This window comes from Stenotrophomonas riyadhensis, from assembly GCF_040256885.1.
Lineage (GTDB): Bacteria > Pseudomonadota > Gammaproteobacteria > Xanthomonadales > Xanthomonadaceae > Stenotrophomonas > Stenotrophomonas riyadhensis.
Map to the genome: position 1 here is coordinate 2,176,902 of NZ_CP155568.1, position 55,403 is coordinate 2,232,304.

54 protein-coding genes (2 of these 54 cut by a window edge) are annotated in these 55,403 nt (G+C 66.5%); 14 read left to right on the forward strand and 40 right to left on the reverse strand.

Annotated features, from left to right (window positions below; genetic code table 11):
• The 22 genes from SriyCCGPB3_RS10250 to SriyCCGPB3_RS10355 all read right to left on the reverse strand — a co-directional run.
• Window positions 1-1,435 carry the 5' portion of a sigma-54 dependent transcriptional regulator gene (locus tag SriyCCGPB3_RS10250; protein WP_350260260.1) on the reverse strand. 71 nt of this gene lie to the left of the window's left edge, so the window shows 1,435 of its 1,506 coding nt (coding positions 1-1,435); the start codon lies at window positions 1,433-1,435; the stop codon falls past the left edge of the window.
• Window positions 1,432-1,809, reverse strand: coding sequence for a response regulator (locus tag SriyCCGPB3_RS10255; RefSeq protein WP_010485922.1), 378 nt, complete (start codon window positions 1,807-1,809; stop codon window positions 1,432-1,434). Before SriyCCGPB3_RS10255 ends, SriyCCGPB3_RS10250 begins: the two co-directional genes overlap by 4 nt.
• 14 nt (window positions 1,810-1,823) lie before the next feature.
• The gene (rpoN, locus tag SriyCCGPB3_RS10260; protein ID WP_350260261.1) at window positions 1,824-3,233 is read right to left on the reverse strand and encodes an RNA polymerase factor sigma-54; all 1,410 of its coding nucleotides are present in this window, start codon (window positions 3,231-3,233) and stop codon (window positions 1,824-1,826) included.
• A gap of 322 nt (window positions 3,234-3,555) precedes the next feature.
• Window positions 3,556-4,188: a response regulator gene (locus SriyCCGPB3_RS10265; protein ID WP_005413261.1), complete on the reverse strand. Its 633-nt coding sequence runs from the start codon at window positions 4,186-4,188 to the stop codon at window positions 3,556-3,558.
• A 92-nt stretch (window positions 4,189-4,280) separates the two neighbouring features.
• Window positions 4,281-4,859 (reverse strand): PilZ domain-containing protein, encoded by a 579-nt coding sequence (locus tag SriyCCGPB3_RS10270; protein WP_180859210.1) that lies wholly within the window; start codon window positions 4,857-4,859, stop codon window positions 4,281-4,283.
• Entirely contained in the window at window positions 4,856-5,149 is a 294-nt protein-coding gene (locus SriyCCGPB3_RS10275) for a hypothetical protein (RefSeq protein ID WP_010485909.1), read from the reverse strand. The genes SriyCCGPB3_RS10270 and SriyCCGPB3_RS10275 overlap by 4 nt, the downstream gene beginning before the upstream one ends.
• Window positions 5,146-5,562, reverse strand: a complete 417-nt coding sequence (gene fliS / locus SriyCCGPB3_RS10280) for a flagellar export chaperone FliS (protein ID WP_248860484.1) — start codon at window positions 5,560-5,562, stop codon at window positions 5,146-5,148. Before fliS ends, SriyCCGPB3_RS10275 begins: the two co-directional genes overlap by 4 nt.
• Window positions 5,563-5,690: 128 nt before the next feature.
• On the reverse strand, window positions 5,691-7,106 hold the full coding sequence (gene fliD / locus SriyCCGPB3_RS10285; RefSeq protein ID WP_350260370.1) for a flagellar filament capping protein FliD: 1,416 nt from the start codon (window positions 7,104-7,106) through the stop codon (window positions 5,691-5,693).
• 472 nt (window positions 7,107-7,578) lie between these two features.
• Window positions 7,579-8,823 (reverse strand): flagellin, encoded by a 1,245-nt coding sequence (locus tag SriyCCGPB3_RS10290; RefSeq protein ID WP_350260262.1) that lies wholly within the window; start codon window positions 8,821-8,823, stop codon window positions 7,579-7,581.
• Window positions 8,824-8,894: 71 nt separating this feature from the next.
• A complete protein-coding gene (locus SriyCCGPB3_RS10295; RefSeq protein WP_094001365.1) occupies window positions 8,895-10,133 on the reverse strand; it encodes a flagellin in 1,239 nt (412 codons plus the stop codon).
• Between the two features lie 396 nt (window positions 10,134-10,529).
• Window positions 10,530-11,732, reverse strand: a complete 1,203-nt coding sequence (gene flgL / locus SriyCCGPB3_RS10300) for a flagellar hook-associated protein FlgL (RefSeq protein WP_180854440.1) — start codon at window positions 11,730-11,732, stop codon at window positions 10,530-10,532.
• On the reverse strand, window positions 11,729-13,609 hold the full coding sequence (gene flgK, locus SriyCCGPB3_RS10305; RefSeq protein ID WP_153855277.1) for a flagellar hook-associated protein FlgK: 1,881 nt from the start codon (window positions 13,607-13,609) through the stop codon (window positions 11,729-11,731). Before flgK ends, flgL begins: the two co-directional genes overlap by 4 nt.
• Window positions 13,610-13,617: 8 nt before the next feature.
• Window positions 13,618-14,817, reverse strand: a complete 1,200-nt coding sequence (gene flgJ / locus SriyCCGPB3_RS10310; protein ID WP_153855278.1) for a flagellar assembly peptidoglycan hydrolase FlgJ — start codon at window positions 14,815-14,817, stop codon at window positions 13,618-13,620.
• Window position 14,818: 1 nt separating this feature from the next.
• On the reverse strand, window positions 14,819-15,949 hold the full coding sequence (locus SriyCCGPB3_RS10315) for a flagellar basal body P-ring protein FlgI (RefSeq protein ID WP_429000823.1): 1,131 nt from the start codon (window positions 15,947-15,949) through the stop codon (window positions 14,819-14,821).
• 8 nt (window positions 15,950-15,957) lie between these two features.
• Window positions 15,958-16,650, reverse strand: a complete 693-nt coding sequence (gene flgH, locus SriyCCGPB3_RS10320; RefSeq protein WP_088025898.1) for a flagellar basal body L-ring protein FlgH — start codon at window positions 16,648-16,650, stop codon at window positions 15,958-15,960.
• Window positions 16,651-16,672: 22 nt separating this feature from the next.
• Window positions 16,673-17,458, reverse strand: coding sequence for a flagellar basal-body rod protein FlgG (flgG, locus tag SriyCCGPB3_RS10325; protein WP_005409571.1), 786 nt, complete (start codon window positions 17,456-17,458; stop codon window positions 16,673-16,675).
• A 102-nt stretch (window positions 17,459-17,560) separates the two neighbouring features.
• Window positions 17,561-18,310 carry a flagellar basal body rod protein FlgF gene (locus tag SriyCCGPB3_RS10330; protein WP_153855280.1) on the reverse strand — a complete coding sequence of 250 codons (750 nt, stop codon included), beginning with the start codon at window positions 18,308-18,310 and terminating at the stop codon, window positions 17,561-17,563.
• Window positions 18,311-18,342: 32 nt separating this feature from the next.
• Window positions 18,343-19,566 carry a flagellar hook protein FlgE gene (flgE, locus tag SriyCCGPB3_RS10335; RefSeq protein ID WP_187757192.1) on the reverse strand — a complete coding sequence of 408 codons (1,224 nt, stop codon included), beginning with the start codon at window positions 19,564-19,566 and terminating at the stop codon, window positions 18,343-18,345.
• Between the two features lie 32 nt (window positions 19,567-19,598).
• Window positions 19,599-20,282 (reverse strand): flagellar hook capping FlgD N-terminal domain-containing protein, encoded by a 684-nt coding sequence (locus SriyCCGPB3_RS10340; RefSeq protein ID WP_164161868.1) that lies wholly within the window; start codon window positions 20,280-20,282, stop codon window positions 19,599-19,601.
• Window positions 20,283-20,305: 23 nt separating this feature from the next.
• On the reverse strand, window positions 20,306-20,713 hold the full coding sequence (gene flgC, locus SriyCCGPB3_RS10345) for a flagellar basal body rod protein FlgC (RefSeq protein ID WP_005416461.1): 408 nt from the start codon (window positions 20,711-20,713) through the stop codon (window positions 20,306-20,308).
• 3 nt (window positions 20,714-20,716) lie between these two features.
• A complete protein-coding gene (gene flgB / locus SriyCCGPB3_RS10350) occupies window positions 20,717-21,112 on the reverse strand; it encodes a flagellar basal body rod protein FlgB (RefSeq protein ID WP_005409576.1) in 396 nt (131 codons plus the stop codon).
• A gap of 149 nt (window positions 21,113-21,261) precedes the next feature.
• Window positions 21,262-22,206 carry a chemotaxis protein gene (locus SriyCCGPB3_RS10355; protein ID WP_180846579.1) on the reverse strand — a complete coding sequence of 315 codons (945 nt, stop codon included), beginning with the start codon at window positions 22,204-22,206 and terminating at the stop codon, window positions 21,262-21,264.
• 171 nt (window positions 22,207-22,377) lie between these two features.
• Here SriyCCGPB3_RS10355 and flgA point away from each other — a divergent pair, with 171 nt between their 5' ends.
• The 4 genes from flgA (at window position 22,378) to SriyCCGPB3_RS10375 (ending at window position 25,062) form a co-directional block, all read left to right on the forward strand.
• Complete coding sequence (gene flgA, locus SriyCCGPB3_RS10360; protein WP_350260263.1) at window positions 22,378-23,034, forward strand: flagellar basal body P-ring formation chaperone FlgA; 657 nt, start codon at window positions 22,378-22,380, stop codon at window positions 23,032-23,034.
• 75 nt (window positions 23,035-23,109) lie between these two features.
• Entirely contained in the window at window positions 23,110-23,415 is a 306-nt protein-coding gene (flgM, locus tag SriyCCGPB3_RS10365) for a flagellar biosynthesis anti-sigma factor FlgM (RefSeq protein WP_019337421.1), read from the forward strand.
• Entirely contained in the window at window positions 23,412-23,750 is a 339-nt protein-coding gene (locus SriyCCGPB3_RS10370; RefSeq protein ID WP_006366325.1) for a flagellar protein FlgN, read from the forward strand. The genes flgM and SriyCCGPB3_RS10370 overlap by 4 nt, the downstream gene beginning before the upstream one ends.
• A gap of 91 nt (window positions 23,751-23,841) precedes the next feature.
• Entirely contained in the window at window positions 23,842-25,062 is a 1,221-nt protein-coding gene (locus SriyCCGPB3_RS10375) for an ATP-binding protein (RefSeq protein WP_110712241.1), read from the forward strand.
• A 93-nt stretch (window positions 25,063-25,155) separates the two neighbouring features.
• Here SriyCCGPB3_RS10375 and SriyCCGPB3_RS10380 read toward each other — a convergent pair whose 3' ends face one another.
• The gene (locus tag SriyCCGPB3_RS10380; protein ID WP_110712242.1) at window positions 25,156-26,928 is read right to left on the reverse strand and encodes an EAL domain-containing protein; all 1,773 of its coding nucleotides are present in this window, start codon (window positions 26,926-26,928) and stop codon (window positions 25,156-25,158) included.
• 4 nt (window positions 26,929-26,932) lie between these two features.
• Window positions 26,933-29,035 (reverse strand): PAS domain-containing sensor histidine kinase, encoded by a 2,103-nt coding sequence (locus tag SriyCCGPB3_RS10385; RefSeq protein WP_164161863.1) that lies wholly within the window; start codon window positions 29,033-29,035, stop codon window positions 26,933-26,935.
• 131 nt (window positions 29,036-29,166) lie between these two features.
• Between SriyCCGPB3_RS10385 and SriyCCGPB3_RS10390 the strand changes: the two genes are divergently transcribed.
• Window positions 29,167-31,926, forward strand: coding sequence for a bifunctional diguanylate cyclase/phosphodiesterase (locus tag SriyCCGPB3_RS10390; RefSeq protein WP_110712244.1), 2,760 nt, complete (start codon window positions 29,167-29,169; stop codon window positions 31,924-31,926).
• Between the two features lie 96 nt (window positions 31,927-32,022).
• Here the strand turns inward: SriyCCGPB3_RS10390 and SriyCCGPB3_RS10395 are convergent, their stop codons facing one another.
• The 8 genes from SriyCCGPB3_RS10395 to SriyCCGPB3_RS10430 form a co-directional block, all read right to left on the reverse strand.
• Entirely contained in the window at window positions 32,023-32,550 is a 528-nt protein-coding gene (locus SriyCCGPB3_RS10395; RefSeq protein WP_110712245.1) for a hypothetical protein, read from the reverse strand.
• A 99-nt stretch (window positions 32,551-32,649) separates the two neighbouring features.
• Window positions 32,650-32,955: a hypothetical protein gene (locus SriyCCGPB3_RS10400; protein ID WP_110712246.1), complete on the reverse strand. Its 306-nt coding sequence runs from the start codon at window positions 32,953-32,955 to the stop codon at window positions 32,650-32,652.
• Window positions 32,956-32,988: 33 nt separating this feature from the next.
• Window positions 32,989-33,207, reverse strand: coding sequence for a hypothetical protein (locus tag SriyCCGPB3_RS10405; protein ID WP_110712247.1), 219 nt, complete (start codon window positions 33,205-33,207; stop codon window positions 32,989-32,991).
• 98 nt (window positions 33,208-33,305) lie between these two features.
• Window positions 33,306-34,496, reverse strand: a complete 1,191-nt coding sequence (locus SriyCCGPB3_RS10410) for a methyl-accepting chemotaxis protein (RefSeq protein WP_010485867.1) — start codon at window positions 34,494-34,496, stop codon at window positions 33,306-33,308.
• 220 nt (window positions 34,497-34,716) lie between these two features.
• Complete coding sequence (gene hflD, locus SriyCCGPB3_RS10415; RefSeq protein WP_350260264.1) at window positions 34,717-35,331, reverse strand: high frequency lysogenization protein HflD; 615 nt, start codon at window positions 35,329-35,331, stop codon at window positions 34,717-34,719.
• A complete protein-coding gene (gene mnmA / locus SriyCCGPB3_RS10420; protein WP_010485863.1) occupies window positions 35,328-36,470 on the reverse strand; it encodes a tRNA 2-thiouridine(34) synthase MnmA in 1,143 nt (380 codons plus the stop codon). The genes hflD and mnmA overlap by 4 nt, the downstream gene beginning before the upstream one ends.
• A complete protein-coding gene (locus tag SriyCCGPB3_RS10425; protein WP_110712249.1) occupies window positions 36,467-36,928 on the reverse strand; it encodes an NUDIX hydrolase in 462 nt (153 codons plus the stop codon). Before SriyCCGPB3_RS10425 ends, mnmA begins: the two co-directional genes overlap by 4 nt.
• 1 nt (window position 36,929) lies before the next feature.
• On the reverse strand, window positions 36,930-37,400 hold the full coding sequence (locus tag SriyCCGPB3_RS10430; RefSeq protein ID WP_110712250.1) for a hypothetical protein: 471 nt from the start codon (window positions 37,398-37,400) through the stop codon (window positions 36,930-36,932).
• Between the two features lie 112 nt (window positions 37,401-37,512).
• On the opposite strand from SriyCCGPB3_RS10430, the gene clpS reads away from it, so the two are divergent.
• On the forward strand, window positions 37,513-37,839 hold the full coding sequence (gene clpS / locus SriyCCGPB3_RS10435) for an ATP-dependent Clp protease adapter ClpS (protein ID WP_006444529.1): 327 nt from the start codon (window positions 37,513-37,515) through the stop codon (window positions 37,837-37,839).
• Window positions 37,840-37,970: 131 nt separating this feature from the next.
• On the opposite strand, the gene SriyCCGPB3_RS10440 is transcribed toward clpS, so the two are convergent.
• Window positions 37,971-38,783 carry an APH(6) family putative aminoglycoside O-phosphotransferase gene (locus SriyCCGPB3_RS10440; protein ID WP_350260265.1) on the reverse strand — a complete coding sequence of 271 codons (813 nt, stop codon included), beginning with the start codon at window positions 38,781-38,783 and terminating at the stop codon, window positions 37,971-37,973.
• Between the two features lie 138 nt (window positions 38,784-38,921).
• On the opposite strand from SriyCCGPB3_RS10440, the gene clpA reads away from it, so the two are divergent.
• Window positions 38,922-41,207 (forward strand): ATP-dependent Clp protease ATP-binding subunit ClpA, encoded by a 2,286-nt coding sequence (clpA, locus tag SriyCCGPB3_RS10445; protein WP_110712252.1) that lies wholly within the window; start codon window positions 38,922-38,924, stop codon window positions 41,205-41,207.
• 75 nt (window positions 41,208-41,282) lie between these two features.
• Here clpA and SriyCCGPB3_RS10450 read toward each other — a convergent pair whose 3' ends face one another.
• The 4 genes from SriyCCGPB3_RS10450 to aat form a co-directional block, all read right to left on the reverse strand.
• Window positions 41,283-41,666: a hypothetical protein gene (locus tag SriyCCGPB3_RS10450; protein WP_110712253.1), complete on the reverse strand. Its 384-nt coding sequence runs from the start codon at window positions 41,664-41,666 to the stop codon at window positions 41,283-41,285.
• 128 nt (window positions 41,667-41,794) lie between these two features.
• Complete coding sequence (locus SriyCCGPB3_RS10455; protein ID WP_180846586.1) at window positions 41,795-41,944, reverse strand: hypothetical protein; 150 nt, start codon at window positions 41,942-41,944, stop codon at window positions 41,795-41,797.
• 171 nt (window positions 41,945-42,115) lie between these two features.
• Window positions 42,116-42,334 carry a translation initiation factor IF-1 gene (gene infA / locus SriyCCGPB3_RS10460; RefSeq protein WP_005409596.1) on the reverse strand — a complete coding sequence of 73 codons (219 nt, stop codon included), beginning with the start codon at window positions 42,332-42,334 and terminating at the stop codon, window positions 42,116-42,118.
• Window positions 42,335-42,420: 86 nt separating this feature from the next.
• On the reverse strand, window positions 42,421-43,161 hold the full coding sequence (gene aat / locus SriyCCGPB3_RS10465; protein ID WP_350260266.1) for a leucyl/phenylalanyl-tRNA--protein transferase: 741 nt from the start codon (window positions 43,159-43,161) through the stop codon (window positions 42,421-42,423).
• A 72-nt stretch (window positions 43,162-43,233) separates the two neighbouring features.
• Here aat and SriyCCGPB3_RS10470 point away from each other — a divergent pair, with 72 nt between their 5' ends.
• Window positions 43,234-44,502, forward strand: a complete 1,269-nt coding sequence (locus tag SriyCCGPB3_RS10470; protein ID WP_350260267.1) for a hypothetical protein — start codon at window positions 43,234-43,236, stop codon at window positions 44,500-44,502.
• Window positions 44,503-44,625: 123 nt separating this feature from the next.
• Here the strand turns inward: SriyCCGPB3_RS10470 and SriyCCGPB3_RS10475 are convergent, their stop codons facing one another.
• Together SriyCCGPB3_RS10475 and trxB are read right to left on the reverse strand one after the other, a co-directional pair.
• A complete protein-coding gene (locus SriyCCGPB3_RS10475) occupies window positions 44,626-45,750 on the reverse strand; it encodes a GNAT family N-acetyltransferase (RefSeq protein ID WP_350260268.1) in 1,125 nt (374 codons plus the stop codon).
• A 101-nt stretch (window positions 45,751-45,851) separates the two neighbouring features.
• On the reverse strand, window positions 45,852-46,823 hold the full coding sequence (gene trxB / locus SriyCCGPB3_RS10480; RefSeq protein WP_014037154.1) for a thioredoxin-disulfide reductase: 972 nt from the start codon (window positions 46,821-46,823) through the stop codon (window positions 45,852-45,854).
• A gap of 233 nt (window positions 46,824-47,056) precedes the next feature.
• Between trxB and SriyCCGPB3_RS10485 the strand changes: the two genes are divergently transcribed.
• The 5 genes from SriyCCGPB3_RS10485 to SriyCCGPB3_RS10505 all read left to right on the forward strand — a co-directional run bounded on the left by SriyCCGPB3_RS10485 (window position 47,057) and on the right by SriyCCGPB3_RS10505 (window position 54,232).
• Window positions 47,057-49,417: a DNA translocase FtsK gene (locus SriyCCGPB3_RS10485; protein ID WP_032127351.1), complete on the forward strand. Its 2,361-nt coding sequence runs from the start codon at window positions 47,057-47,059 to the stop codon at window positions 49,415-49,417.
• 39 nt (window positions 49,418-49,456) lie between these two features.
• Entirely contained in the window at window positions 49,457-51,400 is a 1,944-nt protein-coding gene (locus tag SriyCCGPB3_RS10490) for a DUF3857 domain-containing protein (RefSeq protein ID WP_110712256.1), read from the forward strand.
• 111 nt (window positions 51,401-51,511) lie between these two features.
• Window positions 51,512-52,150 carry an outer membrane lipoprotein chaperone LolA gene (gene lolA, locus SriyCCGPB3_RS10495; RefSeq protein ID WP_049432212.1) on the forward strand — a complete coding sequence of 213 codons (639 nt, stop codon included), beginning with the start codon at window positions 51,512-51,514 and terminating at the stop codon, window positions 52,148-52,150.
• A 225-nt stretch (window positions 52,151-52,375) separates the two neighbouring features.
• Entirely contained in the window at window positions 52,376-53,653 is a 1,278-nt protein-coding gene (locus tag SriyCCGPB3_RS10500; RefSeq protein WP_014037159.1) for a replication-associated recombination protein A, read from the forward strand.
• A gap of 189 nt (window positions 53,654-53,842) precedes the next feature.
• Entirely contained in the window at window positions 53,843-54,232 is a 390-nt protein-coding gene (locus SriyCCGPB3_RS10505) for a DUF805 domain-containing protein (protein WP_110712259.1), read from the forward strand.
• Between the two features lie 73 nt (window positions 54,233-54,305).
• Here the strand turns inward: SriyCCGPB3_RS10505 and SriyCCGPB3_RS10510 are convergent, their stop codons facing one another.
• On the reverse strand, window positions 54,306-54,680 hold the full coding sequence (locus tag SriyCCGPB3_RS10510; RefSeq protein ID WP_153855606.1) for a hypothetical protein: 375 nt from the start codon (window positions 54,678-54,680) through the stop codon (window positions 54,306-54,308).
• Window positions 54,681-54,961: 281 nt separating this feature from the next.
• Here SriyCCGPB3_RS10510 and SriyCCGPB3_RS10515 point away from each other — a divergent pair, with 281 nt between their 5' ends.
• Window positions 54,962-55,403, forward strand: partial view of an alpha/beta hydrolase gene (locus tag SriyCCGPB3_RS10515; RefSeq protein WP_164161855.1) — the start only. Its footprint extends 587 nt past the window's final position; the window shows 442 of its 1,029 coding nt (coding positions 1-442); its start codon is at window positions 54,962-54,964; its stop codon lies beyond the right edge, outside the window.

Consider the following 55,403-nt stretch of genomic DNA (forward strand, 5'->3'; position numbering starts at 1 on the left):
GCAGGCCGAGCAGTTGGGCGGCGTGGGCGACGACGCCCTGGGTGCGTTCCAGTGCTTCGTTGATCAGGCCCAGTTCGATGTTGGCCATGTGGTTGCGCAGGTCCATGCCTTCATCGGGTAGCGCCGCCGGTGCTGCGGCGCGATTGACGGCAATGCCGTGCTCCAGTGCCGGTTGGCTGCCGCCGCCCGGGGTGTGGAACGAGAAGCTGCGCAGGTCCAGGCGTTCTTCGCTCGCCGTCGGCTGTACCGGTGCCGATGCGGCCACCGCTGCCAGTGCAGCGTCGCCACGGTAGCGGGCCGGCAGGTCCTGCACGCGCACCGAACCGCCCGGATGCAGCACCGCCAGGCGCTCGACCAGGTTGGTCAGCTCACGCACGTTGCCCGGCCACTCGTAGCCGGCCAGTGCCTGCAGGGCTTCCGGAGTGAAGCGCACTTCGCCACGGCCGGTACGGGCCAGCTGCGCGGCAATGGTTTCGACCAGTGCCGGCAGGTCTTCGCGACGCTCGCGCAGGGCGGGCACGTCGATCGGGAACACATTGAGGCGGTAGAACAGGTCCTCGCGGAACTTGCCTTCGGCAATACGGGTTTCCAGGTCGCGGTGGGTCGCTGCAACGACGCGCACGTTGCAGCGGATGGTCTGGTTGCCACCGACGCGCTCGAAGCTGCGCTCCTGCAGCACACGCAGCAGCTTCACCTGCATCGGCAGGCTCATGTCGCCGATTTCGTCCAGCAGCAGGGTACCGCCTTCGGCCATTTCGAAACGACCCTTGCGCGCGGTCAGTGCGCCAGTGAAGGCACCCTTTTCGTGGCCGAACAGTTCGCTTTCCAGCAGGTCGGCCGGAATGGCGCCGCAGTTGATCGCCACGAACGGGCCATCACGGCGCGGCGAGCGCTGGTGGATCGCGCGCGACACCACTTCCTTGCCGGTACCGGATTCGCCCAGCACCAGCACGGTGGTGTCGAATGCGGCCACCTGTTCGATCATGGTGCGTAGTTCGGTCACCGCCGGGCCGTTGCCGGTCGGGCCCTGGTCCTGCGCGGCGCCGGCCTGGTGCTCGGCATCCAGGCGCTTGAGGCTGGCGCGGCGCAGCAGGGCTTCCATCTGCGCATGGCGCAGCGGGGTTTCCAACGGCCAGATGTTGGCTTCGTGCAGGCCGTGCTGGTGGGCAAAGGCTGCGGCATCACCGTCGGCCAGCAGTACCGGCGGCGGCAGGCTGCTGCCGCCCAGCCAGTTGTACAGTGCGGTGCTGGCAGCGTTGTCGTCCAGAGTGCCGACGATCACCGCCATCCAGTCGTTCTGGCGCTGGCGGCCCAGGTCGAAGTCGGCCGCGTCGGAAACCCAACGCGGGTTGAAGTCCATGAATTCCAGCAGGGCAACGGTGCGCTCGGCACGCACGGCGTCGTTGTCCAGCACCAGGATGCGCGATTCGCTCACGATCGATCCTCCCTGAGGCCTTCCAGGATCGGCATGACTTCCTGGATGTAGGACAGCTTGCTGACAAAATTGTCGGCGCCGGCACGCAGCGCGTGTTCGCGGTGTTCGGCGTCGTCGAAGTGGCTGGCGATCACGATGTACGGTGCATCGTCCTGCGACTTGATCAGGCGGGTGGCCTGCAGGCCGCCCATTTCCGGCATTGCCAGGTCCATCAGCACCACCTGCGGGCGCAGCGTTTCCGAGCGTTCGATCGCTTCCAGGCCGTTGCCGGCGCTGCCGACGATCTGCAGCCAGTCGATCTTGCGGAAATGGCGCATCGCCGCGTTGATGAAGCCCTCGTGGTCATCGACCAGCAGGACCGTGAGCTTGTTCATGTCCAACATCCTTTTCAGCCCACCCGGGCCAGCTGCGGTTGCCTGGCGCCAAGCCGGCGCCGTTCACGGGCCGGGGCGATGTCCAGTTGTTCTCGGTATTTTGCGACGGTTCGGCGGGCAATGTTCACCCCCTGGCGCGACAGCAGGCCGGCGATGGCCTCGTCGGCCAGCGGCCGGCCGGCGGGTTCGGCGTCGATCAGGCGGCGGACCATGGCCTTCACGGCCTGGCCGGAGACGCTGGCACCTTCCAGGCGCACGGCGAAGAAGTGCTTCAGTTCGAAGGTGCCGCGCGGGGTCTGTAGGAACTTGCCGGTGGTGATGCGCGAGACGGTGGACTCGTGCATGCCGATTTCCTCGGCCACTTCCTTCAGGGTCAGCGGCGCCATGGCCTCCTCGCCACGCACCAGGAACGCGGCCTGGCGCTCGACGATCACCCGCGCGGTGCGCAGCAGGGTGTCATAGCGCATCGACAGGCCGCGGCTGAACCAGCGTGCTTCCTGCAGCATTTCGCGCAGTGCCGGTGCGGCCTCGCTGGTCTCGGCCAGCGCCTGTTCGTACTGGCTGTTGATCGAGACGCGGCGGCTGGTGGCCGGGTTCAGTGCCACCTTCCACTGGTCGTCGGCGTGCCAGGCGATCACGTCAGGTACCACCACGGCATTGCGTTCGGGCAGCAGGCTGTCGCCCGGCCGCGGCTGAAGCGACAGGATCAGGCGCACGGCTTCGCGCACGTCGTCGATTTCGGCATCGTGCTGGCGGGCGAGAGCGGGGTAGTCGTGCGCGGCCAGCGCGTCGAGCGCGCCATCGAGGATGCGGGCGGCCAGGTGGCGGGCGGGGACTACGCCGTGCAGGCTGCGCAACTGGGCCTGCAGGCCTTCGCGCAGGTCCTGCGCGGCCATTCCAGCAGGTTCCCCGTGCAGCAGCTGCTGGCGGATGGCTTCGACGCCGTCGGCGGCGATGTCGAACTGGGCGCTGGCCAGCAGCTGCAGCTGGTCCAGCGGTGCCTGCAGGTAGCCTGCCTCATCGCAATGGTCCAGCCAGAAGGCGGCCACGGCCAGCTCGCGGTCGTCCATGTCCAGCGCCAGGCGCTGCAGTACGCGCAGCTGAGGGTCGGTCGATTCGCCGGCGGCGATGCGCGCCATGCGGTCGTCGTCGCCGTCCTGCCAGCTGGCGCCGGCCACATCCCACATGGAAGACTCCGGCAGTTCGTCGAACGCAGCGGTTTCCAGCGTGGTGGCGACGGCCTCGGTGGCTTCGGCGGCGGGGGCTTCAGCCTCTTCGATTTCCAGCAGGGGATTGGAGTCCAGCAGGCGCTGGATTTCCTGTTCCAGGTGCAGGCCATCGAGCTGCAGCAGCCGGATCGACTGCAGCAGCTGCGGGGTGAGGTGAAGTTGTTGGCCCAGCTGGGTCGAGAGTGCAGCCTTCATCGTGGTTCCCCGGCACCGCTCCCCGGCGCCTTGTGGAACGCATCTTGCTTTTGATCCGGCGGGGGCGGAATCGGGGGGTTCCTGAGGCCTCTCGTGGATATCCCGACAGGGTGTAGGGGTATTCCCTACATCGACGCGGAATGTTGACGATGGATGTCGCCAAGTTGTTGATTTGTGGTGGGTGGCGACCCGTGCCTGCGTCGCGCCGTGTACGGATTCCTGTCAGGGCCTGTCAGGGTGACGGGAATTCGTCGCCGATGAGGGGCGCTGCGGGGTCAGATCCCTTTCCATGGGAAAGGAATCTGACCCCATTCGCAGGCAATCATTCCAGCTCGTGCTGGTGGCGAGCGGCCAGCAGCAGCAGATCGTTGGCGCGGCGGCAGCCCAGCGACTCCATCATGCGTGCGCGGTGGGTCTCCACCGTCTTGACGCTGATGCCGAGGTCGGCGGCGATTTCCTTGTTGCTTTCGCCCTTGCCGATGCGGCGCAGGATCTCGCGCTGGCGCGGTGACAGCGCGGCGATGCCGGTGGGTTTCTCGCGGCCCAGCATCGGCGCCAGCATCTTGGCCGAGATCTGCGGGCTCAGGAACACCTGGCCGGCATGCGCGGCACGCAGCGCCAGTTCCAGCTCCTGCGGCGCCGCATCCTTGACCACGAACCCGACTGCACCGCGGTCCAGCGCATCGCGCACGTGCGCGGCATCGTCGTGCATGGTCATCATCACCACCCGGGTGCCGGGGGCGCGCAGGCGGATGTCACTGAGGGCTTCCAGACCTGTGCGCCCGGGCAGAGACAGGTCCATCAGGACCACGTCCGGGGCGTGCTGAAGGGCCAACTGGAGTGCCTGCTCGGCATTGCTGGCCTCGGCGACGAGCTGCACGTCGGCAAACCCCTGCAGAAGCCGCGCCAGGCCGGCGCGGACAAGGGTGTGATCGTCGACGATGAGAACTCGCACAGGCACGCAGCAGGTCCGTAATGGGGAGTCCACCTTAACTTAGCTGAACGGGCGCGCCAAGGGTCGTCCGTCCTGTGCAAGCGTGGCAGGTTTCAGCGTGCCCGGCGCGCCTCGGCTACCTGACGACGGTGCAGGCGGAACAAGTGACGCTCCATCGCCATTTCCAGGCCATCACCGAGGCGCTGGAAGCGCAGCCAGAGATAGTGACCACCGCCGCCATCGGCCGCTTCTGCGATCACTTCCACCGGCAGATCGATATGGTCGGGCAGCCAGTCACTGGGCTGCAGGCGGACCAGGCCGGCCTGGCCGGGGCTGGCGCCGCTGCGTGGGCCCAGCTGCAGGCGGATGCCGCGACGCGACCAGCGCACCGGGCGCAGGGTCAGTTCCTGGCCCTGCTGGCGCACCAGCCGGCCGAGCAGCACCATCGCCAGATCCAGCTTGGCTTCCAGCCGCTGCAGCTGCAGGCTGGCTTCGTTGCGGTCGTCGTGCTCGTCAACGCGGCTGTCTTCAACCAGCGCCAGGCTGCGCAGCAGGCCCTCGGCACTGCTGGTGCGACCAGCGGCGCTGCCTGCCTGGAACTCGGCCGGCAGGGCCAGCTCGCAGCTGAGCGTTTCGTCGAACAGCTCGCTTTCGGCGGGGTGGTGCAGCGACGTGGTCGGCAATTGGGTCATGCGAGTGATTCTGCCTGCAGATAGGCATGCGCCGCGCGAAGGGAGCGCTGGCCATCGTTCATCAGTGCGGCCACTGCATCACGACGCTGGCGCAGCAGGCCGAGCAGGTTCTGCTGGCGTTCGAACAGCGCGGTCAGCGGTGCGTGATCGGCTGCGGTCAGCGGCTGGCTGAGCAGGGCATGCAGGGTGCTGTCGTGGCCATCAAGCAGGCTGTCGGCCTGGTCGAGGGACTCTTCGCCCAGGGCCTTCTCGAAGGCATCCAATTGCGCGTGCAGTTCGTGCAGGCTCATGGCGCCACCGCAGCGGGGCGACGCTGCTCCATCGGAATGGCGTTCCAGGCGCTGTCGATCTCGCCCAGCAGCTGCAGGGCTTCGTCGAGGGCGGCACGGTCATTGTGCAGGTTGGCCTCGGTCAGGCGCTGCAGCACGTAGTCGTAGAGTGACGACAGATTTCCGGCGATCTCGCCGCCGGCCTCATGGTCCAACGAGCCGTTGAGGTGGCCGACGATCGCGCAGACTTCGCCGATCGCCTTGCCCTTGCCGGCCTGGTCGCCACGCTCGAGGCTGGCCTGGGCGCGCCGCACGCGCTCCAGCGCGCCGGCCAGCAGCATCGCCACCAGCTTGTGCGGATCGGCGTCGGCAACCGCACTGGTCACTCCCACCTGGCGGTACTGCTCGGCATATTGACGGCTGGAACCGTACATTCGTGATTCTCCTTGCGCTGGGTGCCGCCGGGCGGTCGTGGGGACCGCTGCCGGCGGTGCGGCGTTGATTGCTGTTGCGTCCGTTATCGGTGCGTTGCACGCCAAACTTGAGCGTTGCGCGCAGTCCTTTAGCGGTTCAGCTGTGCCAGCTGCTGCTGCAACGAGGTGTTGCTCTGCTGCAGTTTGCCCATCAGGCTGTCCAGTGCCAGGAACTGCTTCTTGTAGCGTTCCTCGACGCCCTTCATGCGGACGTCCAGGTCCTTGCGACGCTTGTCGATGTTGTCCAACGTGGTGTTCAGGCCCTTGGTTCGGGCGACGAAGGCGCCTTCCTTGCCAACGGTGGTGCTGACGTAGCCATCAACCAGTGAGTACAACTGGCCGGCTCCCCCCTTGTCCCCAGTGATTGCCTGGCGCATCTTCTCGGGCTGGCTGGCAAGAGCGGCAGCGAACTTGGTGGCATCCAGTACGAGGGAGCCGTCGGCATTCGGATAGCCGCGTGTCTGAAGCCCGATCGCCTTCGAATCCAACTGGTCGCCAGCCAGCTCCTTGAGTACACCGGACATCACCGACCGGAGCTGGCTGGTGGCGCCGCGCATCTGCGCATCGCCGGTCAATGTCGAGGCTTCCTTGGTCTTCAGGTCGTATTTAGTCTCAGTATTGATCGCTGCGAGCGCGTCGTTGTAGGCCTTGACGAAGTCCTGCATGACCTTGGTTGCGGCCGTGGTGTCAGTACTAATCGTGACCGTACTCTTGCCTTCCATCTTCAGGTTCAGGGTCAGGCCCGGAACGGCATCGGTCACGGTATTGCTGGCGCTGACGACCTTGACGCCGTCGATGGTCAACTCGGCATCGGCGGCCGGCGTGTTCTGTTTCAGGCTGTTGACCAGGCCGCCAAGTTTGGTGTCGCTTCCGCCATATTCCAGTTTGATTGCGTTTGCGGCACCGGTCTTTTCCTGCCCAATCGACAGATACTGGTTGTCGCCGGAGCTGATCAACGTGGCTTGTACGCCTTCCTTGCGGCCGGCTGCGTCGATCTTGTTGCGGATCGTGGTCAACGTATCGCCATCCTCGACCTCGATCTTCATGGCCTTGGCCTTGTCGCCGACGCCAACAGTCAGCGTCAAGGATCCGGCGGAAAACGTGTCGGTCTTGGCGATGGATGTGTCTGCGATCAGCTTGTGCGCAGTCGCCAGCGATTTGACTTCGACCACATGGGTGCCGTTGGCAGCGGCTGCCTTGCTGGTGCCTACATCGTACAGTGCCACCGAGGCCGTCAGGATCTCGTCGGTGCCCTTGTCGCCACCTTTGCTGGCATTGACGATACGAGTATCGAAAGCCGTGGTGGCCTTCAATGCGGTCAGCGAGGTCTTCAACTTGTCGAACGCAGCGGTGATCGTACCGATCGAAGACAACTGCAGTTTGGCCTTGGACTGCTGCAGGTTGAGTGCGTTGTCGGCGGGCTTGCGGTCGGCCGCCACCAGCTGGTTGACGATGTCTGAAATGTTCAGGCCCGAGCCGATGCCACCGTATCCAAAGCTTGCCATGTCTTTCTCCTGGTATCCGGGCCTGGCTGCCGTGCAGTGGCCCGTCGTCAACGAAAATAGCGGCCTGCGCCGCTGGGTCTTGAGGACTTCGTTGATGCATGCGGCGTGCCAGTTGTCTGGCAAGGGTTCTGGCACGCGGTTTGCAGGAGCGTTGGGGCAGGGTGCGGGTGGATTCACCGCAGGCTGCCTGGAGTCTGCAAAAGACCCTCCCCCAATGCAGGGGAGGGATCAGGCTACTGACAATCGGGGGGAGACGAAGCCGCCCGGTACGTACAGTCAAAGGTGCAGCGCTGAAAGAGAGGTCCGCAGGGGCGGGCGATGCCGCGCCGGTTCGGGAATGTTCCCGGGCCGGGCATGGCCCGCACCTTCGTGCCGCACGGTAGTTCCGGTTGGATGCTGCCACCGGCCGGGGCCGGTGGCAGCATCCGCTTCTACGTCTACGTCGATGCGTAGTGGACCGGGCTGCCTGGTATCAGCGCAGCAGGCTCAGCACGCCCTGCGGCACCTGGTTGGCCTGGGCCAGCATGGCCGTGCCGGCCTGCTGCAGGATCTGGGTGCGGGTCAGCTCAGCGGTTTCCTTGGCGAAGTCGGTATCCTTGATGCGGCTACGCGACGCCGACAGGTTTTCCGTCGAGGTCTGCAGGTTGGCGACGACCGAGGTGAAGCGGTTCTGGATCGCGCCGAGGTCTGCACGGGTGCTGTTGATAGAGCCCAGCGCCTTGTCAACCACGTCCAGTGCTTGCTGAGCACCCTTGACCGTAGAAATATCCAAGTCAGCAGCGAACTTCGGCTTCAGCAGCGCTGCTGCCGCGTCGTCGGTCTTGGTGAACGCGCCCAGCGGGTTACCGGCGCCTGCAGTGCCGGTGTCGGCGGTAATCGCGTTGAACTTGCCACTTTCGTCGACGCTGTTCTTGACCGAAGTCAGGGTGATACCGGCCGCCACTGCCGGAACGGGGGGGGTCGCCGTAGCGTCGCCCGGATCCGCTGCACGGATTTCAGCGAAAACGCCAGTTTCGCCGATCTTGGCGTTGATGGCGGACACCAGTGCAGAGCGCGCAGCTGCGCCAGTAGCGGCCGAATCGGCGCCCTTCTTGACTTCCACGTCGCCGATGGTGACGTTGTTGATCTTCAGGCCCTTGATCGAGACATCGGCATTGGTTCCCGGGTCCGCGAGCGCGAAGCCGTTGGTGTCGAAGGTTGCGCCTCCCAGCGACCCAGCCTTGGCATCGACGATCTTGTCGATGGCAATTGCCTGGCCGGCGTTGGCGCCGACCTGGAACAACTGACTGGAGAACGAGCCGTCCAGCAGCTTGGTGCCGTTGAAATCCGACTGCTTGGCGACGCGGTCGATTTCGCTGACCAGCTGGGTCACTTCGGCCTGCAGGGCCTTGCGGTCGCTGGTCGAATTGGTGGCGTTGGCCGACTGTACCGACAGTTCACGGATGCGCTGCAGGTTGTTGCCGATTTCCGACAGCGAACCTTCGGCGGTCTGTGCCAGCGAGATGCCGTCGTTGGCGTTGCGGATGGCGACGTCGATGCCGCGGATCTGGGTGCCGAAGCGCTCGGAGATCGCCAGGCCTGCAGCGTCGTCCTTTGCACTGTTGATACGGGAACCCGACGACAGACGCTGGATGGTGGTGGCCAGCGAGGAGCCGCTCGTGCTCAGGTTACGCTGAGCGTTGAGCGACATGGTGTTGGTGTTGATGACTTGTGCCATGAGGAAAGTTCCTTGAGCAGTGCACGTACGAGGGGATCAACGCTCCTGACGTGCTTCAGGAGCGCCGTATGTCAGCGCTGCAACAGGCTGAGCACGTTCTGGGGGACCTGGTTGGCCTGGGCCAGCATTGCCGTGCCGGCCTGCTGCAGGATCTGGGTCCGGGTGAGTTCCGCCGTTTCCTTGGCGAAGTCGGTATCGCGGATGCGGCTGCGGGATGCCGACAGGTTTTCCGAGGAGGTCTGCAGGTTGGCGACCACCGAGGTGAAGCGGTTCTGGATCGCGCCGAGGTCGGCGCGGACGCTGTTGACTGATTCCAGCGACTTGTCGACGATCGACAGGGCCTGCTGGGCGCCTTCAGCGGTAGTGATGTTGATGTCCTTGACGAAGCTGGGCTTGGAGCCGGTGCCGATGGTGCCACCGGTGCCACCAGTGGCTTGATCCAGTCCGATTTCCTTGTAGTCGGTGACCGGCGTCGGGGCTGGGGCAGTCGACTTGGACGGAGCACCGCCATTGCCCAGGGCAAATGTCTGACCATCCTTGACCGATACCAGCTGGATCTTGCCGGATTCGATCTTGGCCATCACACCGGTCTCGCCCAGCTTGCCGTTGATGGCAGCGGCGGTGGCGGCGGTGATGGATTCGCCGGCCTTGACCGTGATATCGCCGACGTCGATGCTCTTGGCTGTGCCACCGTTGGGCGGAGTGACGGTGATCTGCAGCTGCGAGAACACCGAGTCCGTGGCGGCCTTGTCGTTGGTCAGTCCCTCGCCCTTGTAGACATCGGCAAAGGTGGTGGAACCCAGCGATTCAGCCTTTGCATCCACCACGCTGTTGATCGCAATGGCCTGGCCCGCATTGGCGCCCACCTGGAACAGCTGGCTGGTGAACGAGCCGTCCAGCAGCTTGGTGCCGTTGAAGTCGCTCTGCTTGGCGACGCGGTCGATTTCGCTGACCAGCTGGGTCACTTCGGCCTGCAGGGCCTTGCGGTCGCTGCTGGAGTTGGTGGCGTTGGAGGCCTGCACGGCCAGTTCGCGGATACGCTGCAGGTTGTTGCCGACTTCGCTCAGCGAACCTTCGGCGACCTGGGCCAGCGAGATACCGTCGTTGGCGTTGCGGATGGCCACGTCAAGGCCGCGGATCTGGGTGCTGAAGCGTTCCGAGATCGCCAGGCCGGCGGCGTCGTCCTTCGCGCTGTTGATGCGCAGGCCGGACGAGAGGCGCTGGATGGTGGTGGCCAGCGAGTTGCCGCTGGTGCTCAGGTTGCGCTGAGCGTTGAGCGACATCGTATTGGTGTTGATTACCTGTGCCATGGGGTCGTCTCCTCTTATATGGAACCCGTTGGTGAATGAAACGAAGCGCCGCCTGTTTTTTTGTGTGGCTGTGTGCTTCGCTGTTGCCAAATGAATAACGGCGCTTTGTCAACAACCTTTAGCCGTGAATTCCGTTGAAGCCGTAATTCGTTGTTGGAGGCTGTTTTCCCGGGGTTTTCAGCCTGGAGGGGCGTGAAAGGGATCCCGGAAGGGGGCGGTCGGGCATGCCCAACCAGCGCTGATGAAGGTATCGGCGGGGGGCGGCCGGGCTTGATGGGCAATCACGGAAAATCCGCGGGAGGCCGCCGGGCGCGAACCTCGGCGATGGGCCGCAGAAACGGAAAAAGGCCGCGATGCAGGGCATCGCGGCCTTTCAGGGGGGACGCAGGAGATGCGTCAGCCGATCTTGTTGAACAACGACATCGACTGCATCTGCGAGAAGATCGTCTGCGCCGCCTGCAGTGCGGTGCTCTGCAGTTGGTACTGGCTCAGCGCATCGGCGTAGTCCAGGTCGCGCATCTGCGACAGCGTGGTCTTCAGGGTCACACTGTTGGCTTCACGCATGTCGGCGGCATTGTCCAGCGCCTTCAGCTGGGCGCCGCCGGCCGCACGCGAGTCGATCATCCGCTCCGACGCCCGCGCGACGTCGCGCAGCACGCTTTGCAATTCGTTCTGCTGTGCGCTCATCTTCGCGGTGGTACCGGTGTCGGCATCCAGCGCGGTGATCAGCTTGTCCATGGTGTCGAAGATGTCGCGGCTGCTCGCCGGCTTTACGTTGAAGCTGTCGCCTGCGGCAGGCGCACCGGTGATCTGCAGGCGTACGCCGTTCACTTCCAGATCGTCACCGGCCTTGTAGGTGCCGGTGCCGGTCACATTGCCCGCACCATCCAGCACCTCGTACTGGTTGGCGGCGGTGAAGCGGACGCTGAAGCTCTGGCCGTTCCAGCTGTCGCTGCCATCGCGGGTGATGTTGGTCAGCACGCCGTTGCCGGTATTGCCGGCGGCGGCAGCTCCATCAACGAAGCCGTCGCCGGTGGGGATGCGCATGAAGATCTCGCTGCCGGGCAGGGCATCGCGGACGTAGGTATCGGGGCCGACCTCGATCTGGCGCTGGGTCTGGTCACCGCGGTAGACCACCTTGCCGTTGATCTTGGCGAACGGCGGGTCACCATCGTTGGTGCCGCCGAACACATAGCGGCCGGTGCCGTCTTCGGCGTTGGCCAGCGACAGCAGGCCGTCGCGGATCTGGTTCAGCTCGGTGATCAGCGTCTTCTTGTCGGACGCGCTCAACGCGGGGTTGCTGGCCTGGATGGTCAGGTCGTTGACCCGACCCATCAGGTCGTTGACCTGGGCCAGGGTATTTTCCTGCACGCCCAGCCGGTTCTGTACGTTGCCGGCATTGAGCTTCATCCGGTCCAGGGCGGCCAGGCTGCGATCAAGGCCCACGGCAGCACCGGCGCCGACCGGGTCGTCCTTGGCGCTGACGATCTTGCTGCCGGTGGCGATCTGCTGCTCCAGATGGCTGAGCTTGGCCTGCTTGGCCATCATCAGCGACACCGACTGGTTGTACATCATGCTGGTGGAGATGCGGCTGCTCATCGGCGGACGGCTCCCAGGATTGTCTGGAACATGCTGTCGGCGGTGGAGATCAGCTGCGAGGCGGCCTGGTAGGCCTGCTGCAGGCGCAGCATGTCGGCGGCTTCCTCGTCCAGATTGACGCCGGACACCTCGTCACGGGCTTCCTGCGCCTTGTCATTGATCACCAGCTGCGCCTCCAGCGAGTACTCGGCCGAGCGCGCGGCGGCACCGACCTGGGTGGTGAGGCCACCCAGTGCGCCGTTCAGGGTCACGGTGCCGGCATTGAAGGCCTTCGCGCTTTCCACCTTGGCCAGCTTGGAGGCATTGCTGTTGTCCGAGGAGCCGGCCGGGGTCGGGGTGATGTTGAAGGTGTCGCCGACCTTCGGTGCGCCATCCAGCACGAAGCTCCACCCGTTGGCACTGATGGTCTGGCCGGGGGTGTAGGTCTGCGGCGGGCCGCCATCGATGGTGTAGGTGGTGGCCGAGGTGAACACGATCGCGGCCGGATTGCGCAGGTTGGCGTTGGTCGAATCGCTGACGGTGACCCCACTCAGTTTGCCGGTACCGGTGTTGGAGGTCGCGGCCGCGCCCTTCACCGCAGCGGCCGCAGCGATGCGCGAGGGATCGGTGATCGCCACTTCCATGGTGCCAGCCACGCCTGCGGTGGGCTGCAGCAGGAACCGATCATTGGCGGCCGGGGTGCCCCCGACCACCATCTTGACGCCGTTGATCACCAGCGGATCGGCAGCGGTGCCGGTACCGGTCAGCGGAACGTTGGCGCCGGTGTCGGCACGGCTGGCCTTCCAGTTGGTGCCATCGAACTGCAGCACCACGTTCTGTGCTTCCAGCTTGCCGAGGTCGCCATAGGTGGCGCTCAGGCTGGCGCTGCCGGTATTGGCGTTGTTGGCGGTGACGCGCGGGTTGCCGATGTTGAAGAAGTCGCCACCCAGCTGGCCATACATGTCCACGCCCTGGTGATGGGCCTGGTTGAACGTTTCGGCCAGGCCCACTGCGAGCTTGCCCAGTTCGGCCTGGGCCGGGGTCAGCACGGTGTCGCGGAATTCCAGCAGGCCACCGATCTGGCCACCGACCGCCTTTGCGTCAAGCCTGATCGTGTTGCCCTGGGTCTCCAGCGCCAGCTGCAGGCGCTCGGGCTGGTACGGGTCGGCCACGGTGGTGACCTTGGTCGCCGTGGTACCCACCACCAGCGCGTTACCGCCGGCGGTGTAGACATTCATGATGCCGCCGTCCTGGATCACTGCCGTGCCACCGGTGTAGCCGATCAGCTGGGTGATCAGCTGGTCGCGGCGATCGAGCAGGTCAGGCGCAGCCGTGGCGATGTTGGTGCCGATGGCGCCGTTGATCTGCGCGATCTCCTGCGCCAGGCGATTGACCTCGGTGGCACCGGCCATCAGGCCGTTGTTGACCTCGCTGTTGAGGTTGTTCAGGTGCGTGTTGAGCTGCACGAAGCGGTTGGCCAGCGCCTTGCCACCGTCGAGCATGTTCTGTCGGTCGGCCGTGCCGGAGGCATTGGAGGACAGGCCGCTGACCGAGTCGAAGAAGTTCGACCACACGCCGGCCACGTTGGTGGCGGCTTCGGAGAACAGCGAGTTGACCCGGTCGGCCATGCCGGAGAGCTGCTTCAGGCGCGCCAGCTCACCGCTGCTGTCGAGCAGGCGCGAGATCGCCAGCTGGTCGGCGGTGCGGCGGATGTCGGTGATGCGGGTGCCGTTACCGACCGTGCCATAGCCGTAGTTCTGCGGATCAGCGGTGGCGAAGTTGACCTTCTGCCGGCTGTAGCCGGGGGTATTGAGGTTGGCCACGTTGTGGCTGGTGGTTGCCAACGCACGCTGGAAGGCGAGCAGGGCACCAGTACCGGTGGAAAGTACGCTGGACATGGGGTTCCTCAACGACGAGTGATACCCAGCGCCGCGGTTGCGGTGCTGGCGAAGGTCTGGCCAAGGCGCAAGCCGGCATCGGCCACGGCACTGACGGCGCGCTCGATGGTCGGGCCGCCGGCGATCGCGGCGATCTTGGCCGCGTAGCGCGGATCGGTGGCATAGCCGGCGCGCTGCAGGCCGCGGGCGAAGCCCTGCACGTCGGTGCCGGCCTGCAGGGCCTGCTGATAGCGCGGGCTGGTCTTCAGCAGGCGCACGTAGTCGGCGAAGCTCTCGGCCGGCGAGCTGTAGGCGCGGAAGCTGGCGGTCTCATTGCGGCGTACGCCGTCGACGTATTCATGGGTGCCGGCCACGGCGCGCTGGCCGTTCCAGCCATTGGCCTTGATACCGAACAGGTTGTGCGAAGTACTGCCATCGGCGTGCTTGATGTGGCGCTTGCCCCAGCCGGTTTCCAGCGCCGCCTGGGCGACCAGGGCGCGGGCATCCACGCCCAGTTCCTTCGCCGCGCTCTGCGCGTGCTGCCAGATACTGGCGACGAAGCCTTCGGGGGTGTGCTCGCCCAGCTGGGCGACGGCGGTACGGGTGGCCATTGCATCGGCCGGGCTGATCGCGGTGCCGCGATTGCTGGCGGTGGCCGACCACTGGTCGCTGTTGGCGGCCCAGTCCTCGCCCTGCAGGCTGCCGATGTACGGATCGTCGGTGCCCAGCGAGCGGTGCATGCTGCTGCTCTCGCGCCCGGCGATCAGGTCCAGCGCCTGTTCCATCGGCGCGACCGCGGCCTGCGCACCGTGCTGCGCACCGGCGGCCATCTGCTGCAGCAGGCGCACCGCCTGGCTGCCGTCTTCCAGCGGCAGCGACGGTGCCGGCTTGGCCGGTGCATTGAGCTGGTAGGCACGACTGGCCTTGGCCGGGTCCACGCGGGTATCCAGCGCCGGGCCCTCGGCGGCCTGGCCGGACAGCTGCCGGCTGATCATGCCCGACAGGCCCAGGCCCTTGCCGCGGGTCATCGCCTCGGCAATCTTCTGGTCGTACATCTCGCGGAACATCTTGTTTTCGCCGGGGAACAGCGAGTCGCCGAAGCTGGCGTCACGCATGCTCTTGACCAGCATCTGCGCGAACTGGCCTTCCAGTTGGCGCGCGACCTTGTCGATCTTGGCCGGATCGTTCTGTTGCGCCGGGTGCAGATCGAATGCGGGAGTGATGCGCATATCAGATCACCTCGAGCTCGGCACTCAATGCGCCGGCCTGCTTCAGGGCTTCCAGGATCGCGATGAGATCGCCCGGTGCCGCGCCAACCGCGTTCACCGCGTGCACGATCTCGTCCAGGGTGGTACCGCCGCTGAACTTGAACATGCGGCTGCCGTCGTTGGTGGCGGTGATGGTCGACTGCGGGCTGGCCACGGTACGGCCGCCGGACAGGGCATTGGGCTGGCTGACGTTGGTGTTTTCCTGGATGGTCACGGTCAGCGAACCATGCGAAATCGCCGCCGGTCCCACCCGCACCTGCTGGCCGATGACCACGGTGCCGGTACGCGAATTGACCACCACCTTGGCCGGGGCGCTGCCTGGGGTCAGCTCCAGGTTCTCGATGCGCGCCAGCAGGCCGATGCGCGCGCCCGGGTCGGTCGGTGCAGTGACCGCGACGGTCACGCCGTCGATCGCGCGTGCGGCGCCTTCGCCGAAGGCGTTGTTGAGCGCGGCGACCATGCGCGAGACCGTGGTGAAGTCGTTGTTGTGCAGGTTCAGGGTGATGTCGCCGCCGTTGGCCAGCGGATCGGGCAGGGCGCGTTCAACCGTGGCACCGTTGGGAATGCGGCCGACGCTGGGCACGTTCACCGAGACACGGGAACCATCCTTGCCCTGCGCACCGAAGCCGCCGACGATCAGGTTGCCCTGGGCGATGGCATAGATCTGGCCATCGGCACCGCGCAGCGGTGCCATCAGCAGCGAACCGCCGCGCAGCGAGACCGCGTTGCCGATCGAGGAGACCGTGATGTCGATCGGCTGGCCGGGCTTGGCGAACGGCGGCAGCTCGGCGTGGATGGCGACCGCCGCCACGTTCTTCAGCTGCGGATTGACGTTCGGCGGCACATTGACGCCCAGCTCGCCGAGCAGGTTCTTCAGGCTCTGCACGGTGAAGGGGGCCTGGCTGGTGCGATCGCCGCTGCCATCCAGGCCGACCACCAGGCCATAACCCACCAGCGCATTGCCGCGCACGCCACCGACCTGGGCCAGGTCCTTGATGCGCTCGGCGCTGGCCGGGGCTGCCACGACCAGCAGCATCAGCGCGACGAACGACGCCACGCGGCGCTGCCAGGAAAAAGAGAGGAAGAGTTTCATGGCCATACTCAGAACGGCGTCAGGCCGGAGTTGAAGAAGCGGCTCAGCCAGCCCATCGCGTTGGACTGCGCGACGGGACCGCGGCCGCCGTAGACGATGCGGGCCTCGGCCACGCGGCTGGACGGAATGGTGTTGTCCTGGCTGATGTCGCCCGGGCGCACGATGCCCTGCACCTGCACCAGTTCATCGCCCTGGTTCAGCCGCAGGTTCTTCTGCCCCTGCACCACCAGGTTGCCGTTGGGCAGGCGCTGCACCACGGTGACGGTGACGCTGCCCTGCAGGCGGTTGCTCTGCGCGCTGTTGCCCTTGCCGGTGAAGTCACGCTTGCCCGCCGCCGATGCGCTGAGGATGTCCTTGCCGCCGAGGGTGACCGGTGCGCCGAGAATGGACGGTGTGCCCAGGCTCAGGTTCGATTCCTTGTTGGTGGCGGTGTTGGCACTGGTCTGCGCGGTGGTGTTTTCCAGCAGCGTGATGGTCAGCAGGTCGCCGACATCGCGTGCGCGCCGGTCCGAATACAGCTGCAGCGTCGGGCCGGCAGCGTAGATCGCACCGGCGGTCGGCTGTGCCTGCGGCGGCATGATCGGCTGGATCGGTGCCATCGTCGGGTAGGGGCGCACGTCGCCCGCGATCACGCAGCCACCGAGCAGGGCGGCCACGGCGCAGGCGAGGGCAGTGCGGGCGAAGTTGGAAATGGGCGACATGGCGGTTTCCCGGTTTGGCCGGTCAGAGCTTGTTGTTGAGATAGCCGAGCATCGAATCGGTCGTGGAGATCGCCTTGGCGTTCATTTCGTAGGCGCGCTGGGTTTCGATCATCGACACCAGCTCTTCCACCACGTTGACGTTGCTGCCTTCCAGCGCGCCCTGCACCACGGTGCCGAGGCCGTTGAGGCCGGGGTTGCCGTTCTGTGCCGGGCCGGACGCAGTGGTCTCGAGGAACAGATTCTCGCCACGGGCCTGCAGGCCAGCCGGATTGACGAAATCGGTCAGGGTCAGCGCGCCGACTTCCACCGAAGCGGCGCCGTCGGCCATCTTCACGCTGATGGTGCCGTCGGTACCGATGGTTACCGATTGCGCGCCTTCGGGAATCTGGATGCCTGGCTGCACCGGGTAGCCGCTGTTGGTGACCAGCTCGCTGTCCTGGTTGATCTTGAACGAGCCATCACGGGTGTAGGCCGAGCTGCCGTCGGGCATCTGCACTTCGAAGAAGCCGCGACCGTTGACCATCACGTCGAGGGCGCGGCCGGTCTGCTGCTGGCCACCCTGTTCGAAGTTCTTGGCGGTGGCGACCACGCGCACGCCGGTGCCCAGCTGCAGGCCGGTCGGCAGCTGCGTCTGTGCCGACGAGGAACCACCGGGCTGGCGCACCTGCTGGTACAGCAGGTCCTCGAAGCTGGCACGGTCCTGCTTGAAGCCGGTGGTGTTGGTGTTGGCGAGGTTGTTGGAAACCACCGACATGCGCATCTGCTGCGCATCCAGTCCGGTTTTCGCGATCCACAATGCCTGGTTCATCTTCGGTGTCCTGTCTGGTGGAGCCGGCCGCGTGGTGCGGCCCTTGTCTGCGGGTGTGCAAGCGGTGTGCCAGCGCCGCCGTCAGCCGGCGCCGGATTTCCGTCAGCTGCCCAGGCGCAGCAGGCTGTTGGCGCTGCGCGCGTTGTCGTCGCCGTGCTTGATCACCTGCACCTGCATTTCGTACTGGCGCTGCAGCTGGATCATCTGCACCAGTGCACCGGCGGCATCCACGTTGCTGCCTTCCAGCTGGCCGCTGTGCACGGCCGTACCCTGCGCCGGTGCGAACGGCTGGCGTGGATCGGTGTTGCGGAACAGGCCATCGAGGCCGCGCTCCAGGCGCTCGTCGGGCGCCTGCACGACCTTGATCCGGCCGATCTGCGCCATGGTCTGCGGGCCTTCGCCCTGCGGAATGATCGAGATCGTGCCGTCGGCACCGATCTCCATGGCCTGGTAGGGCGGAATGGCGATCGGGTTGTTGTTGTCATCCAGTACCGTGCGGCCACTGGAGGTCACCAGCTGGCCGTTCGGCGTCACCGACAGCGCGGCGCCACGGGTGTACGCCTCGCTGCCGTCGCTGGACTGTACCGCCAGCCAGGTGCCGGTCTGCAGCGAAAGATCCAGCGGCTTGCCGGTGATGTGCTGCGAGCCGGGCGTGCGGTTGAACCCGGCATCGACATGCAGCGCATCCACCCGCGAGGCAAAGCCCGGGCCACGGATCGGGAAGGCTTCGGTGTTGGCCAGCGCTTCCTTGAAGCCGGGGGTATCGGAGTTGGCGAGGTTGTGGCTGAGCGTGCCCTGCGCCTGCAGGGAGGCGCGGGCACCGGTCATCGCCACGTAAAGGGCTTTATCCATGCGGGGAGTTCCGTGACAGGGTCAGCGCGTCATCAACGGATGTTGATGACGGTCTGGGTGATCTGGTCCTGGGTGGTGATCATCTGCGCGTTGGCCTGGAAGTTGCGCTGCGCGGTGATCATGTTGACCAGCTGCTCGGTGAGGTCGACGGTGGACGCTTCCAGCGAACCGGCCTGGATCTTGCCGAGGTTGGAGGTGTCCGGCATGCCGGTGCGCGGCGTGCCCGAGCTGAAGGTATCCACCCACAGGTTGTTGCCCTTCGATTCCAGGCCCTGCGGATTGTTGAAGGTGGTCAGCGCGACCTGGCCCAGCGGCTTGTCGGCGCCGTTGGAGTAACGGGCGTAGACCACGCCGGTTTCCGACACGGTGATTTCGTTGAGCTTGCCGGCGGCGTAGCCGTCCTGCTGGGTGTTGCGCAGCGCGAACTTCTCGCCGTACTGGGTCGAGCCGTTGATATCCAGCGTCATGTTCAGCACGCCGGCACCGGTGGTCGGGGTGAAGGTGCCGAGGCTGACCTTGCCGTCCGTCGGTGCCGTCAGCTTGCCGCTGTTGTCGAAGGTGACCGGGGTCGGGTTGCCCGCCGGCTGGCCGTCAACGTAGTTGCGCACGGTCCACTCGTTCGGGTTGGCACCCTTCACGAAGTACGAGACCTGGATGTGGCTGACGCCCAGCGAGTCGTACACGGTGATGCCGCCGCTGGAGTGGTTGTAGCTGTTCGAATCGGTCGGATCGAAGGTGGTGACGGTCGGCTGCTTGGCGTTGGCCGGCAGGGTGAAGCCGACCTTCACTTCGCTGGTCTGCTTCGGCGGGCTGTCGGTGGTCAGCAGCTGCAGGTCGACCATGCGGCCGGCGTCGAAGTTGGTGCCATCGGCATTCGGCGCGAACACCTGCAGGCGTGCGCCCTGCGGATTGATCACGTAGCCGGACGGGTCGGTCTGGAAATTGCCGGCGCGCGAGTACACGCGAGTACCGTTCATGTTCATGGTGAAGAAGCCTTCACCGGAAATGGCCATGTCCAGGCTGCGGCCGGTCTGTTCGTTGTGGCCCTGCTTGAACTGCTGGGCGACGTTGGAAACGCGCACGCCCGAGCCGACCGCGTTCTTCGACAGGCCGTAGCCGGTGGCCGAGAACAGGTCGGCGAATTCGGCGCGCGATTCCTTGAAGCCGGTGGTGTTGACGTTGGCGACGTTGTTGGCGGTGACGCTCAGGTCGGAATTGGCGGCATTGATGCCGGACAGCGAGACATTGAAGCCCATGGGATGCTCCTGGTAAGTACGGGGTGTGCGGCTCAGCTGACGCGGAGCACGTAGTCGATCGGGGCCGTGCCCAGGCCCTTGAGGTTCAGGTACAGGCCGTCGGAACCGACGGTCACGCTTTCCACCGGTGCCTGCACGTAGGTGGACAGCTTGGTGCTCTTGCCGGTGGTGTCGACGTGGTTGGCGACAACCGAGTACTTGCCCGGTTCCATCCGCTTGCCGTTGGCGTCCTTGCCGTCCCACTTGAAGGCGGTTTCGCCGGCGGCCTTGGCTTCAACGCTCAGCGAGGTGACCTTGGCGCCGTTGGCATCGGTGATGTCCACGGTGATGATGCCGGCCGACGGTGCGGCCACCGTGCCCTCGACACTGCCTTCCTTTTCCAGCACCAGCTTTTCCGATGGCACCAGTACCTGGTGGCCGACCAGCGCAGCACCACGCAGCACCTGGTCGCTGGCCATCGACTCCTGGAAGCCCTTCACCGTCTTGTTCAGATCGGTGATGCCCTGCACGGTGGACATCTGCGCCATCTGCGCGACCATCTGCGTGTTGTCCATCGGCTTCAGCGGATCCTGGTGCTGCAGCTGCTCGGTCATCAGGCGCAGGAAGTCCGCCTGGTCCAGCGTGTTCTTCTTCTTGGTGGCGTTGCTGTTCGGGGCGTTCAGGCCCAGCGCGGAATAGACGTCCTGGCTGGTCTGGTTGTTGACGGCGGTGGTCATGGCGGTATCCGGTGCTGCGGGCCTCAGCGGCCCATGGTCAGGGTGGCCAGGGCCAGTTCCTTGGCGGTGGTCAGCATTTCCACGCCGGCCTGGTAATTGCGCGAGGTCGAGATCAGGTTGACCATCTGCGCCACCGGATCGACGTCGGGCTGGTAGATGTAGCCATCGGCGTCGGCCAGCGGATGGCCGGGCTCGTAGCGCTTGATCGGCGCTGCCTCGCTCTGGGTGATCTCCTTGACCTTCACCGACGTGATGTTCGGATCGTTCTTGCTGGTCACGGCCTGGAAGATCGGCTCCAGCGGCTTGTACACGGCATCGGCGGAACCGGCGACGGTGTCGGCGTTGGAGAGGTTGGAGGCGATGGTGCTCATGCGCACCGACTGCGCCTGCAGCGCGGAGCCGGCGATATCGAAGATCGGCAGGTTGCTCATGGCTTATTGCCCCGTGATCGCGGTCAGCATGGAACGCACCTTGCTCTCGACGAAGCTGAGCGAGGCGCGGTACTCGAGCGCGGCACGGCCATAGGCGGCACGCTCGGCATCGGGATCGACGGTGTTGCCGTCCAGGCTGGGCTGCACGCCTTCGCGCGCGATCTGGAACGGATTCAGGCCACTACTGATTTCGTAGTGCTGCTCGTGGGTGGTGGCCATCAGGCCATTGGCATCCTGCCCCTGGGCGTGGCGCAGGGCGGCATCGAAGTCCAGGTCCTGGGCCTTGTAGCCGGGAGTGTCGGCATTGCCGAGGTTGCTGGCGATCAGCTTCATCCGCTGTTCGCGCAACGGCATGGCCTGGGCATGGACGCCCAGGTAGTCGGTAATCAGGTTGCGCACGGTGCACTCCCACGGGAACGTTGCCCGGGAAGCTGCAAGGGGTGTGCCAAAGGCGTGGGGTCAGATCCCCGCAGGGGCTCTGACCCCGTGGTCGACGCGTTGCGATGCGGGGTCGGAGCCCGTTCCGGGATCCGACCCCGCGGCCGGCCTTACGCCGCCATCGCCACCTTGCGCAGGCGGTCCAGCACGAAGTCGGCCAGCTCGTGCGGCGAGTACTTGGCGACGAAGGCGTTGGCACCGACGCGCTCGACCATCGCATTGTTGAAGACGCCCGACAGCGAGGTATGCAGCAGCACGTACAGGCCGGCCAGGCCCGGGTGGCGCCGGATTTCCGTCGTCAGCGTATAGCCGTCCATGGCCGGCATCTCGATGTCCGAGATGACCATGGCGTAGCGTTCGGCCGGGTTCTCGCCCGAGGCATGGATCTGCAGCAGGTGGTCCAGTGCCTGCCTGCCATCGGAGAGCAGGGTGGCGCCCACCCCCAGCTGGTCCAGCACGCTGCGGATCTGCTGGCGGGCCACGCGCGAGTCGTCCACCACCAGCACCTGCAGCTGCGGACCGTCGGCCGGCATTGCCAGTGTCGGGTCCAATACCGCCTCGCCACGCACCTGGGCGATGTCGGCCAGCACGCTTTCAACGTCGATCACCTGGATCAGCTCGCCCTGGAAGCGGGTGACTGCGGTCAGGTAGCTGGATTCGGCGCCCAGTTCCGGCGGCGGGTGGATGTCTTCCACCGCGATGTTGACGATCCGCTCCACGCCGCTGACCAGGAAGCCCTGGATCGAACGGTTGAATTCGGTGACGACCAGGTAGCCGGGCGAGGTGTCCGCATCGGGCTCACGCTCGGGGTGGCCGATCGCCAGGCCCAGGTCCAGCACCGGTACCGAGCGGCCGCGGACGTCCGCCACGCCGGAGAACTGGCTGGGCAGCCCGGGTACCTGGAACAGCTCCGGGCGCCGCAGGACTTCCTGCACCTTGAAGACATTGACGCCAAAAAGCTGACGTCCGCCGAGACGGAACAGCAGCAGCGCCAGGCGGTTGTGGCCGGCCAGACGGGTCCGCTGGTCGATCCGGTTGAGCAGGTCATGGGACATGGCTGCTGTATCGGCGTGTTGGGCGCCGAACTTGAGCGCTTTTGTAGAGTCGAGCCGTGCTCGACTGGCTGTTCGGAGAAAAGCAGTCGAGCACGGCTCGACTCTACAAGGGCGGCGCTCTGGCACACCCCTTGCACGCACCTGGGCCAGATCCCTTCGACAGGAGGCGCCATGCGCCGGGTCACATCTCTGTTCGCCATCGCGCTGGCGCTGGCCTCGCCGTGCGCGTCCGCCGCCGACTGGCAGCCGGTGGTCAGCATCCGCACCGCGGCGTTGTCGACGCTGCCGGCCGGCAGCGAGGGCGAGGCCCAGGTGGCCGATGCGCTGCGCCTGCCCAAGTGCGGGGGAGCACTGCAGGTGCAGCCCACCGCCAACACCACGGTGGAGGTCAGCTGCCCCGATGCCGGCGGCTGGCGACTGTTCGTGCCAGTGAAGGTGCGGCGCAACCAGACCGTGCTGGTGCTCAACCGTGGAATCGGCACTGGAGAAACCATCTCCGCCGCCGATATCACCACTGCCCAGCGTGACGCCGCGCGGATTGCCGGTGCGGTGCTGGCCGATCCCAACGCGGCGATCGGCCGCATCGCCCGTCGTCCGTTGCAGGCCGGAGCCCTGCTGTCGAGCAATGATCTGGTGGTGCAGCGTCTCATCAAACGAGGAGACAATGTGGCCCTGGTCTCGCGTCGTGGCTCGGTCGAGGTCCGCATTGCCGGCCGCGCGATGGGTGATGCCGGTGAGAACGAGCGGGTCTCGGTCGAGAACCTGTCCTCGCGGCGGATCGTGCAGGGCACGGTCGATGCCGCGGGTGACGTAATCGTGGCGCGTTGAATTACCGCAAAATATCCCTAAAGATCACGGCCCTGAGGCCGTTATCCCTTGTGAACGGCAACTCCAGGACACCCCATGAGCCAGAAAATCGACGGCAACCTGCAGGTCCCCCAGGCACTGCGCAGCGTGACGACCCCGGCCAACAAGCCCGGTGTCAGCACCGATGCGGCGGCGCGCCCGGTCGAAGCGGCCGACAGCCTGCGCCTGACCGGCGAGGCCACCAATCTGCAGGCCATCGAGCGTGAGCTGACCACCGCCCCGGCGATCGACGCCCAGCGCGTGGCCGCCGTGCGCGAGTCACTGCAGAACGGCACCTACAAGATCAATCCGGACGCGATCGCATCGCGCATGCTCGAGCTGGACCAGCAGCTGCACGGATGACCGCGGCGATGAGCGAGCCGCTGCAGCGCCTTGCCCAGGCCCTGGACGTCGAACGCCAGGCCCTGGTCGAGCACGACGTGCACGCCCTGATCCGGGCCACCGGGGCCAAGCTGGAGGCGCTGCGTGCGCTGGAAGGCGCGCCGCCGGTCGGGGAGGGCGAACAGCTGCAGGAACTGGCCGAACGCAACCGTGCCAACGGTGTGCTGCTGTCGCGCCGCCGCCGCGAGGTCAACTGGGCGCTGCGCCAGCTGGGCCGCACCGAGGACGCCTCGGCGTACGACGCCAAGGGCCAGTCACACACGGTCACTGCGCGCCGCCCACTTGCCGTCGCCTGACGCGACGGCGGTCGCACAACCCATTCCCGCGGGCTGAAGCCCGCTGCGTGACCGCGTATATTGGGCGCCTGTTCGAATGCCCCGAGTCGCCGTGTCCGCTGCCAACGCCCTGGTTACCGCCCCCCTTCCGCCGCAGCCGGTGCTGCAGGCGTTGCTTGAGCGCCTGCGCGAAGGCTTGCTGCTGTTCACTGAAGACGGGCAGGTGGCGCTGGCCAACCCCGCCGCGCAGAACCTGCTCGCCAGCGGCGAAGACGGCGCATTGCCGCCGCCGCAGCGCCTGCGCGAACTGCTGCCGCCCGATGCGCTGGAGCAGGCGCGTCAGCACGGCCACTGGAACGGCAGCCTGCCGCTGGGCGAGGGCGTGGTCATCGCGCACCTCTACCACCACGGCCCGGTCGGCCAAGGGCACTTCCTGGCGCTGTTCCGCCACATCGAAGGGCAGGAAGACTACGAGCGCGAACTGCAGCAGCGCCATGCAGAGCTGCGCCAGGCCTACCTGCGCCTCAACGGTACCCAGGAAAAGCTGCTGCAGTCGGAGAAGATGGCCTCGATCGGCCAGCTCGCCGCCGGCGTAGCGCACGAGATCAACAACCCGATCGGCTACGTGCACTCCAATCTGGGCAGCCTGCAGGAGTACCTGCGCAGCCTGTTCACCGTGATCGAAGCCTACGAGCGCGCATTGCGGGCGCCAGACCCGAAGGCGCTGATCCCGGAAATCGACGATATCCGTGACCGCCTGGACATCGATTTCATCAGCCGCGACCTGCCGCAGCTGATGGCCGAGTCGCGCGAAGGCATCGAGCGGGTGACGCGCATCGTGCGTGATCTGAAAGATTTCTCGTATTCCGGCCGCGACGAGTCATGGAAGCTGGTCGATCTGCACGCGGGCCTGGAATCGACCATCAACATCATCTGGAACGAACTGAAGTACAAGGTCACCCTGGTACGCGAGTTCGGCCAGCTGCCGCTGGTGGAATGCCTGCCGTCGGAGTTGAACCAGGTCTACATGAACCTGCTGCTCAACGCCGGCCATGCCATCGCCGAGCGTGGCACCATCACCGTGCGTACCGGTGTTGAGGGTGACCATGTATGGGTCGAATTTGAAGACACTGGCGGCGGCATCTCGCCGGAACTGCGCCAGCGCATCTTCGATCCGTTCTTCACCACCAAGCCGGTCGGCAGCGGCACCGGCCTGGGCCTGTCGATTTCCTACAGCATCATCAACAAGCACCACGGCCGCATCGACCTGGACAGCACCCCGGGCGTGGGCTCGCGCTTCCGCGTGGTGCTGCCGGTGAAGCAGCCGCGCTGACCGCCTGTGGTAGTGCCGGCCGCTGGCCGGCAACCTCATTGAACCCGACATCCAGAGCAGCCGGCCAGCGGCCGGCTCTACCAGAGGGGATCGTTACCGCAACGGGCGATCCTCGCCGCCATCCCCGCTCTCGGCAGGCGCCGGCCCGGCGTTGCTGCGGCGCTGTTCCTCGTAGGTGCGGAACGCCTGGTGGATGTGCTTGCGCAGCTCGTCGTCGTTCCACGGCTTGGTCAGGAAGCGGTAGATCGCGCCGCGGTTGATCGCATCGGTGACCGTGTTCAGATCGGTATAACCCGACAGCACCAGCCGGATCGTATCCGGGTACAGCATCTTCACCCGGCCCAGGAACTCGGTGCCGCTCATGTCGCTCATGCGCTGGTCGGACAGGATCACCTGCACATCATTGATTGCCAGCAGGTCGAACGCATCGCGCACGTTGCCGGCCGCCAGGATGCGGTAGCCGTCGCGGCGGAACAGGCGCACCAGCGAACGCAGCACGTTCTCTTCGTCGTCCAGCAGCAGCAGCGTGCGATCCGGGCGGGTCTCGGCGAACGCCTCCGGGCGCAGGTAGCGGCGGCGCAGGGTCATGCCGGCGGCATCGGCCGACATCGGTTCGCCGAACAGGTAGCCCTGGAATACATCGCAGTCATTGCGGCGCAGGAAGCCCAGCTGGGCCTGCGATTCCACGCCGTTGGCAATCACGGTCATGCCCAGCTGGTGGCCCATGGCGATGATCGCGCGGGCGATGGCCGCCTCGCGGTTGCCGGCCGGCGCACTCTTGATGAAGCTGCGGTCGATCTTGAGCTTGTCCACCGGGTAGCGCACCAGCGCACTGAGGCTGGAATCACCGGTGCCGAAATTGTCCAGGCTCAGGCTGATGCCTTCGTTGCGCAGATTGGCCAGCGTCTCGTGCACGAAGTTGACGTTGTTGGTCAGCGCGCTTTCGTTGATCTCCAGCGTCAGCATCTGTGCCGGCACGCCGGCGGCCTGGATCAGGCCCATCACTTCGGCGAAGAAGTTCGGCCGCAGCAGCTGCAGGGTGGAGACGTTCACCGCGATGGTGAAGTCGTCGAAGCCCTGGTCGCGCCACAGGCGGGCCTGCTTCAACGCTCCTTCCAGCACCCAGGTGCCGATCTGCACGATGATGCCCAGCCGTTCGGCGGTGCGCATGAAGCGTTCGGGTACCAGCATGCCCAGCGTGGGCGATTGCCAGCGCAGCAGCGCTTCCATGCCCACCACATGACCGTCGCGGGCGCTGACCAGCGGCTGGTAGCGCAGTTTCAGTTCGCCATTGGGAATGGCATCGACGATCTGCCGCGCGATGATGCTCTCGCTGTGCGCGCTGGGCGGGGTATCCACTGCGTGGATGCGCACCGCGTTGCCGCCTTCGCGCGCGGCCTGGTACAGCGCGTCCTCGGCGTGATCGAGCAGGCGCGAGGTGCTGCTGGCATGGTCCGGGCACAGGCTGACGCCGAGCTTGCCGGTCATGAACAGCGTGTACGGCAGCACCGACAGTGGCAGCTCCATCTGCTGGCGGATCTCCTCGGCGAAGTCCTCCGGCAGCGGCACGTCGGCAGTGCGGGGCACCGCGATCAGGAATTCGTCACTGCCATGGCGCCACAGCTTGCCGCGCCCGCGCAGGTAGGACTGCAGCCGCTGCGCCACCAGCACCAGCGCCTGGTCACCCACCTCGGCACTCATGTTCTCGTTGACCGAGGCGAAGTGGTCGATGTCCACGTGCATCAGCATCAGTGCGGTGCCGCCCGAGGCCGCTTCGGCGACCATCGCCTGCAGCTCGGGGTTGCCGGCGCCGAGGCGGTCGGGCGCATCGTCGATGCTGACCGGGGGCAGGTTGGGATTCCACATAGGCTCAGTATTCCGGTGAATCGACGGCGGCCATGCTGGCCGCCTGGTAGGGGAGATGGACGTCGATCAGGGTGCCTTCACCATGCGCGGACTCGATCCGCACGTGACCACCGACGCTCTGCGCGCGCTCGCGCATCACGATCAGGCCGAGGCCGCGCGGACCGTCCGGGTCGAAGCCCTCGCCATCATCACGGATCTGCAGGTGCAGGCCGCGCTGGCCGACATCGCGCAGCTGCAGCAGGACCTGGCTGGCGCGGGCATGGCGCAGGGCATTGGTCAGGCTCTCCTGCGCGATGCGGAAGCAGGCCTGCTCGATGCTGTTGTCAGGACGTTGTGGCAGCGGTTCGATCTCGGCCAGTAGTTCCACCGGCGAGGAACGGAACAGCACCCGTGCCTGCCAGCTCAGTGCGGCCTCCAGGCCCAGGGCATCCAGCTGCGGCGGGCGCAGCAGCGTGGAGATGTCGCGCAGCTTGGCCACGGTGGTGTCGGCCAGGCTGACGATCTGCGCCAGATCCTCGGCGCGGCGCTGCGGATCATGCTCGTCCTGCGCAGCATGGGCGGACAGCTTGATTGCGGTGATCGCCTGGCCGATGTCGTCGTGCAGGTCGCGCGAAATCGCGCGGCGTTCGTCTTCCTGCAGCGAGAACAGGCGGCCGGCCATGGCCTGCAGTTCGCGGTTGCTGGTCTCCAGCGCACTGCGGATGCGTTCGGAATCGCTGAGGTCGCGCACGATCAGCAGCTTGCAGTCGCGTCCGCCATAGCGCACTTCGCCTACCGCCAGCCCCGCATGGAAGCTGCGGCCGTCGGCACGCTGCATCGCCACCACGCTGCTGTGGCCAGGCCCCAGATGCGGCTGTCCGGCGCGCAGTTGACTGCGGACCCGGGCCAGGTCGCCGACCGCGACCAGGGCCGACAGCGGCTCACCCAGCAGGGTGTGGCTGCCATAGCCGAACAGGCCGGCGGCCCAGGCATTGGCATACAGCACGTGCTCGTCGGAGAGGATCACCACGCCGTCGGGCAGTACCCGTACCAGTTCGCGGAACTGTTCCTCGCGTTCACGCAGCAGGCGCCGCGACTGCTCGCGTTCGGTCACGTCCTGCAGGGTACCGAGCACGCGGTTGCGGCCGGCTTCGTCGATGCCACTGGCGGCACGCAGGTGCACCATCAGTGCACGACCGTCCATCGACAGCAATGGCAACAACACGTCCACCTGCACCGGCTCGCCGGAGCAGAGCTCGGCCAACAGCTGCTCGGTCTGGGTTGCGGTCGCCGGGTCGGCCGGCACCAGCAGTTCGTCGAAGCGATGCCAGCGGCGGGCTTCGGGAGGGCGTCGGCCGAGCAGGCGATAGACCTGGTTGGAATAGCGGCCGAGCCCGGTGGACGGGTCCAGTTCCCAGGCGCCGATGCGGGCCAGCTCATGTGCCTCCTCGACCCGTGCCAGCGCCTGGTCACGGCGCAGCTGGGCCAGGTCCTCGGCGGTGCGGTCGATGGCGATCAGCAGGCGGGCGTTGTGGCCGTCGTAGCTGATGGCATTGGAGCGCAGCTCCATCTGCCGCAGGCTGCCGTCGCGCAGCTGTAGCTGGGTGCGCAGGATGCACAGCTCTTCCGGCGCCTCCCGGATCGCTTCCAGCTTGGTCTGCAGCGCCTGGTCCTGGCCCGGTGGCCACAGCGCGTCGATGGTCTGCTCCAGCAGTTCGTCACGCTCCCAGCCAAATGCGCTGCAGGCGGCCGGGTTCGCGTCGAGGATCGCCAGCGTGTCCAGGTCGTAGACCAGGATCGGGCCGGGATTGCCCTCGAACATCTGCCGCAGGCGCAGTTCGGAGGCTTGCTGGCGGGCATGGGTATGCAGCACGTGCTCGGCCAGCGGGCGCAGCAGCAGGTACAGCAGGCCGGCGCTGGCCACGGCGAAGAACGCGCCCTTCAGGCCCTGCCACAATGCGGCCTGCTGCGGGTCGGGTACCAGCGCCTGTACGGCGCCGTCGGTCGCGATCATCCAGGCCAGCGCCATCACCAGATAGCTCAGCACCACCCGGCGCCGGTCGCGGCTCAGCGACTGCGCCATCCGCGGGTCGGAAACTGGGGCGCTGCCGGTGGGTTCTGCGGGCATGGACGGGCTGGATGAAAGGGGCGCCGGCCATCTTACCGCGCGGGTGTGCCCTGGCCACTCAATTATCCGCCGCAGGCGCCGTTAACCACTGCGTGCCCCGCTGACGGGCGTGTCATCCGGAGCAAGATCGCGTGGACCAAGGGATCATCGCCAGCCTGCTGCAGCACCCGCTTGCGTCGGCGCTGGTCATCGTCGACCGTACGGGCCGCCCGCTGGCGGCCAATCCGGCTGCGCGCGAGCATGGCCTGCCGGCCACCGTGGCTGCCTATGCGCCGATGCTGGAAGATCTACGCCTGATGGCCGCCGATGGCGGCATCGTGGCCTGCACGCTGCCGGGTGGCCCGCGTGGACATTACGACGGCCACCTGCGTGCCGTGCATGACGGTGCCGGCAACCTGCTGGCCTTCACCCTGAGCATTCCCGAACCGGTGCCGGTTGATGGCGGTGGCCGATGGGAGCTGGCGCTCGACAGCGCCGGCCACAGCCTGTGGGACTGGGATATTCCCAGCGACCGTGTGGCGCGCACGCCAGCACTGGGCGATGAAACCGCCACCGCGATGCTGGCGCGTGTGCACAGCGAGGACATCGCACAGGTGCGTGCCGCGCTGGACCAGCATCTGCGCGGGCAGAGCGAGCAGTACAGCGCGCAGTTCCGCTTCCGCCAGGCCGATGGCCAGTGGCGCTGGGTGCTGGACCGGGGCCGCGTGGTCGCGCGCACCGCCGATGGCCAGCCGCTGCGGATGGTCGGCACGCATACCGATATCGAGCAGCAGAAGCAGCTCGAATCGCTGCTGCAGGAGCAGCAGCTGCACCTGAGCGAGGCGCAGCGCATCGCCAGCATGGGCAGCTGGTCGTTCGACCCCGGCACTGGCCATTTCTGGTGGTCGCCGGAGCTGCGTTCGCTGCTGGCGCTGGAGCAGGGGGCCGTACCCGGCCAGCGGCGCTGGCTGAAGCAGCTGCACCCGCGTTCGCGCGGCGCGTTGCGGGCGGCGTGGCGGCGATTGTGGCGCGATGGCCGCGCCGCCAACCTCGAGCTGGAGCTGACCCGCGGCAATGAGCCGTCACAGCATCTGCGGCTGTGGATCCAGCCGCTGCTGGACATGGACGGCCAGCCCAAGCGCCTGCTCGGCCAGGTGCAGAACATCACCGAGCAGCACCAGACCGACGCGTTGATCCGCTGGCGCACCGAGCTGCTCAATCGCGTGTCCGCGCTGGGCCGCATCGGTGGCTGCGAGATCGAGGTGCAGACCCGGCACATGCAGTGGACCGAGGAGTGCTACCGCATCCATGGCCTGCGCAAGGAGCCGATCACCCTCGATCAGGCGATGGCGCTGTATACCGAGGATTCGCGCAGTGCCTTCGAGGCGGCGCTGGGCCGGATTGCTGCGGGTGGACTGCCCGAGCAGCTGGACCTGTGCTTCTATCGCCAGTCCGGCCTGCGCGTATGGGTGCAGGTGCTGATCGAGCTGGACCGTCGCGATGGCCTGCCGCCGCGCTTCGTGGTGCTGTTCCGTGACATCACCCGCGAGCGCGAGGCCAACGAGCGCATCGAGCTGCTGGCCCACTACGACCTGCTGACCGGCCTGCCCAATCGTGTGCTGCTCGGCGAACAGACCGCTGAAGCCATCGAGGAAGCGCGCGACCGCGGTACCTCGCTGGCGATGCTGTTCATCGACCTGGACGGCTTCAAGACCATCAACGACAGCTTCGGCCACGCCACCGGCGATGCGCTGCTGAAGGCGGCCGCCACGCGCCTGCACCAGAACCTGCGCAACAACGATCTGTTCGGCCGCTTCAGTGGCGACGAATTCATCGTCGTGCTGCGCGACCTGGCCGAGCCGGAAGACGCGGGCCACGTGGCGCGCAAGCTGATCGCTTCGCTGGCCGAGCCGCTGCGCCGTGGCGAAACCACCTTGAAGGTCGGCGCCAGCGTCGGCATCGCGATGCTGGGCGATGCCCAGACCGACTTCGATTCACTGCTGCGTGCCGCCGACGCCGCGATGTATGCGGCCAAGGAAGCTGGCCGCAATACCTACCAGTACTATAGCCAGGATGCGCTGGCGCGAATCCAGCGCAAACTCGAACTGGAGCACGCCCTGCACGGGGCGATCGAACGCGAAGAGTTCAGCCTGGCCTATCAGCCGCTGCTGCACGCCCACCACGGTGAGCCGCCAGCGATCGAGGCACTGCTGCGCTGGCATCGCCCCGGTATCGGCTACTGCAGCCCAGCCGAGTTCATTCCGATTGCGGAGAAGTGCGGCGAGATCGTGCGCATCGGCGACTGGGTGCTGAACGAAGCCTGCCGCCAGGCGATCGCCTGGGACCGGGCCGGCCTGTGTTTCGACCGCATCGCGGTCAATGTGTCGGCGGTGCAGCTGCGCGACCGCGGTTTCGCCGAACGCGTGATCGAGATCTGTCATGCCCACGGCTGGCCGCCGCAGCGGCTGGAACTGGAGCTGACCGAATCGGCGTTGATCCGTGACACCGACATCCTGCGCCACTGCTTCGACGTGCTGGAACGGCACGGCGTGCCACTGGCGGTGGATGACTTTGGTACCGGCTTCTCCAATCTGAACTACCTCAACCGTTTCCCGGTGGGGCGCCTGAAGATCGACCGCAGTTTCGTGCAGGGGATGCTGCATGACTCGGGCACGGCCGAAGTGACCCAGGCCATCGTGCACTTGGGTCACGCACTGGGCATGAAGGTGGTGGCCGAGGGCGTGGAAACGCACCAGGAAGAAGACATGCTGCGCCGCCAGGGCTGCGACGAGATCCAGGGTTACCTGTACTCGCGCCCGCTCAGCCCGCGCGACCTGGCGCAATGGCTGCGGCAGCAGCACCCGGCACCCGGGCGCACGGATGCTGCCAGCGAGGTCGTGCTGGCACGCTGAGGGTAGCGCCGGGCTTTGCCCGGCGGGATCGCCGCACGCCGATGCACCGCTCTGGTAGGTGTCGACCTTGGTCGACACGAATGCCGGTGCTCGCGATCATCCACGCATGGCGTGGATCTGCCCCGGAAACTCCGCTCTCAACTGCATCCGCAGCAGTTCGACGATGGCCGCATAGCGGCGCTTCTGCACCAGATAGCTGGCCAGGAACAGCGGCAGCACCAGCAGCATCGGTGCCGCTATCGGGCGCATCGCCACCAGTGGCAACAGCAGCAGTGAGAGGATCGCCACGAACCAGCTGCACAGGCCGATCACCCGCACTTCGTGCCGTCGCGCGTTGAGTACGATGCGTCCACGCATCACCGGGAAGTAGCGCAGGCTGAAGCTCGGCGCAAAGCTCTCGCGGAACGCCATGCTGCCGTCCGGCAGTGCATGGAAGGCCAGGTGCTGCCATTTGTCTTGCGGCAGGTCACGTTCCAGGCTGCCGAGCGAGAGCCGGGCCTGCATGGCCGGTGACGCCGCGATGCGTTCGTTGAACAGGGTGATGCCCCAACTGAAATAGCCGGCCACCCAAGCCATCAGAAGGAGGGTCTCGATCAGGAGCACTGCGATCAGGGCGATGGCCATCGGTCTTCCATGAACGGGATCGGTGGATCATGCCATGCCGGGCGCCTCATCCAGGCGTGGGCTGGATCGGCAGTTGTCGGAACCTGGATAGCCGAAACGTCAGTTGCCTGGGCGCAGGTAGGCCACCCAGGCAAGCGGGAACAGTCCAGTAGCAAGGGAGCGGGCCAGATAGGCCTCGTCGATCGTCCAGGGCGCCGGAAAGTCGGAAATCACTTCCGTCGCTGCGCATGAGCAGGATTCCCATGCTTCTTCCGACGGCTGGCCTTCGAACTCGAAGCGTACCCGGACAAGTTGCATGCCGGCGTCTGCCTCGATCGACGCCTGGAGCAGCTGTGCCGGGGTCTGGCCCAGAAGTGCTCGTCGCAGGGAGGCACGCAGGACGTCCGGGGCCACGGGGTCGATCATGTTTGCCTGTTCGAAGGTTGTGTCATCGCGCCGTTATCGTTTCAGCGCTTCCCCATCCAGCCCCAGGTCCCACGCCAGTCCCAGCAGCGCCTCATCCGCGCGAGACGGGCCAGGCCGCGCATCGGCCAGCTGCTGCAGTTCGCGGATCTCCTCACGTGCCACCTCTTCCAGCTGTTGCAGCTGCTCACGCACGCTCGCGTTGCGCGGGCGCTCGGTGTCGGTGAGGGAGGGCAGGGCGCGGATCAGGGTCATGGTGCGTGTACAGGATGCATCCAACGGCGGGTCACAGGCAAAGGCCCCGGTATGACCGGGGCCTTGCGGGCTGCCGGCGGCGGCAGCGGACATCAGGATCAGAACAGCTCGACGGTACCAGCGCCCATGCTCTGCTGGGCAACCGGCTTGTGCGGCGGGCGTTCCCATTCGCTGCGCAGTTCGCGCAGGCGGCTGCCGGTGCGCTGCAGTGCGGTGGCGATCTCTTCGTCGAACACGCCGCCATTGCGGTGCAGCAGCTCCTGCAGGGCAACCGCTTCACGGTTGATCGCGGTCAGGCGGTCCAGGTGGGTGTGCACGCCGCCCAGCGCCTGGGTGGCGATGTCTTCGAACTGCAGGGCGCGCACGGCCTCGGCCACGCTGCCATCGATCGAACGGGCGCACTCGGACACTTCGCGCATGCCATCGCCCAGCGAGGCATTGATCTGCGCGACGTTGTCGAGCATGGCCGCCGCTTCCTGGCGCGCTTCGCGGGAGCGGTCCATGTCACGCGAGGCCATGTGCGAGACCGTCTCGCGCACCTTGGCGATGGCGTCCTTGGAGCTGTGCGCCAGCTTGCGGATCTGCTCGTTGAACGTGGTCGAGCGCTCGGACAGGTTGCGCACTTCGTCGGCCACCACCGCGAAGCCACGACCGGCTTCACCGGCACGCGCGGCTTCGATGGCAGCGTTGAGTGCCAGCAGGTTGGTCTGGTCGGCGATCGACTTGACGTCTTCCAGCAGCGCGAAAATGCCATCCAGGTGCTGCGCCATCTGGTCGATGTGCTGCACGGTGGTGCTGCTCTGGCCGCTCACCTGCTCCAGTGCTTCTACCAGCTGTTCCATGCGGTGGCTGGCGTGCTGGGCGAAACGGGCAACGTCGAGGCCGGCATTGCCTTCATCACCGGCGCGATCGACGATGCGCGACAGGGCCTGGCTCTGCTGGCGCGACTTGCGGTTCATGGCATCGAAGCTGCCGCCCAGGCTGGAGACCGCCTGGCGGATCAGGTCGCGGGCGCGTTCCACTTCGCCACGCGAACCGTCGATTTCGTTGCCGACGAAGTTGCGCAGTTCGGTCAGCAGCTGGTCCTGCTCGCGCAGGACGCGGGCATGTTCCGGGGAACGGTGCGCCTGGGCGCGGGTGGTCCACCACGCAAAGCCAAGCCAGCTCAGCGTCATCGTGGTCAGGATCGCCCAGCGCAGGGCGGCCGGCCATTCGAAACCGATGGCGAAGGGGAGCAGCAGGGTCAGAGCCAGGGGGGCGGCCAGACGGATGAAAATGCGTGAGTACATGGACGTTCTCGGGAGGTGCACGGAGGATGTATCGGCCGTACCCCCTTTCTCTTTAACGTCGATGTGCCTCGAAGTGCATTCTGAATGCGCCGGTTTTCCGGCGCTGCCGGCCTGTTCGGGGTCAGAGCCCTTTCCGTGCCGGACAGGGATCCGACCCCGGGTTGGCGGCAGGCGGGGTCGGATCCCTTTTCCATGGAAAAGGGCTCTGACCCCATCGGGCTTAGGCCAGCTGCCGGTCCACGGCTTCGATCATCGCCTTGCGGCTGAACAGGAAGTCCCAGTAGCTGCCGCCCAGCTGGCGCCATAGCACCGCCGAACGCACCGCGGCCAGCAGCAGGGCGCGGATCTCGGCGACCACACCGGCCTGGCCCAGGTAATGCGGGTTGCCCTGCACCATCACCCGCGGCTTCAGGTGGCTGATGGTGTCGGCGTAAAGGCCACCCAGGTTGGCCAGCACGTCCGGGTGGCCGCTGTCGCCGAGCTCAAGGGCCTGGCGCTGGGCGCGTTCGATGCCCGAGGCGACCCTGTTCACGGTGGCGCCGTCCTGCACGAAGCGGCGCTCCAGCTGCAGCACCGACAGGGCCAGCTTGGGCAGGATCGGGTCCTGGCCCTGGCTGCGGAAGTAGTTGTGCAGCAGGCGCAGCCCAGCCTTCAATGCATGGCGGTCACCGAACACCTCCTGCGGCGAAGACGCATCGACGCGGAACACGCTGTCCACGGCGGTGCGCACGGCGGCGGCGTCGGAATGGCCGGTATCGGCGATGCGGCGTACCTGCTGCAGGGCCTGGGCAATGCCGGCCAAAGCCAGGACGCGGTCGTCGACAGTGAAACTCATGCAGCGATTACCTCAAAAGGGGAAGGGGTGGTGCGCAGGCGCTGTTCCAGCGGCGCATCGGTGGCGGCGATCACCGCGCCACCCAGGCACACATCACCGTCATACAGCACCAGTGATTGACCGGGAGTAACGGCGCGCTGCGGGCGCGCAAAGGTGACCAGCACGCTGCCATCGTCCAGCACCTCGACCGTACACGGCTCGTCGGGCTGGCGGTAGCGGGTCTGGGCGGTGCATTCGAAGCGCCGTGCCGGCGGCGCGCCGGCAATCCAGTGCGCGGTTTCCGAACGCAGGCGGTCGGACAGCATCCACTTGCTGTCGCGGTCCTGGTCCACGTACAGCACGTTGCTGGCCACATCCTTGCCAACCACGTACCACGGCGCGGCCGGGCGGCCGCGCACGCCGCCGATGTTCAGGCCCTCGCGCTGGCCGAGGGTGAAATAGAACACGCCCGGATGCTCGGCAATCACGCTGCCGTCGGCTGGGTCGAGGATCTGGCCCGGCTTGGCTGGCAGGTAACGGCCAAGGAATTCACGGAAGTCGCGCTCGCCGATGAAGCAGATGCCGGTGGAGTCCTTCTTGGCGTGGGTCGGCAGGCTGACGTCACGCGCGATCCGGCGCAGGTCGGTCTTTTCCAGGTCGCCGATCGGGAACAGGGTGGCCGCCAGCTGCTCCTGACCCAACTGGTGCAGGAAGTAGCTCTGGTCCTTGGAGCGGTCGGCACCACGCAGCAGCAGCCACTGGTGGCCGCGCTGGGTCACCCGCGCGTAGTGGCCGGTGGCAATGCGCTCGGCGCCCAGCTCGCGGGCGGCATCCAGGAAGTGCTTGAACTTCACTTCGCGGTTGCACAGCACGTCCGGGTTCGGGGTGCGGCCGGCCGCGTACTCGGCCAGGAAATGCTCGAACACGCCCTGCCAGTACTCGCTGGAGAAATCGCGGAAGTGGAACGGGATGCCGAGCAGGCCGCACACGGCCACCGCATCGCGGCGGTCGTCCTCGGCGCGGCAATCGCCGCTGCCGTCGTCGGCCCAGTTCTGCATGAACAGGCCGGCCACGGCCTCGCCCTGCTGCACCAGCCGCCAGGCGGCGACCGAGGAATCGACGCCACCGGAGACGCCCACCATCACGCGCGGAGTGCTCATGCGACCTCCCGGACCAGTGAAAGCGGATGGCGCTGGCCACCCAGGAAATCAGCCACCACCTGCCAGACCAGCGGGCTGCGCTGGCGCTCGCCGGCGGCCTGCAGTTCGGCCGGGGTCAGCCACAGCGCGCGATCGATGCCGGTGTCCAGCGGCTGCGCCGGATCGTGCGAGACCGGGCGCGCCGCGTAGCAGAAGCGCAGGAAGGCGGTGCCGTCGTCGGCGGTCCACTGGTAGCAGCCGATGAAATGGGTCAGCTGCACGGTCCAGCCGGTTTCCTCGCGGGTCTCGCGCAGGGCCGCCTCGGCCAGGCTTTCGCCCGGCTCGAGATGGCCGGCCGGCTGGTTCAGCACCTGGCGGCCGTCGATGGTCTCCTCGACCAGCAGCACGCGGCCGCCGTCGATCACCACCGTGGCGACGGTGGCGTGCGGTGCCCAGCGCGGGTCCGGCGTGGCGTTCAACTCAGAACTCGTCCTTTTTGGTCAGTTCGAGCTCCATCGCGTCGGCGGTGCGGATGGCCGCATCGATGGCGTCGCTGAGCTGGTCGGCAGTGGCATCGGCGTCGATCTTCACCACGAACATGGCGGTGGTGTCCTGCTTTACCCAGCCGCCCATCTTGGCGTCCTGCGAATCTTCCAGCAGGCGGTTGGCCACGGCCACCGGGAACTGCTTGGTCTTGGAGCTGTAAGCCGGCGACCAGATCTCGCGGATGTTGTGGCTGCCGAAATCCTCCACCGACGAACGCACGTAGACCATCTGGGTGCGATCACCCTCGACGTCGAAGACCATGCGGTAGTCGCCGTCCTCGTCGACTTCGTAGGTGTAGCCCAGCTTGTCCAGGTGGCGGGCCACGGCCTTGTCGGCGTCCGCTGCGGCAGCGGAACCGGTGGCGGCCAGGGCGATCAGCAGGGTGGAGAGAAGGGTCCTTTTCATGAAGATCCTGTGAAACAGTACTGAGAGAAGGTGCAATTGTGACGGTGGCCGTGCGTGCCGTCCAATCTGCGGCAGGCCGACGCAGGTTCGCCCGAGCCTCTATAATGGGCAGATGCCCCATGAGTCTTCCCCCGATTCCCATCACGAGCACGGCGTTGCCGTAGAACCCGCGCGCCCGGAAGTGGCGCCGCCGCCGTTCTACCAGGTGATGCTGCTCAACGATGACTACACCCCGATGGATTTCGTGGTGGACGTGCTGCAGCAGTTCTTCAGCATGGACCTGGACAAGGCCACGCAGGTGATGCTGCACGTCCATACCCGTGGCCGCGGCGTGTGCGGGGTGTTCACCCGCGAAGTGGCCGAGACCAAGGTCGCCCAGGTCAACGAGTACTCGCGGATGAACCAGCACCCGCTGCTGTGCACGATGGAAAAGGCCTGACCGCTGCCGGTTCTCGTCCGGGCGTATCGGCCCGGCCCGCAGGAGCGTGCCCACCAAGGTGGGCACCTACCAGGGCATGAGGCCTGTCCGGGCGCGCTTGCCCACCAGCATGGGCGCCTGCCAGGCGCGGATCACCCCTCCGCCAACGCCTCCAGCGCCATTCGTGCCACCGCCTCGTCGACCTCGGCCGGGTCACCGTCATCCCGGAACCATACCGCAGACAGTGCCATGCTGGCCGCAATCCAGCGCAGCAGGCGCGTGCGCTCCAGCCCTGCCAGTGCGCTGACCCGCTCCAGCCGCGCGGCAAACCGCTCGGGCCGTGTCGCGACGTGGATGCCCGGTCCGCACAGGTCCGGGTTGCTGAACAGCGTCGTGTAATCGAACGCGCGGTCGCCCAGCAGCCGCTTCGGGTCGATCGCCAGCCAGCCCCGCGCGCCGAAATCCAGCACATTGTCGTGATGCAGGTCGCCGTGCAGCGGTCGGATCTCCTGTTCCTGCTGCAGCAGTCCCTCCGCCAGTGATCTGCACTGTTCCAGCAGTGGCGGCAGCGCCGCCCTTGGCTGCAGCAGGTCGACGAACCATGTACGCAGGCAGACCAGGTCGTCTGGCGGCGCGCTCCGTGGCCGGTGCAGCCGCTGCAGGACCTGGCACAGGATCGTGGTGCAGGCGTCATCGTCGCCGTCGATCGAGCGTTGCCGCAGCGAGTCGCCGTGGGCCCGCTCGATCAGGATCGCCGGCCCCTCGTGGGCCAGCAGGCGGGCGGCGCCGTCACCGTCCCACCAGCGCAGCAGGCGATGGCTGTTCTGCTCCTCGGTTTCGCTGCTGACCTTCAGCATCGCCGCTTCGCCGGCGGCGGTCAGCACCGGCCAGAGCTGGGCATGGGGCGTCTCGATGGCCGCGCCATCACGCCGCAATCGCCAGCGGCTCAGGTAGGGTTCGCTCATGCTGGGCGGGCGGTCCTGGAGTGAATGAAGATCAAGCAATCTGTACCGCTAACGCCATCTGAACGCAGCAATCCGCTAGGGTGATGGAAAACGCGTAGTCAGGCCGCATATTGTCCCCATCTGCCGCCGGAGTAATCCATGTTCAGCAAAGACCTCGAACACACCATCGGCCAGTGCTACAAGCGCGCCCGTGAGGCCCGGCATGAGTTCATGACGGTCGAACACCTGCTGTTGGCACTGCTCGACAACCCGTCCGCCCAGGCCGTACTGAAGGCTTGCGGTGCTGACACCGAACGCTTGCGCCAGGAGCTGGAGCAGGCCATCGAGGCCTCCGTGTCCCGCCTGGCCGAAGATGACGGCCGCGATACCCAGCCGACCCTGGGCTTCCAGCGCGTGCTGCAGCGAGCCGTGTACCACGTGCAGTCCTCGGGCAAGAAGGAGGTCACCGGCGCCAACGTGCTGGTCGCCATCTTCGGCGAAAAGGACTCGCACGCCGTCTATTACCTCAACCAGCAGGATGTGACCCGGCTGGATGTGGTCAATTACCTGTCCCACGGCATCGCCAAGCTGGGCGAGGAGGGCGAGCAGCCGTCCTCTTCCTCCGAGGGCGAGAGCCGCATGGAAGGCGGGGAGGGTGAGCCGAAGGGCGATGCCCTGACCGAGTTCGCCAGCAATCTCAACGAACAGGCCCGGGCCGGTCGCATTGACCCGTTGGTCGGCCGTGCCGACGAGATCGAGCGCACCATCCAGGTCCTGTGCCGCCGCCGCAAGAACAACCCGCTGTACGTGGGTGAGGCCGGCGTGGGCAAGACCGCAATTGCCGAAGGCCTGGCCCGCCGCATCGTCGAGGGCTCGGTGCCCGACGTGCTGGCCGACGCGGTGATCTATTCGCTCGACCTGGGCGCGCTGGTGGCTGGCACCAAGTACCGTGGCGACTTCGAGAAGCGCCTGAAGAGCGTGCTGACCGCGCTGAAGAAGGTGCCCAATGCGGTGCTGTTCATCGACGAGATCCACACCATCATCGGTGCCGGTTCGGCGTCGGGTGGCACCATGGATGCGTCCAACCTGATCAAGCCGGCGCTGGCCTCCGGCGAGCTGCGCTGCATCGGCTCGACCACCTTCCAGGAATACCGTGGCATCTTCGAGAAGGATCGGGCGCTGGCCCGCCGCTTCCAGAAGATCGACATCGTCGAGCCGACCGTCGGCGAGACCTACGAGATCCTGCAGGGGCTGAAGTCCAAGTACGAGCTGCACCACGGCGTGACCTATTCCGACGAGGCGCTGCAGGCGGCGGTTGACCTGTCGGTGAAGCACATCGGCGACCGCCTGCTGCCGGACAAGGCCATCGACGTGATCGACGAGGCGGGCGCCCGTCAGCGCCTGCTGCCGGAAGGCCAGCGCAAGGAGCTGATCGACGTCGAGGAAGTGGAGGCGATCGTCGCCAAAATGGCGCGCATCCCCACCAAGCAGGTCAGCGCCACCGACAAGGATGTACTGCAGCATCTGGAGCGCAACCTGAAGATGGTGATCTTCGGCCAGGACCCGGCCATCGAGACACTGTCCTCGGCGATCAAGCTGGCGCGCTCCGGCCTGGGCAATCCGGAAAAGCCGATCGGCAACTTCCTGTTCGCCGGTCCGACCGGTGTCGGCAAGACCGAGGTGACCAAGCAGCTGGCGCTGCAGCTGGGCATCGAGCTGGTCCGCTTCGACATGTCCGAGTACATGGAGCCACATTCGATCAGCCGCCTGATCGGTGCGCCTCCGGGCTACGTCGGCTTCGACCAGGGCGGCCTGCTGACCGAGAAGATCGTCAAGACGCCGCACTGCGTGCTGCTGCTGGACGAAATCGAAAAGGCGCACCCGGACATCTTCAACATCCTGTTGCAGGTGATGGACCGCGGCGTGCTGACCGATACCAACGGTCGTGAAGCCAACTTCAAGAACGTGGTGCTGGTGATGACCACCAATGCCGGTGCGGCGCAGGCCTCGCGGCGCTCGATCGGCTTCACCAAGCAGGACCATGCCACCGACGCGATGGAGACCATCCGCCGCAGCTTCACCCCGGAATTCCGCAACCGCCTCGACGCGGTGGTGCAGTTCCAAGCGCTGGGCTTCGAGCACATCCTGCGCGTGGTCGACAAGTTCCTGATCGAACTGGAGATGCTGCTGCAGGACAAGCACGTCAGCCTGTCGGCCACGCCGACCGCGCGCGACTGGCTGGCCCACCACGGCTTCGACCCGCTGATGGGTGCGCGCCCGATGGCCCGGGTGATCCAGGACAAGATCAAGCGTCCGCTGGCCGACGAGCTGCTGTTCGGCAAGCTGGTCAACGGTGGCAAGGTCAGCATCGATGTCCGCGACGACGAGCTGGTGGTCGAGACCCAGGCCGAGCCGGAGCGGCTGCTGCCGGTGACGGTGGAGTAAGGCAGCACCGGATCGATGCCGGGTGCGGTTGGAAAACAAGGGCGGCTTCGGCCGCCCTTGTTGCGTATCCGCCCTTCAACGTCCCTGCTGGGCCAGGCGCTTGAAGGTTGCCGCATCGACCGGTTCGATCCGGGTCACGGTGCAGTGGTTGCTGTCGGTCTGCAGCGTGCTGCGAGCATCGCCACAGATCTGCTCGGGCGTGCCGGGTGTAAAGAAGACGTAACTGGCCGAGGCGGCGGCGCCGAGGCAGCGCTTCTGCAGGTGGACCCGATAGTGGTTGTTGCCGTCGCGCAGCAGCACTTCGCGTTCCGTGCTGGAGGGGCGGATGTCGCGGCTGGTGCCGAGGGCGATGCACTCGGCCGCGGTGGAGGGTCTGGCGGGTTCGGCGGCGGGCGCCGACAGGGGGAGGCTGACCAGCAGAACTGCCGGCAGCAGGACGTGCGGGAGCAGGGCGTTCATGATCGGGTGGGGTGGCGATCCGGACTGGATCGGATCCCACGATGCCGCTGTCGCTGCAAATGCGAATCTGCCTCAAGCGGGGCTGACCGACGCCACGGTGAGTTCGGTCACGATGACCTTTGGCGGCGTCAGGCCGCGATCGAACGGAATCCCTGCTGTCGCCCCTGGTCGCCGCCATCCTCGATGACGAAAGCGACCGCCTCGTGCGGAACCGGTCCCTTGCTGGCATAGCAGCGGCTGGTGACGGACTGCGGGTCCAGTACGATCAGATAGGTCATGCGCGCAACGCCCAGTGTGAAGAACGTGTTGAGTCTAGCCATCCGGCGCGACGCTGGATTTCAGACAACGACGAATATGCGTTGCGGGTGAAGCCTGGAATTTTCTTCCGCGCACGACAAAGGGCCAGCAGCAAGGCCGGCCCTGTCGAAGTGGCGCCAGGCGCCGACCGCTTACTTCATGCGGTAGGTGATACGACCCTTGGTCAGGTCGTACGGGGTCATTTCAACCTTGACCCGGTCACCGGTGAGGATGCGGATGTAGTTCTTGCGCATGCGGCCGGAGATGTGGGCGATGATTTCGTGCCCATTTTCCAGACGAACGCGGAAAGTGGTGTTCGGCAGCGTCTCGCTGACGGTGCCCTCGAACTCGATGGAATCGTCTTTCGACATGTAGTCCTGTGCGGTTCAGAAAACGGCCACGCTGGGCCTAAGGCGCGGTATTTTACGCGTGATGGGCCCGGCTTGCAAAGTTTGTGTTAACCCCCGGCCAAACGCCGTGCTGGCAAGCGTCCTACCGCCTGGGTCCAGGGACCTTCACGGCCGTCACGGTGTACGGCCTGACGGACGTGCTCCAGAAAGTCCGCGCGCGGCAGGTGCTCGGCGCCCATCCGCAGCAGGTGCGGATTCTCCACCTGGGCATCGATCAGTTCCCAGCCCCAGCCACGCAGGGTGGCTGCCAACGCGGCCAGGGCGATCTTGGAGCCGCCACTGGCGCCACTGAACATGCTCTCGCCGAAGAACATGGTGCCGATCGCGACGCCGTAGATGCCGCCGACCAATGTCTGCCGATCCCAGACTTCGAAGGAATGGGCGAAGCCAAGGTCGTGCAGTTGGCTGTAGGCCTCGACCATCGCCGGGCTGATCCACGTGCCGTCCTGGCCGGGCCGCGGCGCCGCGGCGCAGGCGCGCATCACACGACTGAAGGCGGTGTCGGCGGTGACCTCCCACGTGCTGCTGCGCAACTGGCGGCGGAAGCGGCTGGACAGGTGCACGCCATCGGTGCGGAACACCATGCGTGGGTCCGGCGACCACCACAGGATCGGCTCGCCCTCGCTGAACCACGGGAAGATGCCGCCGGCATAGGCGTTGAGCAGGCGCACCGGATGCAGGTCGCCGCCCACCGCAAGCAGGCCATCGGGCTGGCGCAGGGCGGTCTCGGCCGGCGGGAAGGGGGCGTCCGGCGCGTCGGCCAGGCGCCAGGGCAGCTGGCGGGTCATGGGGCCATTGTATTCGTCGTGGTGATTCGTGATGTCTGGCACCATCACTGTTCACCGGCAAGGAGCCTCCGAATGAGTGACTCGATCAGCGCCATCCTCGACCTGCATGACGCCCCGCGCACGCGCAACGACAGCCAAGGCATGCTGCTGTCGCTGGCCACTGAACAGCCGCGTCGGCTGGGAGAGTTGATGCTGCAGGCGCTGGCGCGGCCTTCGCCGAGCTCGGCCTTCCTCGACATGGCACTGGACCTGCTGCCGGATGGCGCGGTGCCCGCGGTCGCGGCCGACGCGTGGCGCCGCTATCGCGCGGGCGAGCGCGGTGACGTGTTGACGAGCGTGATGGAGTTCGCCAGCTATCAGGCGCCGCAGGTGCTGCAGGACGATTGGGAGGCATTGCTGGCGGTCGCCGGTGAGGATGAGGTGCAGTTGGCCGCGCAGGTCTGGCAGGGCCTGCCCAGCGCGACGGCCGCGCATTGGGCGCAGATCCTGGCCGAAGCCGATGACGATCGCGAAATGGCGCGGGCCAGGACGCTGCTGCTCGCCGCCCAGCCCGAGACCTACGCCATTGCTCGCGGCTACCTGGTCGACTGGGGGCGGTTGGATGCCGAGGTCTGGGCGCACTGGGCCGGCGTCGCCGAAGGTCCGCAGCCGCGTCGCCTGCATGGCGAGCGGCCATTGCACTTCCGCTTCGGCCGCGAACAGCATCGCGCGCAGCAGGCGGACGAGCCGAGCTGGCGCAAGCGCATCTGGCGCCTGCACCCGACCTGGAATGGTGGGCAGGTGCATCACGCCGGGCACATGGGAGGACCACTGGAAACGCTGTGTGGCAGCTGCCATGCGCCGCTGCAGCGTCTGCTGCGGACCGATGCTGCCGCGCTGCAGCCGGGCGCGTCGGGCGAGATCACGCTGGGGCTGTGCCTGGACTGCTGCGGCTGGGAAGACCCGCCCGTGCGTTTCTATCGCCACGATGCCGACGGCCTGCCCGCCTGCCATCCCAGCCAGCACCGCGAGGTGCCGAGTACGCCCACCGACAGTGGCGACCTGATGCGGGCCGAGGTGGGCCTGGTGGCGCTCGAAAGCGCGCGCTGGCAGCAACAGGACTGGGGCCGGTCCAATCATCGGCAGAACCTGTCGCGTGTGGGTGGCGCACCAAGCTGGGTGCAGAGTGCGTGGTACCCGGCGTGCATCGATTGCGGCGAGGAGATGCCCTTCGTGATGCAGCTGGATTCGACACTGCCGACCACCGGTGGAGGCGCGCTGCTCTGGGGCAGTGGCGGCATGCTCTACACGTTCTGGTGTGCGAAGTGCCGGGTGAGCGGGCACTTCTGGCAGTGCACCTGAGCACAGCGCCCTCGCCATCGCCCTGGTAGGTGCCAGCCTTGGTTGGCACGCCTCATTGCCCTGGTAGGTGCCAACCTTGGTTGGCACGTTTTTCGGCGCCGCGCCAATCGAGCAAGCTCGACTCTACGGCTCTACGCGGAACGGCCCATGCCCCTGCAATGCCTGCTGGTAGCGCCGCACATCGCGCCGCTCCTGCCGGCACCAGTCCAGCAGCGCTTCTGCGAATTCCGTGTCGGCCACCCAGTGCCGGCTGCGCACCAGCGTGGGCAGGAAGCCGCGTGCCAGCTTGTGCTCGCCCTGTGCGCCGGGTTCGAATCGGCTCAGTCCTTCGCGCAGGCAGTACTCGATACCCTGGTAGTAGCAGGCTTCGAAGTGCAGGCCGGGCAGGGTGGCGCCGCCCCAGTAGCGGCCGTACAGCGTGTCGCCGCCGCGCAGGCAGAGGGCGCCGGCAATCGGCTCGCCGTCCTGTTCGGCCAGGAACAGCACCAGCCCGCGCCCCAGGGTTATCGCCAGATGGCGCAGGAAGGTCTCGGTCAGCGCTGGGGCATTGCCGTACTCGAGGAAGGTCTGCAGATAGAAGCGGTACATCGCCTGCAGGTCGGCGCGGCTGGCCTCGTCGCCATGTACTACGCGGAAGGTGATGCCCTGGCGGGTGACCTTGGCCCGTTCCTGGCGGATGTTCTTGCGGTGCTTGTGGTCCATCGCGCCGACGAACTGTTCGAACGTGGACCAGTCGCCCGGGTTCTGCCACTGGAACTGCACATCCTCGCGCAGCAGCCAGTCATCGGCGAACAGCGCCTCGTCGCCGGCGGTATGGAAGTTGATGTGGGCCGACGACACGCCCAGTGCCGGCAATGCGTCACGCAACGCCGACAGCAATGCGGCGCGCTCTGAATCATGACGGGCCAGCAGGCGCGGGCCGGTGACCGGGGAGTACGGCACCGCGCCCAGCCATTTCGGGTAGTAGTCGCGGCCGTGGCGGGCATAGGCGTTGGCCCAGGCGTGGTCGAACACGAACTCGCCGTGCGAGTTGGTCTTCAGGTAGCCCGGAATGGCGCCGACCAGCGTGTTGCCCTCCCACAATGTGAAGTGCCGGGGCTGCCAGCCCCAGTCCTCGCGCAGGCAGCCATGCTGTTCCAGGCCCGAGAGGGAGGCGTGGCTGACGAAGGGGTTGCGGCCGTCGTGCAGGGCGTCCCAGTCGGTGGCGGCAATGGACTGCAGGGAGTCGAGGAAGCGGGGGTAAGGCATGGGCGAAGGATAGGGCAGATGAAACAGAAAGGCCGACGCGTTGGCGTCGGCCTTTTGCCTGGGTCGAGCATGGCTCGACGCTGCACGGTGCGGTCAGCGACTCAGCTGGCCTTGCCCTGTGCGTCCAGGTAGCGCTCGGCGTCCAGTGCGGCCATGCAGCCGAAACCGGCCGAGGTGATCGCCTGGCGGTAATGCTGGTCGGCCACGTCGCCGGCGGCGAACACGCCTTCCACCGAGGTCTGGGTGGCGTTGCCGCCCAGGCCCGAGCGGATTTCCAGGTAGCCGTTGTTCATCGCCAGCTGGCCGTCGAACAGGGTGGTGTTCGGGTGGTGGCCGATGGCCACGAAGAAGCCGTGGGCGTCGATGTCGCGGGTGCTGCCGTCCAGGGTGGACTTCACGCGCACGCCGGTCACGCCGGCATCATTGCCCAGCACTTCTTCCACCTGGTGGTGCCAGACGGTCTCGATCTTGCCTTCGGCCACCTTCTTGAACAGCTTGTCCTGCATGATCTTTTCCGCCTTCAGCGTGTCGCGGCGGTGGACCAGGTAGACCTTGCGGGCGATGTTGGACAGGTACAGCGCCTCTTCCACGGCGGTGTTGCCGCCGCCGACCACGACCACGTCCTGGTCGCGGTAGAAGAAGCCGTCACAGGTGGCGCAGGCAGACACGCCGCGGCCCTTGAACTCGTCCTCGGTCGGGATGCCCAGGTACTTGGCGGTGGCGCCGGTGGCGATGATCAGGGCATCGCAGGTGTACTCGTGGCTGTCGCCGATCAGCTTGAACGGGCGCTGCGACACATCGGCGGTGTGGATGTGGTCGAAGATGACCTCGGTCTCGAAGCGCTCGGCATGGGCCTGCATGCGCGCCATCAGGTCCGGGCCCATCAGGCCGTGGGCGTCGCCCGGCCAGTTGTCCACCTCGGTGGTGGTCATCAGCTGGCCGCCCTGCTGCAGGCCGGTGATGACGACCGGCTTCAGGTTGGCGCGGGCGGCGTAGACGGCGGCGGTCCAACCGGCCGGGCCGGAACCGAGGATGACGAGGCGCTGGTGGCGGGAGGGCAGGCTGGTGCTCATGTAGACTCGCGAAAAGGTAGATGGGACAAGGCGCTGGCGATGTTTGCGCAGCATCCGTGGCTGGTCATAGAGTGGCGGCTGGGGCAGGGCGATTCAAGCCGATGAACAGAACGCCGTCATCCAGCAGTGGTTCCGGCCCTCTGATTGCCCCGTCGGACGTCGCATAACTGAAAACTGACGCCGTCTCATTTATTATCAATCACTAACAGCGCATTCCAAAGGTATGGTCTAAGGTGGCGAAGCAGGTCCCCGAACGCTCCAAGTCCGACGACAGCAAGGCGTCACGTCGCACGGCCGCGGCGGCGACGACCGACAATCCACGCCGCCAACGCCTCTGGCGCGACCTTGGCCTGATCGCCATCGCGCCGGCGCTGCTGTACCTGGCGGCCAGTCTGTTCACCTATTCAGCGACCGACCCGGGCTGGTCGCACACCGGCAGCGTGGTCGCGCCGGTGCACAACCTCGGCGGCCGCGCTGGCGCCTGGATCGCCGACGTGCTGCTGCAGCTGTTCGGCTACATCGCCTTCCTGTTGCCGGTGGTGCTGGGCGCGCTGGCGTGGATCGCCATGTTCGGCCTCAAGCGCGAGAGTAAGGGCGAGAACGATCTGGACCCAGCGCTGCGCCTGGTTGGCCTGGTCGGTTTCCTGATCGCCGGCACCGGCTTCCTGCATGTGCGCCTGTTCAGTGGCGATGTCTCCAGTGCCGGCGGCATCCTCGGCAAGCTGGTCGGCAATTCGCTCACGGTGGGCTTCGGTGCGCTGGGCGCGAACCTGTTCGTGCTGGTGCTGCTGCTGGCCTCGATCACCCTCGCCACCGGGCTGTCCTGGTTCACGGTGATGGAGAAGATCGGCCGCGGCGTGATGTCGCTGGCGCCGTTGCTGGCACGCAAGAAGGAAGAAGTCACCGAGTGGCAGCAGACCCGGGTGATGCGCGAGGAACGCCAGGAAGTACGCAAGGCTGATGCCGAGGTGCGTGCCAAGCGCGAGCCGGTGAAGATCGAGCCACGCCCGGAGCCGGTGATCGAGAAGAGTGACCGGGCCAAGCGCGACACGCAGATCCCGATGTTCCGGGGCGTCAACGGCGACGGATCGGACCTGCCGCCGCTGGCCCTGCTGGACGACCCCAAGCCGCAGCCGGTGGGCTACGACAAGGAAACCCTGGACGCGCTGTCGCGGCAGATCGAGTTCAAGCTGAAGGACTTCCGCATCGACGCCCAGGTGGTCGGCGCCAACCCCGGCCCGGTCATCACCCGCTTCGAGATCGAGCCTGCGCCGGGCATCAAGGTCAGCCAGATCAGTTCGCTGGACAAGGACATCGCGCGCGGCCTGTCGGTGAAGTCGGTGCGCGTGGTCGACGTGATTCCGGGCAAGTCGGTGATCGGCCTGGAAATCCCCAACGTCACCCGCGAGATGATCTACCTCTCCGAGCTGCTGCGTTCGAAGGAGTACGACAAATCGGCCAGCGTGCTGACCCTGGCGCTGGGCAAGGACATCGCTGGCCGCTCGACCGTGGCCGATCTGGCGCGCATGCCGCACCTGTTGGTGGCCGGTACCACCGGTTCGGGCAAGTCGGTGGCGGTCAACGCGATGGTGCTGAGCCTGCTGTTCAAGGCCTCGCCGAAAGACCTGCGGATGCTGATGATCGACCCGAAGATGCTCGAACTGAGCGTCTACCAGGGCATCCCGCACCTGCTGGCGCCGGTGGTCACCGACATGAAGGAGGCCGCCAACGGCCTGCGCTGGTGCGTGGCCGAGATGGAGCGCCGCTACAAGCTGATGAGCGCGGTGGGCGTGCGCAACCTGGCCGGCTTCAACAAGAAGGTGAAGGAAGCTCAGGACGCCGGCCAGCCGCTGATGGACCCGCTGTTCAAGCCGAACCCGGAACTGGGCGAGGCGCCGCGCCCGCTGGAGACGCTGCCGTTCATCGTCATCTTCATCGACGAATTCGCCGACATGATGATGATCGTCGGCAAGAAGGTGGAAGAGCTGATCGCGCGCCTGGCACAGAAGGCGCGTGCGGCCGGCATCCACCTGATCCTGGCCACGCAGCGCCCGTCGGTGGACGTGATCACCGGCCTGATCAAGGCCAACATTCCGACCCGCATCGCCTTCCAGGTCAGCTCCAAGATCGACTCGCGCACCATCCTCGATCAGTCCGGCGCGGAAACCCTGCTCGGCCACGGCGACATGCTGTATCTGCCGCCGGGCACCGCCATGCCCGAGCGCGTGCACGGCGCCTTCGTCTCCGACGAGGAAGTGCACCGCGTGGTCGAGCACCTCAAGGCGATGGGCCCGGCCGATTATGTCGACGGCGTGCTGGACGAAGTGCAGACGATGGGCGACGGCGTGGTCGTCGGTGCCACTGGCCTGCCCGAGAACAGTTCTGCCGGCGATGAGTCCGACCCGTTGTATGACGAAGCGCTGCGGGTGGTCACCGAGACCCGCCGTGCCTCGATTTCCGGCGTGCAGCGCCGGCTGAAGATCGGCTACAACCGTGCAGCGCGACTGATCGAGGCCATGGAAGCGGCCGGCGTGGTCAGTCCGCCCGAGCACAACGGCGACCGCACGGTGCTGGCACCGCCGCCGCCGAAGTAAGACCCGACGTATCCCCCACGACGTCCAAGGAACCGACGCATGCTTCACCCCGTACCAAGCGCGCTGGCACTGGCGCTGGCAGCCCTGATGGCTGCCGGCCCGGCACTGGCAGACACCGCCACCTCCGCGCCCGCCACGGCGCCGCCTTCCACCAGCGGCGATACCGAAGCCAGCAATAATTTCAGCATTGTCCGTTACCGCGCCGACTACCAGGTGCGGCCGGATGCGGGCAATGTGCAGACCGAAACCTACGAAGTCCTGCTCAAGACCAAGGCCTCCGTCGAGCAGTTCAGCCAGGTGCGGCTGAGCTACAGCGAGAAGATGGAGACGCTGGACGTGCTCGGCGCCTACACGATCACCGCCGACGGCCAGCGCCGCGACGTGCCGGCCGACCGCATCTACACCCAGGAGAGTTATTCCAGCGCCTCGGCGGCGATGTATGCCGACCGCAAGGTGCGGGTGATCGTATTCCCGAACCTGGCGCCGGGCACGCGCCTGTACTACCAGGTGCGCCGCACCCAGGCCACGCCGTACTTCCCGGGCTACTTCGGCCTGTGGGAGACCTTCAATGTCTTCACCGAGTACGAGGACGCCGAGGTCACCCTGAGTGCGCCGGCCAACCTGCCGATGTTTGTCGACAGCCGCGGCGTGCAGGGCAGTGATCGCCCGACGGTGAAGAACGGCCAGGCACAGTGGCGCTGGCGCTACCAGCGTCGCGAAGCCATGCCGGCGCAGAACTGGTCGGCGGCAGGCTGGGAGTTCGGCCCGAACATCATGGCCAGCACCTATCGTGACTGGTCGCAGATGGGCCGCGCCTACCAGCTCAAGGCTGGCCCGGCGGCTCAGGTCACGCCGGAACTGCAGGCGCTGGCCGATGAGATCACCGTCGGCATCAGCGACCGCCGCGAACAAGCCGATGCGCTGTACCGCTGGGTGGCGCAGAACATCCGCTACGTGGCCGTGTACCTGGGCAATGGCGGCCTGGAGCCCAACAGCGCGCAGAGCATCCTCGACAACCACTACGGTGACTGCAAGGACCATGTGACGATCCTGGAGGCGTTGCTGGCGGCCAAGGGCATCGCCAGCTCACCGGTGCTGATCGGTGCCGGTGGCGGCCCGACATTGCCGAAGATTCCGGTGCTGGGTCGCTTCAACCACGCCATCACCTACATTCCCGAGTTCGATCTGTACCTGGATTCGACCACGGCCTGGGCGCGCTTCGGCCAGCTGCCGGAAGGCGACCTCGGTGCGCCGGTGATGCGTACACGCGACGCCACGCTGGCACGCACCCCGGCCAATACGCCGCAGCGCAATGCCACGTCCATGGAAGTGCGCTTCACCTTCGACGCCAACGGCAACCTGCGCGGCGAGACCATTCCGAAGCTGGGCGAGAACGCCGAGATCGGCATGCGCGCCCAGTTCTCCCAGCTCAACGCACAGAACCGTGCGCGCGCTGAAGAGCAGATCATGGCCGCGTCCGGTTTCGATGGGCGAGGGCAGCTGCAGATCCAGGGCGTGCCGGTCGACCTGACCCGGCCGTTCGGCTATCGCATGGCCTTCCAGGCCGAGGACTACGCCGACTTCAGCGTGGCCGGCGGCATGGCTGTACCGGACCCGCCGGGTGGCGAATCGGTGCGTGGCCTGTACGCCACCGCCTCGGCGCCGGCCAACGAGACGCCGTTCTACTGCAATGCCAGCCTGCGCGAGGAAACCTATCGCCTGCAGTTCCCGGCCAATGCGCCGATCATCGCCATCCCGGCCAGTCAGCGTTTTGCCAACGCCGCCGGCGAGTACCGGGTGGACTGGAGCCGCGATGGCCAGGACGTGATCGTGCATCACCGGTTGCAGCAGAACGCGGTGCGTGGGCCAGAGGCGCTGTGCCAGCCGCAGGACTATCCGGCGTTCCGCGCGCTGTACCGCGAAGTGCGGCGCGGCTTCCGTGGGCAGGTGCTGTACGGCAAGCTGCCCGGCTCGGGTGGCTGAATCGCCGATGGACGTTCGGGGCGGCATAATGTCGCCCTGATCGCCCATTCATCTTTGTCCGGGCACACTGGCAATCACCTTTCCTGGCGCGCGCGCCCACAGGATTCCCGCATGAACTTCCGCTTCCGCCGTTTCCTTGCCACCACCACCCTGGCCGTGGCCTGCGCCGCCGCCGGCAGCGCCTGGGCTGGCGCCCGCGATGACCTGAAGACCTTCACCAGTGGCCTGAAGGGCCTGGATGGCCAGTTCAACCAGCAGGTGTTCGACAGCCGCGGCAAAGTGAAGGAATCGACCAGCGGCCGCGTGGCCTTGTCCGCGCCGCGCCTGTTCCGCTGGGAGTACGTGCGCCCGCACGAGCAGCTGATCGTGGCCGACGGCAAGAAGGTCTGGATGTACGAGCCGGACCTGGAGCAGGCCACTGTTCGCGAGCAGGGCAAGGAAGAGCAGAACAGCCCACTGACCGCGCTGATCAACCCGGCGCTGCTGGAGCAGCAGTACGACGTCAGCGAAGAGGCCGCGCAGCGCGATGGCCTGCAGTGGCTGTCGCTGTCGCCGAAGCGTGAGACCGAAGCCAGCTTCCAGTACGCCGCGCTGGGCTTCAACGCCCAGGGCCTGGCCAAGATGGAGATCACCGACGCCGTCGGCCAGCGCACCGTGATCAGCTTCAGCGGCTGGAAGCGCAACCCGGGCTTTGCTGCCGGCACCTTCAGCTTTACCCCGCCGAAGGGCACCGACGTCATCGGTAACTGATCCGGCCTGTGCCTTGGTGGGTGTCAACCTTGGTTGACACGCTTTTGGGCTGCCGGCCAGCGGCCGGCACTACCGATCATGGCCCGGCCGCCGTGGTGGCTGCCAACCTTGGTGGGCACGCTCTCGCGGTACAATGAGCGGGTGGCAAGACATCGTTCAACTTCCTTCCCCGGCCCCGATCTGCTGAGCGTTGATCGGGAACATCTGCGCCCGCTGGCCGAGCGCATGCGCCCACGCACCCTCGACGAGATGGTCGGGCAGAAGCGCCTGCTGGCGCCGGACAGCGCGCTGCGCCGCGCGGTCGAGTCCGGTCGCGTGCATTCGATGATCCTGTGGGGGCCGCCGGGCTGCGGCAAGACCACGCTGGCACTGCTGCTGGCCGAATATTCCGACGCCGAGTTCCGTGCGATCTCCGCCGTGCTGTCCGGCCTGCCGGAAGTGCGCCAGGTGCTGGCCGAGGCGGCGCAACGGTTCGCCGAAGGCCGCCGCACCGTGCTGTTCGTGGATGAGGTGCATCGCTTCAACAAGGCGCAGCAGGATGCGTTCCTGCCGCACATCGAGCGCGGCACCATCCTGTTCGTCGGCGCCACCACCGAGAACCCGTCCTTCGAACTGAATTCCGCACTGCTGTCGCGCTGCCGCGTGCATGTGCTGGAGGGCGTTTCGCCCACAGACATCGTTGAGGCGCTGGAGCGTGCGCTGGGTGACCGCGAGCGCGGCCTGGGCGAGGAGGGCATCGAGGTCGCCCCCGAACTGCTGCTGGAAATCGCGACCGCCGCCGACGGCGACGTGCGCCGTGCGCTGACCCTGTTGGAAATCGCTGCCGAGCTGGCGGGCGGGGAGGGTGGTCGCATCACCCCGCAGACCCTGACCCAGGTGCTGGCCGACCGCACCCGTCGCTTCGACAAGGGCGGCGAGCAGTTCTACGACCAGATCTCGGCGCTGCACAAGTCGGTACGCAGTTCCAACCCGGATGCCGCGCTGTACTGGCTGACCCGCATGCTCGATGGCGGCTGCGATCCGTCCTACCTGGCGCGCCGGCTGACTCGCATGGCGATCGAGGACATCGGCCTGGCCGATCCGCGTGCGCAGAGCATGGCGCTGGAGGCCTGGGACATCTACGAGCGGCTGGGCAGTCCGGAAGGCGAACTCGCGTTCGCTCAGTTGGTGCTGTACCTGGCCAGTACGGCGAAGTCGAATGCCGGCTATGCCGCCTTCAACCAGGCCAAGGCCGACGTGCGCGAGAGTGGTACCGAAGAGGTGCCGCTGCACCTGCGCAATGCGCCGACCAAGCTGATGAAGGAGCTGGGCTACGGCGCCGAATACCAGTACGACCATGACGCCGAAGGCGGCATCGCACTGGACCAGACCGGTTTCCCGGATGCGATGGGCGAACGCGTGTATTACAACCCGGTGCCACGCGGCCTGGAAATCAAGCTGAAGGAAAAGCTGGATCGGCTACGCGCCGAGCGCGAGGCGGCAAGGGCGGCAAAGGGCCGCTGACCCAGCTCTTGCAGAGTCGAGCCATGCTCGACTTCGCTCTTGCGCGGGTTACGGGTGCCTTCTGGAGCAGCAGCCGAGCATGGCTCGGCTCTACAGGGGGCAATGGCAGTCGAGCATGGTTCGTCGCCACATTGTCCTGTGCGCCTGCATTTGGCACACTCCGCGGCTTCTCTTTCAAGGATCGATGCCGTGCAGGAAATGATTCTGCCGTTGAAGCGCTACGCCCAGTTCGAGGGCCGCGCCAACCGCCGCGAGTACTGGATGTACCAGCTGTTCCTGTTCCTGGTCGCAGCCGCGGTGATGCTGCTCGCCGGTGTGCTGGCGATCCTCCTGCGCAACAGCCCCGATGCGCTGGCCGGCATTCTGATCGGCATGGTGGTACTGCTGGGCGTGATGTGGCTGGCCACGATCGTGCCGCTGATTGCCGTGACCGTACGCCGCCTGCATGACTGCAATCAGTCGGGCTGGCTGTTCCTGCTGGCGCTGGTGCCGGGCGGTGGCATTGTGATCATGATCTTCTCGCTGCTGCCGGGCACGCCGCAGGAGAACGTGTACGGTCCGGTGCCCGCGGGGCCGTGAGGCTGCGGGAGTCGAGCATGGCTCGACTCTACAGAGGCAAAGAAAAGAAGCCGGCGTCTCGCCGGCTTCGTCTTTACTTGATGGCGCAATCGCCGAAGGACAGGTAGTCCGTGCCCGAGCTGAACTGCAACGTGCAGCTGGCGGTGAAGGTCGCGCCTTCTTCCAGTGCGCCCAGCTTGGCCGCCTGCTGTTCGTCGTCTGTGGTCAGCCGGGCCAGGACATTGCCCTGGTCGTCGCCGGCCTCGATCAGCGGTTCGCCCGCCAGGTTGCTGGAAACGCCCAGTGCCACGGCGGTGAACGTCACCGTCTGGTTGAGTTGGTCCATGCTCAACGTCGAATTGCCGGCCTCTTCAAAGGCCTGGTAGAGCGACGGTAGATCCTGCGCGGCGTGCGCGGCCAGTGGGGCGAGCAGGCCGAGGGTAAGGGCGATCAGTGCGGTGTGCTTCAAGGGTTCTCGCAATCATGGGATCCAATCCCATGGCAGTCATGGCGCGGATGAACGCGGCCTAGTCGGCGGCAGGCTGCCCGCCTTCCCTGGCTGCGCTGTAAGCGGGGCGATCCAATGCCCCGGTGGCCGGCAAAATAGGGGAAATGCCGGGCCCGGCGCAACCAGGTCATCGCGCGCGTGATACACAGCGTGACGTTCGATCGATGTGATAATCATTCGCGTTTGAGGTAGACTGCGGTCCCTTGTGAACCGGCGGCCGTGGGCCGCTTCTGCCGCCGCTGATGAAGCATTTCGTCCTGCCTTCGCGCCGGGGCCGGTTGGCCCGCGGCCTGGCCGCCTTGATGATGGGTCTGCTCCTGGCCACCCCGTACGCCCATGCACAGCAGCGCAATCCGCTGCAGAAGATCGGCCACACCGTGCTCGACGAGCCCGCGGCCAGCTATCGCTTTGAGCATTTCGTGGTGGACAGCCCGGACCAGCAGCGCCGCTGGCGGGTGAACCTGGCGATCCCGGCCAAGGCCGGCAAGACGCCGTTGCCGGTGCTGTACGCGCTGGACGGCAATGCGGTGGCGATGGTGCTGGACCAGCCGCTGTTGGCCGAGCTGGCCGCACGCAAGGCACCGCCGGTGCTGGTCCTGATCGGCTACGACAACGACCTGCGCATCGATTCCAAGGCACGCACCCGCGACTACACCGCGTGGATCGACCGTGCCGATGACGAGA

What these genes read in the sequence shown, in the direction of transcription:
- SriyCCGPB3_RS10380 (WP_110712242.1), bottom strand. Translation starts at nt 26,928, where the DNA reads ATGTGGAATCCCAACCTGCCCCCGGTCAGCATCGACGATGCGCCCGAC.
- SriyCCGPB3_RS10315 (WP_429000823.1), bottom strand. Translation starts at nt 15,949, where the DNA reads ATGAAACTCTTCCTCTCTTTTTCCTGGCAGCGCCGCGTGGCGTCGTTC.
- mnmA (WP_010485863.1), bottom strand. Translation starts at nt 36,470, where the DNA reads ATGAGCACTCCGCGCGTGATGGTGGGCGTCTCCGGTGGCGTCGATTCC.
- SriyCCGPB3_RS10430 (WP_110712250.1), bottom strand. Translation starts at nt 37,400, where the DNA reads ATGAAAAGGACCCTTCTCTCCACCCTGCTGATCGCCCTGGCCGCCACC.
- flgL (WP_180854440.1), bottom strand. Translation starts at nt 11,732, where the DNA reads ATGAGCAGCCGCATCTCCACCAGCATGATGTACAACCAGTCGGTGTCG.
- aat (WP_350260266.1), bottom strand. Translation starts at nt 43,161, where the DNA reads ATGACCCGCCAGCTGCCCTGGCGCCTGGCCGACGCGCCGGACGCCCCC.
- lolA (WP_049432212.1), top strand. Translation starts at nt 51,512, where the DNA reads ATGAACTTCCGCTTCCGCCGTTTCCTTGCCACCACCACCCTGGCCGTG.
- SriyCCGPB3_RS10270 (WP_180859210.1), bottom strand. Translation starts at nt 4,859, where the DNA reads ATGACCCAATTGCCGACCACGTCGCTGCACCACCCCGCCGAAAGCGAG.
- SriyCCGPB3_RS10370 (WP_006366325.1), top strand. Translation starts at nt 23,412, where the DNA reads ATGACCGCGGCGATGAGCGAGCCGCTGCAGCGCCTTGCCCAGGCCCTG.
- SriyCCGPB3_RS10385 (WP_164161863.1), bottom strand. Translation starts at nt 29,035, where the DNA reads ATGCCCGCAGAACCCACCGGCAGCGCCCCAGTTTCCGACCCGCGGATG.
- SriyCCGPB3_RS10405 (WP_110712247.1), bottom strand. Translation starts at nt 33,207, where the DNA reads ATGACCCTGATCCGCGCCCTGCCCTCCCTCACCGACACCGAGCGCCCG.
- SriyCCGPB3_RS10290 (WP_350260262.1), bottom strand. Translation starts at nt 8,823, where the DNA reads ATGGCACAAGTCATCAACACCAACACCATGTCGCTCAACGCTCAGCGT.
- rpoN (WP_350260261.1), bottom strand. Translation starts at nt 3,233, where the DNA reads ATGAAGGCTGCACTCTCGACCCAGCTGGGCCAACAACTTCACCTCACC.
- SriyCCGPB3_RS10470 (WP_350260267.1), top strand. Translation starts at nt 43,234, where the DNA reads ATGAGTGACTCGATCAGCGCCATCCTCGACCTGCATGACGCCCCGCGC.
- flgG (WP_005409571.1), bottom strand. Translation starts at nt 17,458, where the DNA reads ATGAACCAGGCATTGTGGATCGCGAAAACCGGACTGGATGCGCAGCAG.
- SriyCCGPB3_RS10275 (WP_010485909.1), bottom strand. Translation starts at nt 5,149, where the DNA reads ATGAGCCTGCACGAACTGCACGCGCAATTGGATGCCTTCGAGAAGGCC.
- hflD (WP_350260264.1), bottom strand. Translation starts at nt 35,331, where the DNA reads ATGAGTTTCACTGTCGACGACCGCGTCCTGGCTTTGGCCGGCATTGCC.
- SriyCCGPB3_RS10340 (WP_164161868.1), bottom strand. Translation starts at nt 20,282, where the DNA reads ATGACCACCGCCGTCAACAACCAGACCAGCCAGGACGTCTATTCCGCG.
- flgE (WP_187757192.1), bottom strand. Translation starts at nt 19,566, where the DNA reads ATGGGCTTCAATGTCTCGCTGTCCGGCATCAATGCCGCCAATTCCGAC.
- clpA (WP_110712252.1), top strand. Translation starts at nt 38,922, where the DNA reads ATGTTCAGCAAAGACCTCGAACACACCATCGGCCAGTGCTACAAGCGC.
- trxB (WP_014037154.1), bottom strand. Translation starts at nt 46,823, where the DNA reads ATGAGCACCAGCCTGCCCTCCCGCCACCAGCGCCTCGTCATCCTCGGT.
- fliS (WP_248860484.1), bottom strand. Translation starts at nt 5,562, where the DNA reads ATGTACGGTTCCAGCCGTCAATATGCCGAGCAGTACCGCCAGGTGGGA.
- flgC (WP_005416461.1), bottom strand. Translation starts at nt 20,713, where the DNA reads ATGAGCAACCTGCCGATCTTCGATATCGCCGGCTCCGCGCTGCAGGCG.
- SriyCCGPB3_RS10330 (WP_153855280.1), bottom strand. Translation starts at nt 18,310, where the DNA reads ATGGATAAAGCCCTTTACGTGGCGATGACCGGTGCCCGCGCCTCCCTG.
- infA (WP_005409596.1), bottom strand. Translation starts at nt 42,334, where the DNA reads ATGTCGAAAGACGATTCCATCGAGTTCGAGGGCACCGTCAGCGAGACG.
- flgH (WP_088025898.1), bottom strand. Translation starts at nt 16,650, where the DNA reads ATGTCGCCCATTTCCAACTTCGCCCGCACTGCCCTCGCCTGCGCCGTG.
- SriyCCGPB3_RS10395 (WP_110712245.1), bottom strand. Translation starts at nt 32,550, where the DNA reads ATGGCCATCGCCCTGATCGCAGTGCTCCTGATCGAGACCCTCCTTCTG.
- flgA (WP_350260263.1), top strand. Translation starts at nt 22,378, where the DNA reads ATGCGCCGGGTCACATCTCTGTTCGCCATCGCGCTGGCGCTGGCCTCG.
- SriyCCGPB3_RS10295 (WP_094001365.1), bottom strand. Translation starts at nt 10,133, where the DNA reads ATGGCACAGGTAATCAACACCAATACGATGTCGCTCAACGCTCAGCGC.
- SriyCCGPB3_RS10490 (WP_110712256.1), top strand. Translation starts at nt 49,457, where the DNA reads ATGCTTCACCCCGTACCAAGCGCGCTGGCACTGGCGCTGGCAGCCCTG.
- SriyCCGPB3_RS10450 (WP_110712253.1), bottom strand. Translation starts at nt 41,666, where the DNA reads ATGAACGCCCTGCTCCCGCACGTCCTGCTGCCGGCAGTTCTGCTGGTC.
- SriyCCGPB3_RS10475 (WP_350260268.1), bottom strand. Translation starts at nt 45,750, where the DNA reads ATGCCTTACCCCCGCTTCCTCGACTCCCTGCAGTCCATTGCCGCCACC.
- SriyCCGPB3_RS10500 (WP_014037159.1), top strand. Translation starts at nt 52,376, where the DNA reads ATGCGCCCACGCACCCTCGACGAGATGGTCGGGCAGAAGCGCCTGCTG.
- SriyCCGPB3_RS10400 (WP_110712246.1), bottom strand. Translation starts at nt 32,955, where the DNA reads ATGATCGACCCCGTGGCCCCGGACGTCCTGCGTGCCTCCCTGCGACGA.
- SriyCCGPB3_RS10355 (WP_180846579.1), bottom strand. Translation starts at nt 22,206, where the DNA reads ATGTCCCATGACCTGCTCAACCGGATCGACCAGCGGACCCGTCTGGCC.
- flgM (WP_019337421.1), top strand. Translation starts at nt 23,110, where the DNA reads ATGAGCCAGAAAATCGACGGCAACCTGCAGGTCCCCCAGGCACTGCGC.
- SriyCCGPB3_RS10440 (WP_350260265.1), bottom strand. Translation starts at nt 38,783, where the DNA reads ATGAGCGAACCCTACCTGAGCCGCTGGCGATTGCGGCGTGATGGCGCG.
- SriyCCGPB3_RS10410 (WP_010485867.1), bottom strand. Translation starts at nt 34,496, where the DNA reads ATGTACTCACGCATTTTCATCCGTCTGGCCGCCCCCCTGGCTCTGACC.
- clpS (WP_006444529.1), top strand. Translation starts at nt 37,513, where the DNA reads ATGCCCCATGAGTCTTCCCCCGATTCCCATCACGAGCACGGCGTTGCC.
- fliD (WP_350260370.1), bottom strand. Translation starts at nt 7,106, where the DNA reads ATGGCAAGCTTTGGATACGGTGGCATCGGCTCGGGCCTGAACATTTCA.
- flgJ (WP_153855278.1), bottom strand. Translation starts at nt 14,817, where the DNA reads ATGCGCATCACTCCCGCATTCGATCTGCACCCGGCGCAACAGAACGAT.
- flgK (WP_153855277.1), bottom strand. Translation starts at nt 13,609, where the DNA reads ATGTCCAGCGTACTTTCCACCGGTACTGGTGCCCTGCTCGCCTTCCAG.
- SriyCCGPB3_RS10255 (WP_010485922.1), bottom strand. Translation starts at nt 1,809, where the DNA reads ATGAACAAGCTCACGGTCCTGCTGGTCGATGACCACGAGGGCTTCATC.
- SriyCCGPB3_RS10455 (WP_180846586.1), bottom strand. Translation starts at nt 41,944, where the DNA reads ATGACCTATCTGATCGTACTGGACCCGCAGTCCGTCACCAGCCGCTGC.